This is a genomic window from Salinarimonas sp., assembly GCF_040111675.1.
Taxonomy (GTDB): domain Bacteria; phylum Pseudomonadota; class Alphaproteobacteria; order Rhizobiales; family Beijerinckiaceae; genus Salinarimonas.
The window spans coordinates 4,191,416-4,249,086 of sequence record NZ_CP157794.1 but is presented as its reverse complement, the minus strand read 5'-3'; the positions used below and the strand labels follow the sequence as shown (position 1 = coordinate 4,249,086).

Below are 57,671 nucleotides of genomic sequence, written 5' to 3'. Positions count from 1 at the left end.
GGTGTCGCCGCGCGAGCTTCTGGACTATGCCGGCGCCCGCTACGGCGTACGCCCGCGGATCGACGATCTGGTGGCGATGTTCGGGCTGGAGAAGCTGATCGACCGGCGTGTCGCCGGCTTCTCGGGGGGCGAGATTCGCCGCGTCTCGCTCGCCTTGGCCTTCGTCGGCGCGCCGAAGCTCGTCTTTCTCGACGAGCCGACGACAGGGCTGGACACCGATGCGCAAGAGGCCTTTCGCAGCGTGATGCGGGCTTATGTGAAGGATGGCGGCAGCGTGGTCCTGTGCTCGCACCACTGGGACGAGGTCGAGGCGATCTGCACCTCCATCACGTTGATCGACAAGGGAGAAACCGTCCTCTCGGGCGAGCTGGACGACATCCGCAGGCGGACCTCGGTCAACCATGTCAGCTTCGCCCTGCCCGACGACGTCGCGCCGCCGGACTGGTTGCGGGCCACGCGGCACGGGCGCTTCTGGCGCTGCGACAGCGCGGACAGCGACGCCATCGCGCGGCGGCTGACCGCCGAGGCCGTCCCGTTCGAGGGCCTGACGATCGAGCCCATGAAGCTCAACGACCTCATCGACCGCATCCGCCGGGAGGAGCGCACCGCATGATCTCGCAGTTCTGGGCCGAATGCCTGCTGACCCTGCGCGTGCTCTTCCGCCAGCCCGGCTTCTGGGTCCCGACCATTCTCTTTCCGGCCATGCTCTACACCTTCTTCGGGGCGCAGAGCGGCGGGACGCAATGGGCCGCCAATGCGATGGCGTCCTTCTGCGTCTATGCCGTGGTCGGCGTCGGCTTCTTTCAGTTCGGCGTCAGCATCGCCCAGGACCGCGAGAGCCCGTTCGAAGCCTGGCAACGCAGCCTGCCGCGCAGCCTGACCGCGCAATGGAGCGCGCGGATCGTCGCGGCGGTGATGATCACCGCACTGGCGGTCGCGCTGGTCGTGGCGATGGCGCTGGTGCTGAACGCGATCCGGCTGGATGCGACCGCATGGGCTCGCCTCGCCCTGGTGTGCCTGGTCTCCGTCGTCCCCGCGACGCTGCTGGGCATCGCGCTCGGGACCGTCGCATCCGCGCGGGCGGCGGTGCCGCTGGCCAATCTCGTCTATCTGCCGCTGGCGTATCTCGGGGGGCTCTGGGTCCCGCCGATGGTGATGCCGTCGGCGATCGCGGCGGTGTCGGAATGGACGCCCACTCGCGCGATGGGGGAATTGAGCTGGGCCGCCGTGAGCGGGGACCCCTTCGAGTGGTCGTTCGTCGTCCTGTTGCTGGCATGGACGCTGGCCGCCGTGCTGCTGGCGAGCTTCGTGCAGCTCCGCCGGAGGCTCTGAGACGGCAGGGGCGGTGCGATCACGCGTCCGGCATGGCGCGCCGTCGTCTCGCTGTCCGGCGGGTCCGCGATCTCGTGGGCGGCTGCAGCATCCTCCCGCGCCGCATCCCTCCGCTTCGGGGACGAGGCTGCCTCTCCGAGGCGCGCCATGCCGCCACCGGGCCGCCACCGTGCCGCCGGCGGCGACTGCGAGTTGGCTGGACGTCGGACCGGGCTCCCACGGGACGGCGTCGGGCCGCTCACGTCGATGCGGCGAAGCCCAGGAGCGCGACGCCCGCCAGCGCCAGCGCGGCGTCCACGCCAACGCCGGCCCCCCCTCCGCTCCATCGTCTCGCGGCGACGACGCCGATCAGGACGGATCCGCTCAGCGCGCTGCCGATCCGAACGGGATCGAGCTCCACGCCCAGCGCCGACAGCACGACGACCGCATGACCGCCGAGAAGCGCGAGAGCGACGAGGACGAGGATCGCGGCGTTCGCGGCGGGCGACAGGCCTCGTGACGGCCGTCGCCCGACGATCGCGATCAGGACGACGCCGAGAGGCAGCACCAGCAGGCCGATCGCCGCCGGCGCCCGCCAGGTCGGCTCGCCGTCCAGGCCGAAATGCATGGCGATCGGCGCGCCCGGGCCCAGCCGCACGAGCGCGACCGCCGACATCGCCAGCATGGCCGCGACGATCGCCGCGAGAATGGCTGGCGACCTACGTTCGAGCATGATCCGTTCCCCCTTCCGGCACGCAGCGATCGCGATCGGAGCGTCCGAGAGCGATCGTTCGCGTGAAGACGTCTAGCGTATCGAGCCGATGACCGGCTACGACCAGAATGTCCGCATCGTCGCGGCGGGCGAGCCAGTCGAGCGCGCGCGCCTCCGCGTCGGGCTCGAGGTGGCAGGTCGCCTCGTCCAGGATCGCCACGCGCTTGCCGGACAGCGCGAGCCGCACGAGCGCGACGGCCTGCGCCTCGCCCGCGGAGAGGCATGGGACGGCGGGGTCCAGGGGATCGGCGAGGGCATCCCAGCGGGACGCCAGCACGCTCTCGAGACCCATGGCCGCCGCCGTCGTCCTGACATCGCCCGCGGTCGCCGCGCGGGCGCCGCCGCGCAGGTTGTCGAGCAGCGATGCCGCGAACAGGAAGGGACGGGGCCCGAGATGCACGATGTCGTCGCCGCCGATGCCCGGCCCCAGCGCACGCACGCCGGGCATCGGGCCGGCGCGCCCGGCGAGCACGTGAAGCAGCGAGCTCTTGCCGACGCCCACGGGCCCGGTCACCTTCACGCGGTCGCCCGGGCGCAAATGGGCGAGGACGCGGCCGTCGGGCCGCGTCGCGGCGATCTCCCCCGGGCCGAGCGCGACGAGTGACGGGCCAGGGGCGTCGGGCGTCGGCTCGGCGAGGAGGGCGCCGACTCGGACGAGGACGATCCCGGTCTGCCGCCACGCTTCCGACAGCCCCGCGAGCATGGTCAGCGGATTGCCGATGCGTACGAGGAGGAAGAAGAAGGCGAGCAGCCCGCCCGGCGTCAGCGCCCCGCGGGCCACCTCGAAGGTGCCGACGAGGAGGACGAGGATCTCCGCGCCGCGTTGGACGCCCGTCGTCGCGAGGCGCAGGTCGCCCGAGATGCGGCGTACGCGGGCGCCCGCATCGACGACCGTCCGGAGCCGTTCGATCAGGCCGTCGCGAACGGGCGCGGCGAGCCCCCAGGAGCGCGCGTCGAGACGCGTCTCCAGCCCCGAGATGAGCCCCGTGTTGTAGGTCTCCTGGGCGGCGAGGAGCGCCTCGTTCGGCCGGGTCACGAAGCGGGTGCCGAGACGCGCCACGCCGTAGGCGATCGGAAAGGAGCCGAGCGCGACGAGGGTGAGCGGAACGCTCGTCACGAAGGCGTAGCCGATCGCGAGAAGAAAGAAGAGGAGCTCGGACGACCCGCGCACCGCCACCTCGGTCGCCTGGCTCAGGACGCGCCCGCATTCCTGGAGCCGGGCGACGACCGCCCCCGTCTGAAGGTGGTCGCCGTCGCGAGCCGACCCGCCGAAGAGGATCGAGAGGAGATCGCTGGACGCGACGCCGGTCAGCCGCCTGTCGAGCGCGATCCTCAGGGTCAGCCGCACGCGGGCGAGCGCGAGCCCGGCGAACGCCGCGACGGCGAATCCCCCGAGGTAGGTCATCGCGGCGTCCGTGGCGCCCGAGGCGATGGCGTCGATGAAGCGATGAAGCGCCGCGATGCCGGCGACGCCGGCCATCGCGCCGAGGATCCCGACGGCCACGACGGCGGCGATCCACAGGCTCTGGGCGCGAAGCATCGCGATCAGCCACTTGCGCGCGACGGCGTATCTGGCATCGTCATGCACGGCCTGCCCCCACCTCGAGGAGTGTCGCATGCAGGTGGTCAGCGTGGACGATCTCTCCTTCTCGTTCGGCGGCCCGCAGGGGTCTCCCGTGCTGGACGGTCTTTCGCTGCGGTTGAACGCCGGCGAGACCGTCGCCCTCACGGGCCCGAGCGGGTCGGGCAAGACGACGCTGCTCGCGATCCTGGGGCTGCTCCTGCGCCATGATCGCGGGCGATACACGCTGCAGGGGCGGCCGACCGAATCCTTCTCGCAGCGCGAGATCGACCGCCTTCACGGTGACGTCATCGGCTTCGTCTTCCAGGAGCACCGCCTCGTTCCCTACCTGTCGGCCTGGGAGAACGTCGCGCTTCCGCTGCGGCTGCGCGCAGCGCCGTATCGGCAGCGCCGGGAGGCCGCGGAGCGGCTCCTCGAGACGGTCGGGCTCGGCGATCTCGCGACCCGCGCGCCGGACCAGCTCTCGACCGGGCAGCGTCAGCGCGTGGCGATCGCCCGCGCGCTCGTGTGCGCGCCGCGGCTCGTGCTCGCGGACGAGCCGACGGCGTCCCTGGACAGCGCCGCGAAGGTCTCCTGCATCGCGCTCCTCCGCTGCGCCGCGGATGCGGGCGCGGCGGTGCTCGTCGCGACCCACGATCCCGCCGTGGCGGCGGCCGCCGACCGTCGGATCGCCCTCGAGAGATGAGGCCCGCGGCGCCGTCATCGCAGGTGCGGCGAGAAATCGCTGAGCCACAGGCCCGCCATGCGCCAGGCGCCGTTCTCGCGCTCGAAGGACCACACTTCGATGATGGAGCCGAACGTGTAGCGCGCCTCGAAGCGGACGACGCATGCCGCGCCCTCGGCGCCGCCCTCGATCAGCTCGGATCCGATCAACGTTCGCCGTGTCGCGGTTCCGCCGACGCGGGCTCTGAACGCCCGCATCTGGCGGACCCAGGTGGCGCGTGGCATCGCCTCGCGGAAGCGCGTGCTCCCGGCGCGCTCGTAGAGGCCGGAGCCGTCGCCGTTGTCGAAGGCGGCGAAGACGCCGACCAGCGTCGGCAGGTCCACGCATGTCTCGAACGCGCGCGTCTCCTGGGCGAGGAGCAGCGCGACGACGAGGGAGATCGTGCGAAGGAAGGGGTTTCTCATCGGAGCATTCCCCGTCAGCGTGGGGCGGGGAGACGCAGCTCGTCGCCGGCTGCGAGGTTCTCCGCGCGCACCTGCGCCCGGTCGCCCACGATCCCCACGATCTCCACGGGCTGCGCCACCGTCTCGGCGCCGCGGCGCACGTCCACCACGTGCCGTCCGTCGCCCGTCGTTCTCAAGGCTGCGCTGGGGACCTCGAGCGCGGCGTCGTGCGAGGGCTCGAACTCGACGACGGCGGTCATCCCGGGCAGCAACCGGTGCGCGCCCGCCAGGATCTCGGCCGAGACCTCGTAGACGACGGAGCGCTCGTCCGGTGTCGGATAGGGGCTCGCCGAGAGCCGCCCCAGAGCGATCCGCTCGTCGGGCGCCGCGGCGGTGGTGAAGGTGGCGCGGACTCCCGGCCCGATCCGCGTCACGTCGACCTCGCTCACCTGCGCGACGACGCGCAGGCGCGACGGGTCGGGGGCGAGAACGAAGAGCTCCGGAACGTTCGTCTGGGCGTTGAGGACGAGCCCGGGCTCGATCCGCCGACCGAGAACCACGCCCGAGACCGGAGCCCGGATTCGGGTACGCTCGAGCCCGATCTCGGCGAGCGCGACCTCGACGGCGCGCGCCGCGACGGCCTGCCGGCCCGCCTCGACCGCCGCGGCGGCCGCCTCGACGGCGAGCTCGGCGATCGCCTCGCTCTCGCGCGCCGCGCTCAGTCGCAGGCGTGCCGCTTCCTCCTCCGCGACCGCGATGCGGCTCGTGCGGGCGGCGTCGTCGAGGCGTTCGGAGGGGACGACCGATCGGTCATGCAGCACGCGCAGCCGCGCTCGCGCCACGGCGGCTTCTTCCGCTCTCAGGCTCGCGATCTCCTTCGCCACGACGGCCTGCGCCGTCGCGAGCGCGGCGCGAGCACGCTCGGATGCGAGCCGTCTCCGTTCGACGTCGCGGCGCGCGGCCTCCGCCTGCGCCTCGCGGAGGCCGGCGCGGGCACGATCGAGCAGCGCACGCGCCTCCCGGTCGTCGAGCAGGGCGAGGACGGCGCCGGCCTCGACGACGTCGCCCGGCTCGACGCGGACCTCCGCGACCTTGCCGCTGATCTCGCTGCCGACGACGATCTCCGCGATCGGTGCGATCCGGCCGGTGGCGCGGAACGGCTCGCCCCAGCTGGCGGCGACGAGCGCCGTGCGCGACGTCGCCGCCGCATCGCCGGCGGGGAGCGTCTCGGTCGCCACCCGCGCCGTCGGCGCGGGCGTCGAGCGCGGGACCACGAGGACGAAGGCGAGCACGAGTATCCCGACGCCGGAGAAGACGGCGCCGCGGCTAGGCATACCAGCCTCCGAACGGGGTGCGCCCGAAATCGACGGTGCGGATGCGCCGGCTCGCGGCGCGCTCCCCGCGCGCGACGAAGCTCAGCAGCAGTCGCAGGTCCTGCTGCTCGGCGTGTGCGCCCACGCGCTCGCGCGCCTCGGTGGCGTCGACGCCGCCGTAGCCCGCGATGCTCTCGACCATCATCTCGAAGGCCGGCGCGCCCGGCTTGTAGGCGAAGACGCCGCTGACGGTGACGAGCAGGTCGAGATCGACGGAGGCGAGCCGCCCGAGGGCGCTCGGCAGGCGCTCCCCGTCGATCCAGGGAAACCCGAAGCCGATCAGCTGCAGGCGGCTCTCGGGCGCCATCCAGCGATCCAGCCGCGAGAGGATGACGCGCGTCACGTCCAATCCGTCCGGACCGCCGTCGCCGACGAACGGAAAGGGCGTGCCGGCCGGAACGGGGACGAGCGGCGGATTGGCGACGACGAGATCGAACCGGTCCTCGTCCTCGAAGGAGGCGAGATCGGTACATCGGACGACGATGTCGTCGAGGCCGTTGAGCGCGGCGTTGCAGGACAGCACGGAGGCGGCGACCGGGTTGATCTCCACCGCGACCACGCGGCGCGCCGTCCGTGCGGCGACGAGGCTCTGGAAGCCGGGCCCGGCGCAGAGGTCGAGCACCGCGTCGCCGTGGCGCGGCTCGAGCCGAAGCCCCAGCGCGATCGACTCGTTGCCGAAGTAGACCCGCGTTCTCGGCGAGGGCCGCTCGTGAAACAGCGCGATCCCGAGCGTACGGCTGAGCATCAGCGGCGCGATCGAGAAGCCCGCCTCGTTTCGATCGACCAGGACGCCGGCCGCCGCGAGATCCTGCAGCACCGGGACGAGCGCGCTCGGCAGCCGCTCGGCCGGGACGCGCGCGCCGCCGTGGAAGAGCGCCACCGTCGAGGACAGCATCGGGTCGCTGATGCTCGGCCGCAGCGGTTCGGGGCGGTCGTAGACGGCGACCGGGTAGAGCGACGAGACGACCGCGAAGTAGCCGATCCGCTCCAGCTCGCGTCGCATCCGCCGGAGCACGTCGCCAGGCAGATCGCTCATGAGGGCGTGTCCGCAGTCTCCCGCGCCGACGGGTCGGGCGCGCCCGAGTAGGTGCGAACGCGCCTGTAGAGATATCCGGCGAGCTCCTCCCGATGGGCGTCGAGCACGTCGAGCACCTCCCGACGCGACGTCACGTCGAAGCAGATCTCGCAGATGCCTCCGTAAGCGGGCTTGAAGACGAGCGAGGGATCCTTGGCTTGCGCGAAGCGCATCAGGAAGTAGGGGCCCAGCTCGGCGACAGCGTTGACCAGAAGGTCGTCGTAGGCCCGGCGCAGCAGGTCGACCACGTCCGTTTGCGCGGCGTCGCCGAAATGGAGCGGGCTGTCCGCGGCGACCTCGAAGCCGCAGCAGGCGAGCAGGGACGCATCGGGGCCGATCGCGATCGAGCGGCCCGCGAAGGGGCAGGGTCGGTTGAGCGCGGCCTCGTCGAGCTCGACGTGGACGGCCCCGACGTCGACGTCCTCGCGCAGTCTCTGCAGGCGCGCGTTGGAGACGCCGAAATGGGTCCCGGGCTCGTCCGGCAGCGGTGCGCTCTCGCCGTCGTCGTCGAAGCGCAGCGGCAGCTCCTCGCCGAGGCGCTCCATGATCCAGTCCGGCGTCACCAGGCTGTCGGGCCCGGAGCAGTTGGCGATCACCACCGCCCGGAAGTCGAGCCGCTTGGCGGCCCTCCAGGCGTTCTCGACGCGCTCGAAGGGAACGTCCGGAAGATGGAAGTCGTCCGCGCTGATGTTGAGCTCCGCGAGGCCGGCGGCCCGCAGGCGCGACAGGCGGGCGAAGGCGCGCTCCTCGGTCGTCGCCCAGGACGCGTTGGTCACCACCCGCGTGTTCAGCCCGAGCTCGGCGGCGAAGCGGATCGCCTCCTCGAGCGCGCCCTTCAGCATTGTCGGCTCGCCCCCGGCGAAGATCACCGTCGACAGATCGCCGGCCTCGTGGAGACGCGCGACGACGGAGCGCATGACCTCCGCCGTGAGCGCGCCCCGGCGGTCGGGCGACGATTTCATGCAGCAATGAGCGCAGGCGGCGGTGCACGTGTTGGTCGTCAGCATCGTGACGGCCGTGACGGGCAGGCTGCTCCTCATCTCCGGCCCCGCCGCTTCAGCTGTAGCTCGCGAGCGCCTTGCGAAGGCGCTCCAGCTCGTCCTCGCCGTCCGCGTCCTCGTCCGGGAAGGCGGCGCCGAGCACGACGACGTTGGCGATCGCCGCGGCGTTCACGGCCGCGTTGACGTTCACGCCGACGTTGACGTTCACGGTCGCGTTGACGTTCACCATGGCGACCGCGCCAGCGCCGCCCCCATGGCAGCTCTCGCAGGACGCCAGCAGCGTCTCCAGCTCGCCCGAGCCGGGGGCGTCCATCGCCGACCTCTCCGACCAGTCGCGCAAGGTCGCCAGCAGATGCCGACGCCCGGCCTCGTCGAGCCGTTCGTACGCGCGCGCGGCGATCTCGTCGGTATGGATGACCGCGACGATTTCCTGGTCGGAAAGAGGATCGCGAGCCCGCGCGTCGAGCTGTATCGACGCCTTGACGTGCATCAGGAGATGCATTTCACTGTACGAGGATCGGTCGGCCATGTCCATCGTGCCCCTCTGAGTTGTTAGGAATACAATGCACGAGCTTGGTATGACTTCAAGTTGGAATCTGCGTAGAAGGCAATTTTTGCTCCCGTTTAGAACAAGTCCAATCTGGATCGCCCCGACCCTCGCCGCGCGGGCGCTGGTCCACGCCTGGCCGGGCAGCCTGCTGGTCGCCCTCGCGGTCGCCGCGACGACCTTCGCCGTGGCGCTCGTCCTCACCGTCGGCGTCGGGACCGCGAACCGGATCGACGGGCAGCTGGCGCGCGTCGGGGCCGACATCCTGGTCGTGCGTCAGGCGTCCCTCGAGCCCGGCGCGCCGCCGACGCTGACGGCCGTCGAGGTGGCGGCGCTCGCCACCGATCGCCGCTTCGCCGCCTCCGTCGGCTCCTACCTGCGGATCGCGGCTCACGCGCGAGCCGGCGCACACGGCTGGTTCGGGCCGATCCTGGGGGTCGACGCCGGCTACCTCGCGGTCCAGGACGTGACCGTAGCGAGAGGACGCAGCCTGACGGCGCGGGAGCTGCGCGACGCGGCGCCGGCCGCGCTCCTCGGCGCCGGCGTCGCCGACCGGCTCGGCCTGACCGGAGCGCCGCTTCCCGCGCCGTTCGTGATCGGCGGACGCCCGTTCTCGGTGGTCGGCATCCTCGAGCGGCGCGGCCTCGTCGGCGGGGAGGCGCTCGACGAGGCCATCCTCGTCGGACGAAGCGCTGCGTCGGCGCGGCTCGGGGCTCCACCCGGCGCGCCGCCGGATGCGGTCTCGGCGATCATCGTCCGAGCGCCTGCCGGAGGTCTCCCGGCCACGCGCGCGGCGGTCGAGGCCAAGCTCGCGCCGGACGATCCCAGGCGCCCGCTCGACGTGGCCGACGCGAGCCAGGTCGCCGAGGCCGCGAGCGCCGTGGCGGGTGCGCACGCGACGTTCCACGGCGTGCTCGTGCTCGTGCTGGCGGGGGTCGGAACGGTGGCGTTCGCAGCGGCCGTGGGATCCGCCGCGCTCGCCCGGCGTGGGCAGCTGGCGGTTCTGCGGTATCTCGGGGCGGGGAGCCTGGTCGTCGGCGCCGTGGCGTTCGTCGAGGCTGCGATCCTCTATGTCCTCGGCGCGGCGGTCGGCTGGACCATGGGCCTGATCGCGGCGCCCTCGCTCGCCGCGGCGATGGACCTGCCCGGGACCCTGTCGCTGGAAGCCGTGACGCTCGCCGTCGTCGGTTCCGCTCTTCCATCGCTGCTCGCCGCCGCGGCCGTGGCGCTGTACCTGGTGCGCGAAGGCGCGCGCGGCGCGAGAAGGAGAGCGGCATGAGCGCCGCGCCCCAGGAGGCCCGAGCCGCCTTCGACTTTCTGGTCAAGGGCGAGCGCGCCGGCCGTTCGCTCGCCGCGATCTCGACGCAGGCGTCCGATACCGTGCTGACGTCCTGGCTCGAGCTGTTTGCGAACGCGACGCTCGCGCAACGCGGCTACCGCCGCTGCAGCAGGACCACGCTCGACCCGGACGGGCGGCCCGTCGCCTTCGTCTGCGCCGACAGCCTGGGCAACGCCTTCGCGCTGACGCAGGCGGAGATCGGCGCCGTCGACCTCGTGCTCGAGCCCAACATGGTCGGCGCGCTCGCGCTCTGGGTGGAGCCCCGCCTCGCCCGGGCCGACGAGGGCGTGAGCCTCGACGCCTTCGCGTGCGATCCGGCCGTCACCTTTCCGATTCGCTTCCGGCGCGATGCGCGGGGCTGGTCGTGCTCGACCGGAGACACGCTCCTGTGCGGAGCGCAGGGCCGGATCGAGACGTTGATCACCCGCATCCAGGAGATGCGCTTCGAGCGCGTGCGCTTCGGCCGGCGTCCCGCCTGGGACGTGGAGCGGCTCGGCGCCGCCGAGGTGCGCGGCGAGCCGCAGCGCACGGCGCCGCGCCCCGCCGTCGGAGCCGGCGCCGTCGAGCGCCGCGACGGCGTGCTCGACGCCGGCGGGGAAAAGCGTCTCGACTGCACCCTGGCTCTGCCGCGCGAGCGACCGCCCTTCGCGCGGGCGCTCTTCCTCGGCGGCAGCGGCATGCACGATCGGCACGGCCGCTCGGGAGATCTCCTCATCGGCTACGACGTCCTGCTCGACGGGCTCGCCGCGCATGGTCTCGCAAGCCTGCGTTTCGACCGGTACGGGGGGCTGGAGACGCCGCAGAGCGTCGACGCCCTCGGCTTCGACGCCGTCGTCGCCGACGCCTGCGCGGCGCTCGATGCCCTCCATGGGCAGACGACGCAGGCGCCGACGCTTCTGGTCGGCCACAGCTTCGGCGGGCTCCTCGCGCTGGCCGTCGCCGCACGCCGGGCCGACGTGGATGCGATCGCGCTGATCGCCACGCCCGGACGGCCGGTCTCCGAGGTCGTCAGGCAGCAGCTGGACGGCGTCGCCGGTCACATGGCGCTGTCATCCGTGTCGCGGCGGCGACTGGCGGCGGACCAGGACACGATGCGGCGCATTCTGCTCGGCGAGGACACGACGCCCGAGGAGCGGGAGAGCGCGGCCGGGCTGCTCCTTCGCAAGCGGCGCCTGACGGCCGACATGCTGGCCCTGAATCCGGCCGAGCTCGTGGCCGCATCCGCCCAGCCGCTCCTCCTCGTGCACCCGACGAGCGATTTCCAGGTGTTCGAGGCGGACATCGAGGCGCTGAGGACGACCGCGGCGGCGCGTGGCCGTCCCACGACGCTGCTGCGTCTCGAAGGGCACAATCATCTGCTGCGCCTGGCGGGCGGAGCCGGCTATGGCGAGTTCGCGCGATACTTCGACCGCAGGCGCCGGATCCCGAACCGCACCATCGTGCGGATCGCGCGCGCGCTCCAAGAGCTCGCGTGCCGGTGATGCGTCCCGATCGCGCATGCCGACCGCATGCGAGAGCCGCCCCGGAGCTCCTGGCCTGTCGCCCGATCCCGGCTTCGGAGATCGAGCCGCCGGCGTATGGCGCGCGCCACGACGTCGAGCGCCGGCGGCGTGAGGGAGCCGGCGAAGCGCGTTCGCCCGAAAATTCGGCGATCCCTCTCCCCTGATCAAACGCGAGCCTTGCCCCGACCGGCCCGTCAGTTCCGCCGTCCAGGTCGGGTACGCCGCGAGGAGGGCGTCGAGCGTCTCGCCTCCGGCGGCAGGCGAAACGTCGTCTCGACGGCGGCCTCGACGGCGGCCGGCGTGAATGGGAGCGGGACGACGCCTCCGGCGCCGTAGACGGGTGCGAGATCGTCGTAGCGGCGGTCTCGCGGGTCTCCCGATTGTCCTGGAGCGCCCGGCCAGCCTCGAGATAGGCGGTCTCGTCGCCCGGCGTTCGCTCGCAGACGACGACGTCCTCCTGGTCCGCCGGAAAGATCGTGCCGCCGAAGGCGACGGCGCCGTTGTGCCCGAACGACACGCCGGGCACCGCCGGCTCGCCCGCTCCTACGACGTCGATCCCGGGACCCGTGAGAGGAACGACGAGCCTCAGGGACGGAAGCGAGTGAAGGCGGTGCGGATCGGCCGACGCGCTCCGCCGTGCGGTTCGAGAAGGTCGAGCCGACGAGCATCCCGAGCGACGAGGCCAGGGTCAGCGGTCCGTACAAGGACGGCGCGACGCCGAACTCCCCGATCAGGACCGGAGGGAGCGCGGCGTAGAGAAAGTAGAGTCCCGCGAACAGCACGGCGTTCATCGCGCAGTACGCGAGGAAGAGCGGCAGCGAGAGCAGCGATCCGTAATTGGCGAAGTACACCGACAGCGGGTCCGCCCGGCGCGTCCGCTCGACTCGCACCAGGCTGCGTCTATCGTGTGAATTGCGTATTCCAGATCTTCACAAGCCGTCGGCATGCGGCTGCTGCCGCTGCGCGGACGGAGCGCCGCGAAACGCTTCGGAAGCAGCGCGACAGCAAGAATCTCGCGCGTCGTGAGGACGTGTGGAAGAGCGGCTCCCGTCGTTGCCGTTCCCTTCCACGACCCTCGTCGCGTGCCTGTCGCCCGATCCCGGCTTCAGAGATCGAGCCGCCGGCGTATGGCTCGCGCCACGACGTCGAGCGCCGGCGACGTGAGCATCGTGAAGTGGTCGCACATGACCTCGACCATCTCGACGCGGGCTGCGCACTCGCGCAGAAGCGCGCGATTGCGCTCGCTCCGAGCCGTGCCGCTGGCGGTGAACACGAACGCGTCGGTGTCCAACCGCTCGGGAGACAGCGTCCGCAGGATCTCCAGGTTCGCGGCATAGACCAGGAAATGGCGGTCGAGGGCGTCGCCGAGGACCAGCTCGCCCCCCGAACCGTAGAGGACGGATCTGTGACGCGCGACGACGGTGTCGAAGTCGCGACGCAGCTGCCGGCGGTCGATGGAAATGTCGCCGAGGCTCGGCGGATCGAGCAGGAACAAACCGTCCACGATGCGCCCCGTCGACAGGAGCCGCGCTGCGACCGCATGCGCGACCGCGGCGCCGAACGACCAGCCGATGAGCGTGTACGGTCCGTCCGGCTGCACGGATCGCATGAGGTCCACATAGTCGTCGACGAGATCGTCGACGGAGCCGTGCGGGACGGTGCCCTCGTCGAGCCCGAGAGCCCGGAAGCAATGCAAGGCGGTGTCGGGCCCGAGCTTCTCGGCGAGATGCGCATAGGCGTGAGGCGTGCCGCTCATCGGCGGAAGGCAGAAGACATGCCGTGTCGGCCTCGCCCCGGCATGGCTGACGAGTCGGGCGGATCCCGCCGGTGGCCGGGCCTCCCCGCCGACGAGCGCGGCGAGGGTGGCGATCGTCGGATTCTCGTAGATCGAGCGGATCGTGAGATCGACGCCGAAAGCCTCGCGCACTCGGCGGCTGATCGCGATCAGAATCAGCGAATGTCCGCCGCGGGCGAAGAAGTCGTCGTGGCGTCCGATTCGGTCGGTCTGGAGGATGTCGCGCCAGATGGCGGCGAGGGTGTCCTCGACGGGGCCGAGGGGCGGTTCGAAGGCGGCGGCGCCGTGGGTGGGCTCGTCGTCGGGCTCGGGGAGTGCGTTTCGGTCGAGCTTTCCGTTGGGCGTGAGGGGGAGGGCGTCGACGGGGTGGAGGATCGGGGGGATCATGGCGGGGGGCAGGCGCGTGCGCAGGTGGTCGCGCACGGCGTCGCGGTCGAGGGCGGCCGCTCCGGTCTCCCCGACGAGGTAGCCGACGAGGCGGGTGGCGCCGGCGGGATCGGGGCGGGCGGCGACGGCGGCGGCGCGCACGCCGGGGGCGGCGGCGAGGGCGGCCTCGACCTCGCCGAGCTCGATGCGATGGCCGCGGATCTTCACCTGGTCGTCGTTGCGCCCGAGATAGTCGAGGGCGCCGTCGCGGCGCCAGCGCGCCAGGTCGCCGGTGCGGTAGAGGCGGCCGCCGGGGGGCCCGAACGGGTCCGGCAGGAAGCGCTCGGCGGTCTGTCCGGGACGGCCGAGATAGCCCTGGGCCAGGCCCACGCCGGCGATGTGGAGCTCGCCCACGACCCCGACCGGGCACGGCTCCCCGCCCGCGTCGAGCACGTAGAGGCGCATGTTGGCGATCGGCCGCCCGATCGGGACGGGGTCCTCGGCGTCGGCCCGCGCCTCGAAGACCGCGCAGCCGACGACGGTCTCGGTCGGGCCGTACTCGTTGACGAGGCGTGCGCGCGGGAAACGCGCCAGCGCCTGGCGCACGGTGGCGGCGGGGAGCGCCTCGCCGCCGACGACGAGGATCTCGGGTCCCGTGCCGTCGGACGCCGCGGGATGGGCGGCCAGCGCCGCGAGATGGGAGGGGGTCAGCTTGAGGAGGGCCGGCCAGCCCTGCGGCCCCGCGGCGTCCTCCAGGCGGGCGAGCGCCGCTCCGGCCGGCAGGATCGACAGGGTCCGCCCGGCGAGCAGCGGCAGGAACAGGCTCGTGACCGCCATGTCGAAGGCGAAGGCGCCGTGGAGGAGCGCGCCCTCCGCCCGGTGCGGCGCGCCCTCGAGATAGCTCCGGCAGGCCCATGCGAGGTAGTTCGCCAGGCCGGCATGGGGGACGACGACGCCCTTGGGGCGTCCGGTGGAGCCCGACGTGTAGATCACGTAGGCGGGATCGAGCGGCCCGCCGCCCGCGTCCGCGGGGCGGGGCGCGCGGGGATCGCTCTCCGGCTCGTCGAGGAGCAGGCGGGCGGCCTCTTCGGGGGCGGTCCCGGAGAGGGCGCGCGTGGTCACCACGGCCGCGCAGCCGGCGTCCCGCGCCATGAAGCGCAGCCGCTCGGGCGGCAGCTCCGGGTCGAGGGGCAGGTAGGCGGCGCCCGCGCGCAGGATGCCGAGCAGCGCCGCTGGCAGCTCCAGGCAGCGCTCCAGGCACACGCCCACCACCGCCCCGCGGCCGACCCCCGCCCGGGAGAGGCGCACCGCCAGGGCCTGCGCGGCCTCTTCCAGCTCGGCATAGGCGAGGCTGCGCGTCCCGCAGCGCACCGCCGTCGCCGCCGGGCTGCGCCGCGCCTGCGCCAGCACGAGATCGTCCACCCGCACCGCCGTCTCGATCGTCTCGTCGCGCGTGGCGTTGAACGTCGCCACCACGCGCCGACGCTCCCGCTCCGGCATCACCGCCAGCGAGCCCACCGGCGCCTCCGGCCGCGCCGCCGCCTCCCCGAGCAGCGCCGTCAGCCCCTCCGACAGGCGCTCCACCGTCTCACGGTCGAACAGGGCCGTGGCGTATTCCAGCCGCCCCGTCAGCTGCGTCCCGGCGTCGGTCACGAACAGGGTGAGGTCGAACTTGGTGGTGATCCTCGGCTGCGCCAGGAACCGGCTGCGCAGGCCCGGCAGCGCCTGCGTCTCGCTCGGCTGCTCCAGCGAGAGCATCGCCTGGAAAACGGGATGGCGATCGGTTCGGCGCTCGGGCGCCAGCGCCTCGACCAGCTGCTCGAAGGGGAGGTCCATGTTGGCGTAGGCGTCGAGGGTCTCGCGGCGGACCCGACGCAGCAGGTCGCGGAAGCTCGTGCGGCCGCTGAAGCGGGTGCGCAGGGCCAGGGTGTTGAGGAGCGGCCCGATCAGGCCGGCCGTCTCCGGCCGGCTGCGATTGGCCACCGGGCTGCCGATCACCACGTCCTCCTGGCCGGCATGGCGCCCGAGCAGCACCGAGAGCCCGCTCAGCAGCGCCATGAAGAGGGTGGCGCCCTCCTCGTGCGCCAGCCGCTTCAGCGCGCGCGTCGCGGGCTCGGGCAGGGTGAAGGCCAGCCGCGCACCGGTCGGGTCGAACCGTGGCGGGTGGGGCCTGTCCGTAGGCAGGGTGAGGCCGGGGGCGTTCTGGAGCCGCTGTGTCCACCATGCGAGCTGGCGCTGGAGCGTCGGGCCGTCGAGCCGTTCGCGCTGCCAGAGCGCGTAGTCGGCGTACTGGATCGGCAGGGCGGGCAGCGTGGCCGGCTCGCCGCGCGCCAGGGCCGTGTAGATCGCGCCGAACTCGCGGACCAGGACGTTCAGCGACCAGGCGTCCGATGCGACGTGATGGAGGGTGACGAGCAGGACGTGGTCCTGCTCGTCGAGGCGCAGCAGCGCCGCGCGCGCCGGCAGGCCGGCGGTGAGGTCGAAGGGTGTCTCGGCTTCCCGGCGCATGGCGTCGATGCGCGCGCGCTCCCGCGCGGGCTCGTCCAGGCTGCGCAGGTCATGCTCGACGAGGGGGATGGCGGCCTGCGGGTCGACGATCTGAACGGGCCGCCCCCCACCCTCGCGATAGCGCGTGCGCAGGATCTCGTGGCGTTGCGCCAACGCGGTCATGGCGCCGCGCAGGGCCGCGCGGTCGAGCGCGCCCTCCAGGCGCAGCGCGAGGGGAACGTTGTAGGCGCCGCCCGCTCCCGACAGCTGCTCGAGGAACCAGAGCCGCTCCTGGGCGAAGGACAGCGGCGCCGGGTCGCGGCTCGGCCGGGGCAGGATCGGCGCGAGCCGCTCCGCGCCGCGCGCCGCGGCCACCCGCTCGGCGAGGCCCGCGAGCGTCGGAGCCTCGAACAGGGCGGCCAGGGGGAGATCCGCGTCCAGGACGCGCGTGATCGCCGCCGCGAGCCTCATCGCCAGGAGCGAATGTCCGCCGCGGGCGAAGAAGTCGTCGTGGCGTCCGATTCGGTCGGTCTGGAGGATGTCGCGCCAGATGGCGGCGAGGGTGTCCTCGACGGGGCCGAGGGGCGGCTCGCAGGCGGCGGCGCCGTGGGTGGGCTCGTCGTCGGGCTCGGGGAGTGCGTTTCGGTCGAGCTTTCCGTTGGGCGTGAGGGGGAGGGCGTCGACGGGGTGGAGGATCGGGGGGATCATGGCGGGGGGCAGGCGCGTGCGCAGGTGGTCGCGCACGGCGTCGCGGTCGAGGGCGGCCGCTCCGGTCTCCCCGACGAGGTAGCCGACGAGGCGGGTGGCGCCGGCGGGATCGGGGCGGGCGGCGACGGCGGCGGCGCGCACGCCGGGGGCGGCGGCGAGGGCGGCCTCGACCTCGCCGAGCTCGATGCGATGGCCGCGGATCTTCACCTGGTCGTCGTTGCGCCCGAGATAGTCGAGGGCGCCGTCGCGGCGCCAGCGCGCCAGGTCGCCGGTGCGGTAGAGGCGGCCGCCGGGGGGCCCGAACGGGTCCGGCAGGAAGCGCTCGGCGGTCTGTCCGGGACGGCCGAGATAGCCCTGGGCCAGGCCCACGCCGGCGATGTGGAGCTCGCCCACGACCCCGACCGGGCACGGCTCCCCGCCCGCGTCGAGCACGTAGAGGCGCATGTTGGCGATCGGCCGCCCGATCGGGACGGGGTCCGTCGCAGCCGGGTCGCACGCCCACCAGCTCACCTCGATCGAGGCCTCCGTCGGGCCGTAGAGGTTGTGCACGGCCGCGTTCGGGAAGCAGCGCGCGGCGGCGGCGGGCTGGTCGGCGCCGAGCGCCTCGCCCGAGGCGACGACCAGGCGCACGCCGTCGCGGGCCGGCGCCGTGGCCGCGTACTGGCGCAGCATCGAGGGCACGAAATGCAGGACGGTGACGCCGGAGCGCGCGATCTCCTCGGCGAGGTAGCCCGGGTCGCGATGCCCGCCCGGGCGCGCCATCACCAGCTCGGCGCCGGCGATCAGCGGGGCGAAGAGCTCCCATACCGAGACGTCGAAGCCGAGGGGCGTCTTCTGCAGGACGCGGTCGTGGGGACCGAGGCCGTACTGGCGCTGCATCCAGACGAGGCGGTTGACGACGCCGGCATGAGGGACGACGACGCCCTTGGGGCGTCCGGTGGAGCCCGACGTGTAGATCACGTAGGCGGGATCGAGCGGCCCGCCGCCCGCGTCCGCGGGGCGGGGCGCGCGGGGATCGCTCTCCGGCTCGTCGAGGAGCAGGCGGGCGCCCTCTTCCGGGGCGGTCCCGGAGAGGGCGCGCGTGGTCACCACGGCCGCGCAGCCGGCGTCCCGCGCCATGAAGCGCAGCCGCTCGGGCGGCAGCTCCGGGTCGAGGGGCAGGTAGGCGGCGCCCGCGCGCAGGATGCCGAGCAGCGCCGCTGGCAGCTCCAGGCAGCGCTCCAGGCACACGCCCACCACCGCCCCGCGGCCGACCCCCGCCCGGGAGAGGCGCACCGCCAGGGCCTGCGCGGCCTCTTCCAGCTCGGCATAGGCGAGGCTGCGCGTCCCGCAGCGCACCGCCGTCGCCGCCGGGCTGCGCCGCGCCTGCGCCAGCACGAGATCGTCCACCCGCACCGCCGTCTCGATCGTCTCGTCGCGCGTGGCGTTGAACGTCGCCACCACGCGCCGACGCTCCTGCTCCGGCATCACCGCCAGCGAGCCCACCGGCGCCTCCGGCCGCGCCGCCGCCTCCCCGAGCAGCGCCGTCAGCCCCTCCGACAGGCGCTCCACCGTCTCACGGTCGAACAGGGCCGTGGCGTATTCCAGCCGCCCCGTCAGCTGCGTCCCGGCGTCGGTCACGAACAGGGTGAGGTCGAACTTGGTGGTGATCCTCGGCTGCGCCAGGAACCGGCTGCGCAGGCCCGGCAGCGCCTGCGTCTCGCTCGGCTGCTCCAGCGAGAGCATCGCCTGGAAAACGGGATGGCGATCGGTTCGGCGCTCGGGCGCCAGCGCCTCGACCAGCTGCTCGAAGGGGAGGTCCATGTTGGCGTAGGCGTCGAGGGTCTCGCGGCGGACCCGACGCAGCAGGTCGCGGAAGCTCGTGCGGCCGCTGAAGCGGGTGCGCAGGGCCAGGGTGTTGAGGAGCGGCCCGATCAGGCCGGCCGTCTCCGGCCGGCTGCGATTGGCCACCGGGCTGCCGATCACCACGTCCTCCTGGCCGGCATGGCGCCCGAGCAGCACCGAGAGCCCGCTCAGCAGCGCCATGAAGAGGGTGGCGCCCTCCTCGTGCGCCAGCCGCTTCAGCGCGCGCGTCGCGGGCTCGGGCAGGGTGAAGGCCAGCCGCGCACCGGTCGGGTCGAACCGTGGCGGGTGGGGCCTGTCCGTAGGCAGGGTGAGGCCGGGGGCGTTCTGGAGCCGCTGTGTCCACCATGCGAGCTGGCGCTGGAGCGTCGGGCCGTCGAGCCGTTCGCGCTGCCAGAGCGCGTAGTCGGCGTACTGGATCGGCAGGGCGGGCAGCGTGGCCGGCTCGCCGCGCGCCAGGGCCGTGTAGATCGCGCCGAACTCGCGGACCAGGACGTTCAGCGACCAGGCGTCCGATGCGACGTGATGGAGGGTGACGAGCAGGACGTGGTCCTGCTCGTCGAGGCGCAGCAGCGCCGCGCGCGCCGGCAGGCCGGCGGTGAGGTCGAAGGGTGTCTCGGCTTCCCGGCGCATGGCGTCGATGCGCGCGCGCTCCCGCGCGGGCTCGTCCAGGCTGCGCAGGTCATGCTCGACGAGGGGGATGGCGGCCTGCGGGTCGACGATCTGAACGGGCCGCCCCCCACCCTCGCGATAGCGCGTGCGCAGGATCTCGTGGCGTTGCGCCAACGCGGTCATGGCGCCGCGCAGGGCCGCGCGGTCGAGCGCGCCCTCCAGGCGCAGCGCGAGGGGAACGTTGTAGGCGCCGCCCGCTCCCGACAGCTGCTCGAGGAACCAGAGCCGCTCCTGGGCGAAGGACAGCGGCGCCGGGTCGCGGCTCGGCCGGGGCAGGATCGGCGCGAGCCGCTCCGCGCCGCGCGCCGCGGCCACCCGCTCGGCGAGGTCTGCGAGCGTCGGAGCCTCGAACAGGGCGGCCAGGGGGAGATCCGCGTCCAGGACGCGCGTGATCGCCGCCGCGAGCCTCATCGCCAGGAGCGAATGTCCGCCGCGGGCGAAGAAGTCGTCGTGGCGTCCGATTCGGTCGGTCTGGAGGATGTCGCGCCAGATGGCGGCGAGGGTGTCCTCGACGGGGCCGAGGGGCGGCTCGAAGGCGGCGGCGCCGTGGGTGGGCTCGTCGTCGGGCTCGGGGAGGGCGTTTCGGTCGAGCTTTCCGTTGGGCGTGAGGGGGAGGGCGTCGACGGGGTGGAGGATCGGGGGGATCATGGCGGGGGGCAGGCGCGTGCGCAGGTGGTCGCGCACGGCGTCGCGGTCGAGGGCGGCCGCTCCGGTCTCCCCGACGAGGTAGCCGACGAGGCGGGTGGCGCCGGCGGGATCGGGGCGGGCGGCGACGGCGGCGGCGCGCACGCCGGGGGCGGCGGCGAGGGCGGCCTCGACCTCGCCGAGCTCGATGCGATGGCCGCGGATCTTCACCTGGTCGTCGTTGCGCCCGAGATAGTCGAGGGCGCCGTCGCGGCGCCAGCGCGCCAGGTCGCCGGTGCGGTAGAGGCGGCCGCCGGGGGGCCCGAACGGGTCCGGCAGGAAGCGCTCGGCGGTCTGTCCGGGACGGCCGAGATAGCCCTGGGCCAGGCCCACGCCGGCGATGTGGAGCTCGCCCACGACCCCGACCGGGCACGGCTCCCCGCCCGCGTCGAGCACGTAGAGGCGCATGTTGGCGATCGGCCGCCCGATCGGGACGGGGTCCTCGGCGTCGGCCCGCGCCTCGAAGACCGCGCAGCCGACGACGGTCTCGGTCGGGCCGTACTCGTTGACGAGGCGTGCGCGCGGGAAGCGCGCCAGCGCCTGGCGCACCGTGGCGGCGGGGAGCGCCTCGCCGCCGACGACGAGGATCTCGGGTCCCGTGCCGTCGGACGCCTCGGGATGGGCGGCCAGCGCCGCGAGATGGGAGGGGGTCAGCTTGAGGAGGGCCGGCCAGCCCTGCGGCCCCGCGGCGTCCTCCAGGCGGGCGAGCGCCGCTCCGGCCGGCAGGATCGACAGGGTCCGCCCGGCGAGGAGCGGCAGGAACAGGCTCGTGACCGCCATGTCGAAGGCGAAGGCGCCGTGGAGGAGCGCGCCCTCCGCCCGGTGCGGCGCGCCCTCGAGATAGCTCCGGCAGGCCCATGCGAGGTAGTTCGCCAGGCCGGCATGGGGGACGACGACGCCCTTGGGGCGTCCGGTGGAGCCCGACGTGTAGATCACGTAGGCGGGATCGAGCGGCCCGCCGCCCGCGTCCGCGGGGCGGGGCGCGCGGGGATCGCTCTCCGGCTCGTCGAGGAGCAGGCGGGCGGCCTCTTCGGGGGCGGTCCCGGAGAGGGCGCGCGTGGTCACCACGGCCGCGCAGCCGGCGTCCCGCGCCATGAAGCGCAGCCGCTCGGGCGGCAGCTCCGGGTCGAGGGGCAGGTAGGCGGCGCCCGCGCGCAGGATGCCGAGCAGCGCCGCTGGCAGCTCCAGGCAGCGCTCCAGGCACACGCCCACCACCGCCCCGCGGCCGACCCCCGCCCGGGAGAGGCGCACCGCCAGGGCCTGCGCGGCCTCTTCCAGCTCGGCATAGGCGAGGCTGCGCGTCCCGCAGCGCACCGCCGTCGCCGCCGGGCTGCGCCGCGCCTGCGCCAGCACGAGATCGTCCACCCGCACCGCCGTCTCGATCGTCTCGTCGCGCGTGGCGTTGAACGCCTCCACCACGCGCCGACGCTCCCGCTCCGGCATCACCGCCAGCGAGCCCACCGGCGCCTCCGGCCGCGCCGCCGCCTCCCCGAGCAGCGCCGTGAACGCGGCCAGAAGATCGTCCACATCCGGCTCAGCGAGGCGCTGCGCATCGTACACGAGCCGCAACGACAAGACCTCGCCCGGCGTGACCGTCAGGACGAGCGGATAATGGGTGTCCTCCGAGTCGAAGCCGTCTCGCAGCCAGTCCGCTCCCTCTCCGCCACGCTCGCTTCGCCGCTGATTCTGCACGACGACGATGGTCTGGAAGAGCTCTCCCCTGGCGTGGCCGCCGATAGCTCGGCGGATATCCGCCAATCCGACGCCGTCCCACTCGCGCATGCGAGCGAATGTGCGCTGGAGCTGGCGAAGCCAGTCGGCGACGCCGCGGTTCTGCTCCACGTCGATCCGGAGCGGCAAGGACGAGACGTACATGCCGACCAGCCGGTCGGCTTCGGCGCCGGGCTGCCGACCGGCGGTCACGACCCCGTGAACGCTGGACGACGTGAAGCCGAACCGCGCGAGCGTCAGGCCCCAGACGCCGTTCACGAGCGTTGCCAAGGTGACGCCTCGAGCGCGGCAGAACGCGCGTAGCGTCTCGAGAGCCGGCCCCTGCAGGCGTCGACGCACATGCCGCTTCTCGCCCGGCTCGGCGTGAGCGCGCATCGGCAACGGAAACGGCGTGGGCAGATCCAGACCTTCGAGATGCCGGGCGAGGTTCCGCGCGGCTTCGGTCGGGGGAGGACGCAGAGGCAGGGTCGCTCGCAGCAGCGGCGGCGGCGCTGCGGAGAAGCGGATCGGACGTCCTTCCGAAAGGCAGCGGAAGGCTTCGGCTGCTTCGGCCGTGAGGACGTCGGTCGACCAGCCGTCCACCGCGAGATGATGGCTCATCAGCCCGAGCAGCAGGCGTCCCGGCTGGACCCGCACTGCCCGAAGCTTGACGAGAGGCGGCTCGGTCAGGTCGAAGCCCTCCTGGAGATGCTCGCGGAACGCCGCTCGCGCCGCACGCTCGGCCTCCGGAGGCGGGAGGTCGGAGAGATCGCGGAACGAGAATGGCACACGGGCGTCCGAGAGGATCGTCTGGACGGGGCGCGAGACCCGCCGCCAGTGGAAGGCGCTGCGGAGGGCCTCGTGGCGTGCGACGAGCGCATCGAAGACATCCCGCCAGATCTCGGGTCGGCCGTCGTCCGGGACCGGTGTGACGATCTGGCTGCAATAGGTCTCCTTCCTGCTCGTCAAATTGCATTGAAGCAGGATGCCCTCCTGCAGCGCGGTGAGCGGGAGTACGTCGACGACGCGGGGCTTCTGCGGCATTGGATCAGCCTCGCTCTATGGTGTCGATGAGATCTCGAAGCCCGGCGATCTCGTGCGGCAGCCCGCCGCGGGTGGGCGCGCGCAGCAATGCGTCGAGCGCGCTCTGCATGCTCGAGCCGACGCGTTCGATGGTCGACGGCAGGTGAAGGTTCCGGCAGTAGCCGAGCACGACGGTGAGTCGTCGGTGGCGGACGTAGGTGGTCACATCCAGCACGAACGGGCGCAGGTCGTCCCGGTGGCGCGTAGGGCTGGGATCGGCGAGCGCGTCCAGCAGGCCTTGCCCCGACCCGGAGCCGTCCAGCACGCCGAGATAGTTGAAGCTGACGTCTGAGGAGAACGCGATCGTCTCGCCGTCCGGCCGGAGCCAACGAGCGGGTGCGTAGCCGGCTCCTTGCGCCGGAAGCTCCTGCAGACGCTCGAGCACGCGATCCAGGAGATCGCCGCCGCCGGTAACATCGACGACGAGCGGGTAGATGGAGGTGAACCAGCCGACGGTCCGGCTGAGGTCGAGGTCGGCGAACGGGCCGAGCCGACCGTGACTTTCCATCGAGATGACGAGCTCGTCTCTTCCGAGCCATCCCCCGAGCGCGCGTGAGAGTGCGGCGACCTGAACGGCTTGCGCGTGCTGCCCGCCCAAATTGCGAAGCGCAGTCGTTTGATGCTCGTTCAGCGAGAAGCGGACGACGGCCACGTCGCGGTTGAGGTTGTCGGATCCCACGAGATCGCGAGGCAGGCGGGTGGCGACGTTCGGCAGGCGCGCGCGCCAGTACGCGATTTCGCGGTCGCCCGCATCGCTCGCGGCCCAGCGGACGAGCCGCCGCCGGGATTCCGCGAACGAAACCCGTTCCGAAGGCTGCGGTCGCTCCTGATCGCCGAGCGTGGCTTCCAGCTCGTCCCTGAGAATGGCGAGGCTCACGACGTCGCAGGCGAGATGATGGACGACCAATGCGATCCGCTGCGTGCCGTCCGCGAGGTCGAAGAGGCAGGCGGAGAGATTGCGGCCCGCCCGCGGAGCGAGATCCGCATGCATATCGGCCAGCGCACGGTGGAGCGCAGCCTCGTCCGTCACCCGTCGCAGCTCGATCCGCCGCCCCTGACACGGAGTGTTCGTCGCACCTCCCAGCGCGTAGCGCTCCGTCAGCGCCGGATGACGCGCGAGCAATCCCTCCACGGCGTCGGTGAACGCGTCGGGCGAGACAGGCCGCCGCGGCGAGAGGAGAAGCGAGAGGTTCCAGTGGTCCGGATGGCGCAGGTCGAGCGCGCCGAACCAGCGCTGAACAGGCGCGAGCGGCACGTTCTCGTCCGCCTCGCCGATCGCCGCGTCACTCACCGTCTCGTGGTCTCCGGCCGCCTGCGCCAACGCGGCGATCGTCGGGTTCTCGAAGACCATATGTGGCGCGAGGGCGATGCCGGCCGCATGCGCGCGGGAGACGATCATCAGGGCGAGGATGGAATCGCCGCCGCGGGCGAAGAAGTCGTCGTGGCGTCCGATTCGGTCGGTCTGGAGGATGTCGCGCCAGATGGCGGCGAGGGTGTCCTCGACGGGGCCGAGGGGCGGTTCGAAGGCGGCGGCGCCGTGGGTGGGCTCGTCGTCGGGCTCGGGGAGTGCGTTTCGGTCGAGCTTTCCGTTGGGCGTGAGGGGGAGGGCGTCGACGGGGTGGAGGATCGGGGGGATCATGGCGGGGGGCAGGCGCGTGCGCAGGTGGTCGCGCACGGCGTCGCGGTCGAGGGCGGCCGCTCCGGTCTCCCCGACGAGGTAGCCGACGAGGCGGGTGGCGCCGGCGGGATCGGGGCGGGCGGCGACGGCGGCGGCGCGCACGCCGGGGGCGGCGGCGAGGGCGGCCTCGACCTCGCCGAGCTCGATGCGATGGCCGCGGATCTTCACCTGGTCGTCGTTGCGCCCGAGATAGTCGAGGGCGCCGTCGCGGCGCCAGCGCGCCAGGTCGCCGGTGCGGTAGAGGCGGCCGCCGGGGGGCCCGAACGGGTCCGGCAGGAAGCGCTCGGCGGTCTGTCCGGGACGGCCGAGATAGCCCTGGGCCAGGCCCACGCCGGCGATGTGGAGCTCGCCCACGACCCCGACCGGGCACGGCTCCCCGCCCGCGTCGAGCACGTAGAGGCGCATGTTGGCGATCGGCCGCCCGATCGGGACGGGGTCCTCGGCGTCGGCCCGCGCCTCGAAGACCGCGCAGCCGACGACGGTCTCGGTCGGGCCGTACTCGTTGACGAGGCGTGCGCGCGGGAAACGCGCCAGCGCCTGGCGCACGGTGGCGGCGGGGAGCGCCTCGCCGCCGACGACGAGGATCTCGGGTCCCGTGCCGTCGGACGCCGCGGGATGGGCGGCCAGCGCCGCGAGATGGGAGGGGGTCAGCTTGAGGAGGGCCGGCCAGCCCTGCGGCCCCGCGGCGTCCTCCAGGCGGGCGAGCGCCGCTCCGGCCGGCAGGATCGACAGGGTCCGCCCGGCGAGCAGCGGCAGGAACAGGCTCGTGACCGCCATGTCGAAGGCGAAGGCGCCGTGGAGGAGCGCGCCCTCCGCCCGGTGCGGCGCGCCCTCGAGATAGCTCCGGCAGGCCCATGCGAGGTAGTTCGCCAGGCCGGCATGGGGGACGACGACGCCCTTGGGGCGTCCGGTGGAGCCCGACGTGTAGATCACGTAGGCGGGATCGAGCGGCCCGCCGCCCGCGTCCGCGGGGCGGGGCGCGCGGGGATCGCTCTCCGGCTCGTCGAGGAGCAGGCGGGCGGCCTCTTCGGGGGCGGTCCCGGAGAGGGCGCGCGTGGTCACCACGGCCGCGCAGCCGGCGTCCCGCGCCATGAAGCGCAGCCGCTCGGGCGGCAGCTCCGGGTCGAGGGGCAGGTAGGCGGCGCCCGCGCGCAGGATGCCGAGCAGCGCCGCTGGCAGCTCCAGGCAGCGCTCCAGGCACACGCCCACCACCGCCCCGCGGCCGACCCCCGCCCGGGAGAGGCGCACCGCCAGGGCCTGCGCGGCCTCTTCCAGCTCGGCATAGGCGAGGCTGCGCGTCCCGCAGCGCACCGCCGTCGCCGCCGGGCTGCGCCGCGCCTGCGCCAGCACGAGATCGTCCACCCGCACCGCCGTCTCGATCGTCTCGTCGCGCGTGGCGTTGAACGTCGCCACCACGCGCCGACGCTCCCGCTCCGGCATCACCGCCAGCGAGCCCACCGGCGCCTCCGGCCGCGCCGCCGCCTCCCCGAGCAGCGCCGTCAGCCCCTCCGACAGGCGCTCCACCGTCTCACGGTCGAACAGGGCCGTGGCGTATTCCAGCCGCCCCGTCAGCTGCGTCCCGGCGTCGGTCACGAACAGGGTGAGGTCGAACTTGGTGGTCGTCGCCTCGGGCGGCCTCGGAGTGATGCGCACGCCCTCGATGGCGGGCGATCGGGCCGCGATCACGTCCCTTTGCGCCAGCATGACCTGGAAGAGCGGATGGCGGGCCGGGTCGCGTTCCGGGCGGATGTCCTCCACGAGGCGCTCGAAGGGGAGATCCTGATGCGTGAAGGCTTCGAGGACGCGCTCTCGGGTCTCGCGCAGATGGTCGACGAAGCGCATGCCGGGTGCGAGACGGCCGCGCAGCGCGACGGTGTTGGAGAAGAACCCGATCAGGCCTTCGAGGCGCGCGTCGCGGCGGTTGGCCACGGGCGTCCCGACGCACAGGTCCCACTGGCCGCTCCAGCGCGCCAGGAGCGCCTGCAAGCCGGCCAGCAGCACCATGAAGACGGTCGCGTTCTCCCGCAGCGCGAGGGCCCGCACCGCGGCCGAAAGCTCCGGCCCGAGCGCCAGCGGAACGCTCGCTCCCGAATAGTCCTGCACGGCCGGGCGCGGCCGATCCGTCGGCAGCGCCAGGGTCCCCGGCGCGCCCGCCAGACGGGTGCGCCAATAGGCGAGCTGCTCCTCGAGAACCGGACCCGACAGCCAGCCGCGCTGCCAAGCCGCGAAGTCCCGGTACGACACCGGCAGCGGCGAAAGAGCGGCTTCCCGGCCGCTCGCCCGCGCGGCGTAGAACGCGCCAAGCTCGCGGAGAAGAATGTCGAGCGACCAACCGTCGATCGCGATGTGATGGACGACGAGCTCGAGCAGCCAGCCGTCGTCGCAGGGCGTGAGCGTCACCCGGAAAGGCGGCTCGCGGTCGAGCTGGAAGACGTGTGATCCGCTCTCGTCCTCACCCGGCCCGCCGGTCTCGCGGACCGTCACGCGAACGGAGTCGATCGGAAGCGTCTCCTGCCACCGCTCGCCGCGGTCGACGATGATGCTCGCCAGAACCGGATGACGGCGGACGAGGTCGTGCACCGCATCTGTGAGGACCCGAATGTCGATCGGACCCGCCCAATGCAGGCGGACGACGACGACGTAGGCCTCGTTCGCCGCCCCCAGGCGCTGGAGGGTCCACAATCGGTCTTGGCCGAACGAGAGAGGCGCCCGCGTGGATGCCCATTCGGGCCGTGAGTGCAGCGGGGGGAGCGATTCGGACCCGGCGCGGGCCTTCAGCGCACGCAGCCGATCGCAGTACGGCGCGAGCCGTCGCGCCTCGAAGATCAGCCGAACGGGCACCTCGCATCCGAGTCGCGCACGAACCTGCGTGGCCAGGCGCATCGCCAGAAGCGAATGCCCGCCGAGATCGAAGAAGTCCGCATCGTCGCCGACGCTCGCGACCCCGAGCAGATCCGTCCAGATCTCCGCGAGGGCGCGTCGAAGCGGATCGTCTCCGTCCCGCTCTCCGCTCGCGGGCCCTCTGGAGCGCTCGAGCAGCGCGCGCCGATCGATCTTTCCATTCGGATCGAGCGGAAAAGCGGGGACCGCCTCGACGACGTCCGGCATCATGAAGGCGGGGAGACGCGCGCGCAGGGCCTCGCGGACCGCAAAAACCGCCCCGCTCGCGTCGCGCGCCTCCACGAACAGGGCGAGCGACGCTTCGCCGGCCGAGGAGCGCCGGACCGCGAGCGCGCAGCGATCGCCCCATCCAGCGTCGGCGAGAGCCGCCTCGATCTCCCCCGGCTCGACCCGGTAGCCCCGGATCTTGACCTGATCGTCCATCCGCCCGACGAACTCGAGAACGCCGTCCTCGCGTCGGCGTGCGAGGTCGCCCGTGCGATAGACGCGCGCCCCAGGCGGGCCCGAGGGGTCCGGCACGAAGCGGGAGGCCGTCATCCCCGGCTGCGACGCATAGCCGTGCGCGAGGCCCGCGCCGCCGATGCAGACTTCGCCGATCTCGCCGAGCGGCGTCGGCCGCATCGCCTCGTCGAGGAGCTGCACGGTGCGTCCGCCGACGGCGCGACCGATGGGGATCGCCCCGTCGGGAGCCGCGTCGAAGGCGTGCATCGATGCGAACGTCGTGCATTCCGTAGGGCCGTAGCCGTTGGCGAAGGTCACGCCGGGGAGGGCGGCCATGAAAGCGGCGAGGCCGGACGTCGGAAAGACGTCGCCGCCCGATATCAGGAGGCGAAGGCCCTCGAAGCCCGCGGCGCCGTCGCGCAGGAACTCCCGCAGCAAGCCCGCCGTCAGCCACAGTACGGTGACCTTCGCATCGGCGAGGAACTTCCGCAGAGCGTCGGGATCGAACGGGCCGGGGGGCAGGAGCGCGAGACGCCCGCCGTTCAGCAACCCGCCCCAGATCTCGATCGTCGAGGCGTCGAAACCGAGCGGGGCCGCCACGGCGACGGTGTCGCTGCTCCCGAGGCGCAGCACCTCGGCGTCCGCGGCGAGCGACGTGACGGCCCGGTGGGGCACGAGGACCGCCTTCGGGCGCCCCGTCGAGCCGGAGGTGAACATGACGTAGGCCGTGGCCTCGGCCCCGCCTTTCGGGCCCGCATCGGGCAGCGGACCGACCACGGCGTCGGCGAGACCCGGGAAGAGCAGCGTCCGCCCCTCGATGTCGAGATCCGACGCGTCCTCGTCCGCGACGACGAGCTTCGCGCGCGCGTCCTCCAGCATCAGGCGAAGCCGTTCGCGGGGATAGTCCGGATCGAGCGGGAGGTAGCTCGCGCCGGCCTCCAGCGTCGCCAGCATCGCGACGACGACATCGGCGGAGCGGCGCATGGCGAGGCCGACCACGTCGCCCGGCTCGACGCCCGCCGCGATCAGCGCCCCCGCCACCGCGCGGGCGCGCGTCGTCAGCTCGCGGAAGCTCGTCTCACCCGCATCGGACACGATGGCCACGGCGTCCGGCGTCGCCTCCGCAACGGCCCGCACCCTCTCCTCGATCCTGGGCTCGGCGGCCTGCGCGCCGCGATCGGCGCGCGGCGCCTGCGGAGCCGGGAGGCGCGCATCGAGGACGCGGGCGTCCGGATCGAGATCGTCCAGAAGCCGACGAAGCTCGTCGGCCACGCGCGCCACCGTGGATTCGGCGTAGATGTCGGTCGCGTACTCGACGACGCCGACGATGGCGTCGTCGTGCTCGCCGAGCAGGAAGGCCATGTCGAACTTGCTCGTGGCGGTCCAGAGCGGCAGGCGTCGGGCCACGATCCCCGGGAGTGACAGCTCCGTGAGGCGCGGCGTGTCGAGCGTGAAAGCCACCTGGAACAGCGGATGCCGGCTCGGGTCGCCGTAGCCGCCCACGGCGTCGACAATCCGCTCGAACGGCACGTCTTGGTTGTCCAGGGCGTCGACCGAGGCGGCGCGCGCCGCGTCGATCACCTCGGCGAACGTGGCGGTCTCGGACAGCCGTGCGCGCAGCGGGAGCGTGTTGGCGAAGTATCCGACGAGCTTCTCGGAGCCGGCCCGATGCCGCCCCGCGACCGGGGTGCCGATGCAGAAGTCGCGCAGCCCGCTCCAGCGCGCCAGCACGACCTGGAGGGCGGCGAGCACGACGGCGAACGTGGTCGAGCCCGTCTGCGCCGCGAGCGCGCGCACCCGCGCGGTGGTTCTCTTCGGAAGGCGAAGGGAGTAGTGCGCGCCGTTCCCGCTGGCCGCGGGCGGGCGAGGACGATCGAGGGGGAACTCCGGCGCGAAGTCCGCGCCGGCGAGGCTCCGCGACCAGTAGCCCAGTTGCGCCTGCGCGCGCTCCGAGTCGAGGAACGCGCGCTCCGCCACGGCGAAGTCCGCGCATTGCAGGGGCAGCGTCGGAAGTGTCGCCGGCTCTCCGAGAGCCCTGGCGTAGAGCCGTGGCAGCTCCTCCGCCATGATCGCTGTCGACCATGCGTCGGAGACGATGTGGTGCATGACGACCAGGAGATAGGCGCAGCCGTCGGCGGCCTGCATGAGGACCACCCTGAGCGGCGGCTCTCGCTCGAAATCGAAGCGCCGAGCGATCACGAGAGCGGCGAGCCCGCGGGCGTCCGTCTCGTCGGCGACGCCGACGCGCACGAGGGGAACGTCGGGCTCGGGCGTGAAGACCTGCCGGGGGAAGTCCTCGCCCTCCAGGGTGACGAGCCGCTGGCGCAGGATCTCGTGCCTCTGCGCGAGGCCGTGGAAGGCCGCCTCCAGGGCGTCCGCGTCGAGGGCCCCCTCCAGGCGCAGGAACAGCGCCACGTGGTAAACAGCCGGGGTTTCCCCGAGCGTGTCCAGCAGCCAGAGCCGCTCCTGGCCGAACGACAGAGGCAGAGGCTGCCCGCGCGGCGCGGGCTCGACCTCGTCGCGCGCGGCGACCGGTGCTGCCGCACGCAACCAGTTCGCGAGAGCTCTGGGCGAGGGACGTTCGAAGACCGTCCGGAGCGAGATCTCGTGGCCGAGCTCGTCGCGCAGCGATCGGACGAGGCGCATGGCGAGGAGCGAGTGACCGCCGAGGGAGAAGAAGCTGTCCTCCACGCCGACGGCGTCCCGACCGAGGACCCGGCTGAACACGGCGACCAGTCGCTCCTCGATCGCGTCGGCGGGGGCCGCTCGCGAGACCGGCCCCGGGTCGGGCTCCGGCAGCGCTCGCTCGTCGATCTTCCCGTTCGCGTTGGTGGGAAGGGCGCCGAGGACGACGATGTCCGCCGGCACCATCGCCGCGGGCAGCGTCTCGCGCAGCCGCGCGGCGAGCGCGAGCGGCGTCGAACCGGCGCGACAGGCATCGGCGAGAACGCCCAGCTCCGACAGGCTGGAGAGAAGCGTCTCGTCGTCGATGCCGAAGTCGATCAGGCCCGCGATCTCGTCGACGCCCATCTCGAACAGCTCGGTGGCGCGCGTCGTCAGGGTGGCGGGCGAGCCGATGAAGGCCAGCTCGCCCACGTAGCGGTCGACGCTGAGGTCGATCAGGCGATCGAGATCGTCGTCCCCGTCGACCTCCAGGGTCATGCCCAGCGTCTCCACGACCTGGCGCCGGAGCGCCGTGTGGGCGCCGATGTATCGGCGCAGGGCGGGACGCGCGGTGGCGCGCGCGTGCGCGTCCGAGGGCGCGACGAAGCAGTGCATCATCAGCGTGATGATCCCCGCATCGGGGTCGTGCCCCGCCTCGGCGCGGGCCGTGCGGTAGGCCGCGATGTTCTCCGAGAGCTGGCGATAGGTTTGATTCTGGACGGAGGTCAGCACATTCGCGCCGGCGCGCCCCGCTTCCGCGAACATGGCCGGATTACGGCTCACGGTCAGCCAGACGGGCAGATCCGGCTGCACGGGGCGTGGGCTCGTCCGGTAGTCGCGCTCGGCCCCGGTTCCTGACCGGTAGCGGACGGCCTCGCCGCGCCAGAGCCTGCGGACCTCGTCGGCGAGACGAAGCATCGTCTCGTGGCGCCGACCGTAATCGTCCGGCGCGAAGACGAAATCGTCGGGCACCCATCCCGGTGCGAACGACACGCCGACCCGCCCGGACGAAAGATTGTCGACGACGGCCCATTCTTCGGCGACGCGCAGCGGATGATGGAGCGGCAGCACCACGCTGCCTGCCCGAAGGCCGATCCGTTCCGTGACCGTGGCGAGGGCCGCGTTCAGCACGGACGGATTGGGGAACGCGTCGGCCACCTCGGTAAAGTGACGTTCCGGCGTCCAGACGGCGTGCAGCCCCAGCGCATCGGCGCGCCGCGCGGCCTCCAGGTAGAGGCCGTAGCGCGCGTCGCCGTCGCCGGAGCGGCCGTCGGCGAAGAACAGGATGCTCAGCGCCGGAGCCCCGGCGCCTCGGCCGATCGGCCGCGAGGCGGACCGCCGGCGTTCGGGCGCGACGTAGGCCGTCAGTGCGGAGCGGCCCGCCCGCTGCACGACCCGGGCCTGCCCTACGCCGGGACACGCGACGAGCGCGCGCTCGACCTCCGCGAGCTCGACCCGTACGCCGTTCACCTTGGCCTGGCGGTCTCTGCGGCCGAGGAACTCGTACGCCCCATCGGGCAGGCGGCGCGCCAGATCTCCGGTGCGGTAGGTTCGTCGGCCGTCCGCGCGCACGCCGAAGCCGCGCGCCGTTCCTTCCGGGTCGCCCCAGTATCCGAGCGCCACATGAGGGCTGCAGATTTCGATCTCTCCGACGAACGCGTTCTCCGCCCCGGCCTCGTCGAGGAGCCGTATCTCCGTACCCGGCACCGGAAAGCCGACCGGAATTCGCGCCGCAGCCACCGCCGATCGCGCGTCGAGATGCATCTGCAGAGCCAGCGTCGACTCCGTCGGCCCGAGCCCGTTGACGAGGCGGCAGTCCGGACGGAAGTGCCGCCTCAGGCGCTCGATATCGTCCGACCTCGCTTCCTCGCCTCCCAGAACGACGACGCGCACCGACTCGATCGGTTCGCCGTCGAGCGTCTCGGCGATCGCGCGAAAGACCGTTGGCGTGACGTGCAGCACGGAGACGCGATCGCGTGCGAGCCAGTCGCCGATCGGGGCGAGCCCGTCGCGCCGCAGATCGTAGAGGCTCAGCTCGGCGCCGGTGAGCAGGGCGCCGAACAGATCCATCACCGCTGCGTCGAACGCGTAGCTCGCGAGCAGGGAGACGCTGTCCTCCTCTCCGAGGCCGATCGATGCGGCGTAGCCGATCGCGTGATGCAGGACGTTGCGGTCGTTCTGGAAGACGCCTTTCGGCGAGCCCGTGGTTCCGGACGTATAGAGAATGTACGTGACGCTGTCCGGCCGCCGCGGATCGACGCGAACGGACGACGCCTCGCACGCGAGCGCCGTCTCGAGGGACACGACGGGAGCCGTGAGCCCGGCGATCGCCGTCGCGCGCGCGGCGAGGCTCCCGCTCGCCAGAACGAGCGCGGCGCCGGCATGCCGAGCGACGGCCGCGAGACGCGCGTCGGGATGGGCCGGATCGAGAGGCACGTAAACCGCCCCCGCCCAAAGCGCGCCCAGGATCGCCGCCGGAAGCGCGCGGTCGTGCTCGAGCAGCAAGGCGACGCGATCCCCGGGGCCGAGGCCCTGTTCGATCAGCGCCGTGCGAATCCGGTCTGCGGCGTCGCGCAGCTCTCCGTAGGTCCACGCGTCGCCGTCCGGTCCCACGACGGCCCTGCGCGACGCCCGTCGGGCCGCGACGTCGAGAAAGCGCGACACGACGGTCTGCGTCCCCGTGACCTGCAGCGACGTCGATATGCGCGTCCCGTGCGCGGGAAATCCGAGATCGGGCCGCAGCTCGGAGAGCCGGGCCTCGGGCCTCGTGACGGCGGCCTCGAGCGTCGAGACGAACAGGCGGCTCAGCCAGGCGGCCGTCTCGGGGAGGAAGAGGTCGGCCGCGTACTCGACGAGGCCGATCAGCCCTTCCGAGGTTTCGGTGAGGTTCAGCGTGAGGTCGAACTTCGATCCCGTGCGCGGCTCCTCGCGATAGTGCAGGCGCGCGTCTCCGAGGCGGAGTTCTTCCAGCCCGACGTTGTTGAGCAGCAGCATGACCTGGAAGACGGGGTGTCGTGAGAGGTCCGGTACGAGCCCGAGCTCCCGCACGACGTGATGGAACGGCGTGCGGCGATGCGCGAAGGCGTCCAGCGCCGCGCCGCGCACGAGGGCGAGGAGGTCCGAAAAGCGCGGGTCCCCCTCCCAGCGCGAGCGGATCGCCACGGTATCAAGAAAGTAGCCGACCACGCCCTCGAGGTCCGGATGGTCGCGCCCGGCGACAGGTGTCCCCAGGCAGACGTCCCGGCTGCCTGTGAGCTTCGACAGCGTCAGGACGAGAGCGCTCGCGAGAACGGTGAAGGTCGACGCTCCTTGGGAGGCGGCGAGCGTGCGGACGCGCTGGAGCAGATCGGCGGAGATCGACAGGGGGACGCTGCCCCCGCGAAAGGTCGCGACCGCGGGACGGGGGAAGTCGGTGGGCAGGTCGAGACCATCGGAGAGCCCGTCGAGAGTGGCCTTCCAGAAGGCGAGATCGCCCGTGCGTGTGTCCGCGTCGCCACCGTCGAGCCAAAGCGCCGCATCCGGATAGCCGATCGCCGGAGGCGGCGGCTCGTCGCGGCTCGCGCCGCGCTCGAGGTCGTAGAAGGCGGAGAGGTCGCGGGCGATGATGCCGAGCGACCAGGCGTCCAGCACGACGTGGTGGAAGCTCACGACGAGCGTCGACCGCCCGTCCTCGCCCTCGAACCAGTCACCTCTGAAGAGGCCGCCGGCGAACACGTCCAGCGTCGGCGCGCGCCCGCGCCCGTCGGGCTCGCCGCGGCGATGCGCGACGAAGGGGGCCTCGGGGCGGTCGCAGAGCTCCTGATGAAAGGAGTCCCCCGAGGCGACGAACCGTGTTCTCAGGGCCTGGTGACGTCGCACCAGCCGGTCCCAGGCGCGAGCGAGCGCGTCCGCGTCGATCGCGCCCTCGATCTCGAGCGCGATCCGGCCGTGATACGCCCTGTCGGCCTCGCCGAGGCGGGCCAGGAACAGAAGGCTCTCCTGCGCGGGCAGGATCGGGAACGGCTCGCCGGGCGAATGGCGGCGTGCGACCGGGCCCGCGCTCCCGAACGCCGCCTCGACCGCGCGTGCGCACGCGCCGAGCGTTCTGCCGTCGAAGAGAGCCTTCAGGTCGAGACGGGCGTCGAGGCTCGCGCGAATGCGCGCGCCGATCCGTGCGGCGAGCAACGAGTTGCCGCCCAACGCGAAGAAGTCCGCGTCCGCACGATGGACGGCGACGCCGAGCACCTCCTCCCAGATCCGCGCGACCTCGGTCTCGACGCGCGTCAGCGTGGCGGGACGCTCCGCTGCACCCGCGCGGGCTTCTACGCCCTCGGGATCGGCGTCCGTCGCGGCCAGGGACGCGAGCGCCTTGCGATCGATCTTGCCGCTCGGGGTGACGGGCATCGTCGCGAGCTTCCTGACGAGGTCGGGGACAGCCTGCGAGGGGAGCCGCTCGCGAAGCGCGGCGCGCACGTCGGCCGCGTTCGCCACCCCCGTGTAGAAGCCCGCCAGCCGCAGCCCGCCCGCCCCGTCGGGCCAGGTCGCGGCCGCTCCGGCGCTTACGCCGGGACACGACGCGATCGCCGCATCGACCTCGCCGAGCTCGAGACGGTGGCCGCGGACCTTGACCTGATCGTCCCGCCGGCCGAGGCACTCGACGAGCCCCTCCCGCGTGATCCGCGCCAGATCGCCGCTTCGGTAGAGCCGAGCGCCGGGCATGGTTCCGAACGGATCGGGGACGAAGCGCTCGGCCGTGAGGGCCGGCCGGTCGCGATATCCGCGGGCGACGCCGCGTCCTCCGATGAAGAGCTCGCCGACGGCTCCCACCGGCAGCCGCTCCATGGCCGCGCTCAGGACGTAGAGACGCGTGTTCGCGATGGGGCGGCCGATCGGCTGGTTGGCCGCCGCGCGCTCGACGGGGTACGCCGCGGACCAGACGGTCGTCTCGGTGGGGCCGTAGAGATTCCAGACCCGATTGCCCGGGCCCAGCAGCGTGTCCGCGATCTCGGCAGGGAAGGCTTCCCCGCCGACGAGCATCGTCAGGGGCGGATCGGGTCGCCAGCCGCGCTCGACGAGCATCCTCCACGTCGTCGGGGTGGCCTGCACGACATCGATCTCTCGCGACCCGATGGTCTCGGCGAGGCGAGCCGGATCACGCGCCACCTCCCGGTCCGCGATCACGACCGTGCCGCCGAGCACGAGCGGCACGAACAGCTCCAGCACGGAGATGTCGAACGAGATCGGCGTGAGCGCGAGAAGGCGCAGGCCCCTCTCGAGCGCCAGGCCGTGACGCATGGCGAGGACGAAGTTGCTCAGCTGCGCGTGCTCGACCATGACCCCCTTGGGAACGCCCGTCGTGCCGGAGGTATAGATCAGGTACGCCAGGTCGGCGGGAGCGCGCGCCGTGACCTCGTCGGTTCCCGGCGCCGTCGCGATCGCGTCCGCGATGCGCAGCTCCGTCCTGCTCGGCAGGCGCAGCGTCGCCCCGGCGCCGTCGACCAGGACGACGGCGGCGCCGGCGTCCTCCACGATCGTCCGGAGCCGAGACGCAGGGTAGCCGGGGTCGAGCGGGACGTAGGCCGCGCCCGCCCGCAGCACGCCCAGGAGTGCGCAGACGAGGTCGACGCCGCGCTCCATGCAGACGCCGACGACGTCGCCGCGCCCGACGCCCGCCGAGCGCAGGGCCGCGCTCACGCGCGCCGCTCGCGCGACGAGGCCGCTATAGTCGAGGCTCACGTCGCCGTGCTCGACGGCGATCGCCTCCGGCGTGGCCCGAGCCTGCTCCAGGACGAGATGATCGATCGTTTTCATGGCGCTGCCTGGAAGTCGTCGAATCCGAGATCGGTGTCGTTCAGCTCGCGCAGGACGTCGTCGTCCCCGCCGTCGATTCCGGCGAGATCCGGCTTGGCGGCGTCGACGTCGGCGCGGAGGTGGTCCAGGCTGGCGACGAGCATTCGCTCGAGACGCTCCGCGAGGTCGTCGTCGATCAATCCTCGATCGTAATTCAGCTTGAGGACCAGCCGTCGACCGTCGGGATCTCGGGAGAACTGCACCTCGAGGGCGTAGTTCGTCTCCTCGACGAGGCCGTCGACACGGCTGTCCAGATCCTCGAAGGGCAGGTCGCGATAGGCCCGGAACTCGACGAAGTTGAAGAAGACGTCGAAGAGCTGCTGGCGCCCCGCCGCTTCCTGGATGCGCGCGAGGGAGAGCCTGCGGTGCCGAAGCATCGCGATCTCCGCCGCGAACGTCGCCTCGATCGCCTCACGCCAGGAGGCGGACCGGGTTTCGACCACGAGCGGGACGGTGTTGAGGAACAGGCCGACCATGCGCGCGCCGACCTCCGTCTCCGGTCGGATCGACGTGACGAGGCCCGTTGCGACGCGGCTGCGGCCGTACAGATGAGACATCGCGTGGAGGTGTGCCGCGAGCAGGAGCGTCTTGAGGGACATTCCCAGGTCGCGGGCCACCTCGGCGAGGCCGCGATGCAGGGCGTCGTCGACGACGCGCACGCGGCTTCGCGCCGTGGGGGCGGCCGAGCGCGTCAGCGGCAGGTCCGGCGGCGGCGCCTCGGCGAGCTGGTCTCGCCAGAACCGGCGCGTGGCGTCCCGGGCGATCGCGCGGCGCTCGAGCGCGATCTGGATCGCGTATCCCGGCGCCGCTTCGGGCAGGGGCGGCGTGGTCCCGCTCAGCGTCGCGACGTAAACCCGGGCCAGTTCCGTGAGCAGGACGGCCGCACTCCAACCGTCCGCGATCGCATGATGGAAGGAGAGCGAGAAGACGAACGTCTCGTCGCCGAGGCGATGGACGGCGACGCGCCACAGCCCCGGCTTCGTCAGCTCGAACGTCGCGAGGCGCTCCGCGTCGCGCCAGCGTCGGACGGCGTCCTCCTGCCGCGCGGGCGGCAGCTCTCGCAGGTCGGCGCAGGCCAGCTCCGGCTCGATGCGCGGCGCCACCAGCTGCAGCGGCTCGGAGAAGCCGGCGAGGTGGAACGACGTCCTCAGGAGGGAATGACGCGCCGCGATGCGCTCGAGAGAGGCGCGCAGCGCGGCCTCGTCGTACCGGAGGCGGAGCCGATAGGAAAAGACGTCGTGATACACCCCGCTGCCGCGCTGGTATTCCGTGTGGTAGATCATCCCGAGCTGCAGATCCGAAAGCGGATAGGCGTCCTCGACGCCGCCGGGCAGCGCAGCGCGATCGGTGGCGGACACCAGCGCGAACGGGGCCGGCGGCTCGATGCTCTGGTCGCGCAGCTCCGTGTAGCTCCGGGCCAGCGTCTCCGGGGTCTGGTGCTGGAACAGCTCCTCCAGGGTGAAATGCCAGCCGCGCTGCGCCAGCTGCGCGAGAACCTGGAGGCTCCTCAGCGAATCGCCGCCCAGGGCGAAGAAGTTGTCGCGTGCGCCGACGCGCAAGACGCCGAGAACCTCTCCCCAGACCTCGACGATGTCCTGCTCCAGCCGCGTCGAGGCGGGCACGTATCCCGATCGTTCCTCCGCCGGTGCGTCGAGACGCGCCAACGCCGCCCGATCGATCTTGCCGTTGCTGGTCGTCGGCAGGTCCGGCAGCACCACGAGCCGTGACGGGATCAGATAGGAGGGGCAGGTGCCGGCGAGATGCTGCCGCACGCGCGTCGGAAGGGCCTGCGCCGCGACGATCTCCAGAGGGTGCGTGACGCCCAGCGACGGGGCGGGCTCCGCGGACGGTGGGCAATCGTCGACGAGAGCGGCGCCGGCCGTGACGTCGAAGCAGCCCGGCCGGCTCTGCGACGGCGAGAGCCGCGCCGGCAGTCCCAGCGCGGCCATCGCTGCGCGGACGTCCTCGGGATGGATGCCGTACGGCGCCCGGGCGCTCGGATCGTGAAGGGTTCGCAGGTATGCGAGGTCGTCCGCGATCCTGAGGTCGGGGACACCCTGGATCCGGACGGGGCCCGCGCCGCGCGCCGCGCGCACGTGGGCCACGATCGCCTCGACGTCGTCGTCGCCCGCGGGAATCGATCGCGGCTCTGCGACCGCGCCCGGCATTCCCGATGCGCCCTCGCCGACATGAAGCACGGCGTCGTAGCGGAACTTGACGAGCTCGTTGGCCTCGCGGCCCGGCTTGAGCCGAAGCTCGACGGCGCACACGCGGGGCCAGGCCCGTCGCAGATGCCCGAAGACCGAAGGCGCGAGCATCAGCTCCAGGTGCTCCCGACGGCGACGGGCGACGCGGGCCTCGATCGTCTCGGGGGATTCCTCGCCCTCGAGGCGGCTGCGCACGACCGAGGCGTGGAGCGCATCGGCCAGATCGAAGTTGACGAGATCGGCGACCACGATCCGACCGCCGTCCGCCACCTTCTCGGCGAGCCCGGCGATGATGTCGGAGAAGTAGTCGACATCCGGGAAGTACTGGACGACGGAGTTCAGGATCGCGACGTCGAGGCTGCGATCGTCGATCCGGGACAGGTCGTGCGCCGGCCGGGCCAGGAGCCGCACCTTCTCGTCGAGGCCTCGCTCCTCCAGCGCCGTTCGCAGTCCGCGGAGCGCGACCGTCGAGATGTCGCTGCCGACGTAGGACGCGCAGAGCGGGGCGGCACGAAGCAGGACGAGGCCGTTCCCGCAGCCGACCTCGAGGACGTGCTCGTGCGACCCCAGGTCGAGGAGGTCGAGGAGGCCGTCGAGCCAGGCGCGCATCTCGTCGGGCGGGATGGGCTCGCCGCTGGCGCTGCTCGTCCAGCCGGCGAAATCGTTCAGCGGATCGTCGGCGGACCGGCCGTAGGTTTGATCGTAGATGGCCTTCCAGCGGTCGACGAGCAGCCTTCGGGTCTCGCCGACGTCGCGCGCTCCGGTCTCCCCGACGAGGTAGCCGACGAGGCGGGTGGCGCCGGCGGGATCGGGGCGGGCGGCGACGGCGGCGGCGCGCACGCCGGGGGCGGCGGCGAGGGCGGCCTCGACCTCGCCGAGCTCGATGCGATGGCCGCGGATCTTCACCTGGTCGTCGTTGCGCCCGAGATAGTCGAGGGCGCCGTCGCGGCGCCAGCGCGCCAGGTCGCCGGTGCGGTAGAGGCGGCCGCCGGGGGGCCCGAACGGGTCCGGCAGGAAGCGCTCGGCGGTCTGTCCGGGACGGCCGAGATAGCCCTGGGCCAGGCCCACGCCGGCGATGTGGAGCTCGCCCACGACCCCGACCGGGCACGGCTCCCCGCCCGCGTCGAGCACGTAGAGGCGCATGTTGGCGATCGGCCGCCCGATCGGGACGGGGTCCGTCGCAGCCGGGTCGCACGCCCACCAGCTCACGTCCACCGAGGCTTCCGTCGGGCCGTAGAGGTTGTGCACGGCCGCGTTCGGGAAGCAGCGCGCGGCGGCGGCGGGCTGGTCGGCGCCGAGCGCCTCGCCCGAGGCGACGACCAGGCGCACGCCGTCGCGGGCCGGCGCCGTGGCCGCGTACTGGCGCAGCATCGAGGGCACGAAATGCAGGACGGTGACGCCGGAGCGCGCGATCTCCTCGGCGAGGTAGCCCGGGTCGCGATGCCCGCCCGGGCGCGCCATCACCAGCTCGGCGCCGGCGATCAGCGGGGCGAAGAGCTCCCATACCGAGACGTCGAAGCCGAGGGGCGTCTTCTGCAGGACGCGGTCGTGGGGACCGAGGCCGTACTGGCGCTGCATCCAGACGAGGCGGTTGACCGCGCCGGCATGGGGGACGACGACGCCCTTGGGGCGTCCGGTGGAGCCCGACGTGTAGATCACGTAGGCGGGATCGAGCGGCCCGCCGCCCGCGTCCGCGGGGCGGGGCGCGCGGGGATCGCTCTCCGGCTCGTCGAGGAGCAGGCGGGCGCCCTCTTCCGGGGCGGTCCCGGAGAGGGCGCGCGTGGTCACCACGGCCGCACAGCCGGCGTCCCGCGCCATGAAGCGCAGCCGCTCGGGCGGCAGCTCCGGGTCGAGGGGCAGGTAGGCGGCGCCCGCGCGCAGGATGCCGAGCAGCGCCGCCGGCAGCTCCAGGCAGCGCTCCAGGCACACGCCCACCACCGCCCCGCGGCCGACCCCCGCCCGGGAGAGACGCACCGCCAGGGCCCGCGCGGCCTCTTCCAGCTCGGCATAGGCGAGGCTGCGCGTCCCGCAGCGCACCGCCGTCGCCGCCGGGCTGCGCCGCGCCTGCGCCAGCACGAGATCGTCCACCCGCACCGCCGTCTCGATCGTCTCGTCGCGCGTGGCGTTGAACGTCGCCACCACGCGCCGACGCTCCCGCTCCGGCATCACCGCCAGCGAGCCCACCGGCGCCTCCGGCCGCGCCGCCGCCTCCCCGAGCAGCGCCGTCAGCCCCTCCGACAGGCGCTCCACCGTCTCACGGTCGAACAGGGCCGTGGCGTATTCGACGAAACCCACGACATCGTCGCCCGCTTCACGCAGATCGATCCGGATGTCGAAGCGTGCGTAGTCGAAGGGGGCGGGACGATTCCTGATGACGAGACCTGCCACGCTCTCGCCGTCGAAGGGGACGTTCTGGAGGGCCAGCATGACCTGGAAGAGCGGATGGCGGGCGAGGTCGCGTTCCGGGCGGATGTCCTCCACGAGGCGCTCGAAGGGGAGATCCTGATGCGTGAAGGCTTCGAGGACGCGCTCTCGGGTCTCGCGCAGATGATCGACGAAGCGCATGCCGGGTGCGAGACGGCCGCGCAGCGCGACGGTGTTGGAGAAGAACCCGATCAGGCCTTCGAGGCGCGCGTCGCGGCGGTTGGCCACGGGCGTCCCGACGCACAGGTCCCACTGGCCGCTCCAGCGCGCCAGGAGCGCCTGCAAGCCGGCCAGCAGCACCATGAAGACGGTCGCGTTCTCCCGCAGCGCGAGGGCCCGCACCGCGGCCGAAAGCTCCGGCCCGAGCGCCAGCGGAACGCTCGCTCCCGAATAGTCCTGCACGGCCGGGCGCGGCCGATCCGTCGGCAGCGCCAGGGTCCCCGGCGCGCCCGCCAGACGGGTGCGCCAATAGGCGAGCTGCTCCTCGAGAACCGGACCCGACAGCCAGCCGCGCTGCCAAGCCGCGAAGTCCCGGTACGACACCGGCAACGGCGAAAGAGCGGCTTCCCGGCCGCTCGCCCGTGCGGCGTAGAACGCGCCCAGCTCGCGATAGAACACGCCGACCGACCAGGCATCCGCGGCGATATGGTGCAAGGTGGTGACCAGGACGTGCCGATCCGGACGAAGCCGAACGACGACGAACTCGCAGACATGGCCGTTCTCGACGTCCAGCCGGGCGTCTCCGGCCTGCCTCACGATCCGGTCGACCTCCTCCTCGGCCGCGGCGTCGTCGAGATCTGTGAGATCGACACGCCGGGCCGCGACCGGCCCGGGCGGCGCGACGGTCTGGACCGGCGTACCGGCCACGGCGATGATGCAGGTTCGCAGCGTCTCCTGCCGAACGACGATGTCCCCGAGCGCGGCATCGAGGGCGTCGAGATCGAGAGCGCCGTCCATCTCGACGGCGCTGAGCACGTTGTACGCCGCGCCGACGCTCTCCAGCTGGCCGAGGAACCAGAGCCGCGCCTGGGCCTGGGACAATGGAGAGGCGGCGTCGCGCGGCTCCGGAAGGGGGCGTAGCGCCAGCGCCGTTCGGGATGCGTCGGGCAGACCGCCGATGCGCGCGGCGAGATCGGCGAGAGTGCGCGCCTCGAAGATCGACTGGAGCGGCACCTCGACGCCGATGCGATCCCGTATGCGAGCGACGACGCGGGTCCCTTGCAGAGAATGGCCGCCGAGCGCGAAGAAGTCGTCCTCGCGGGACACGTCCTCGACGCCGAGAACCTCCCGCCAGATCTCGGCGACGGCGTGCTCGAGCCTCGTTCCCGGCGGCGTGCGCTCCGCCGGTTCGCTCCGCTCCGGAGTGGGCAGGGCGTCGATCTGGACCTTTCCGGAGGGAGTCAGAGGGAACCGGGCGACGACCGTCACGCTCGGCCGGATGGCCGGCGGCAAGCGCCGCGCGAGCAGCCGAGCGAGATCGTCCCGATCCGGCGCCGCACCCGGCCGCGGCGTGACGTACGCCGCGAGAAGGCGGCGCCGGGCGCCGTCCTCTCGCACCACGGCGACCGCGCGAGAGACGCCGGGCGCGTCCGAGAGCAGGCTCTCCACCTCTCCCAGCTCGAGGCGATGGCCCGCGATCTTCACCTGCCGGTCGGCCCGCCCGACGAACACGAGCGCGCCGTCCGCCCGCATGCGGGCGATGTCGCCGGTTCGGTAGAGCCTCGCGCCGGGCGCCTTGCCGCTCGGGTCGGGGACGAACCGGCTCGCCGTGAGCTTGGGCGAGCGGACGTATCCGCGGGCCAGTCCCCAGCCGCCCACATAGACCTCCGCGGGAACGCCGACGGGTACGGGCCGCATGTCCGCGTCGAGCAGCTGGATGCCGACGCCCCGGAGCGGGACGCCGATGCAATCCGCGTCCGACCCGTCGGCTTCGACGATGTCGGCCCAGGTCGCGTCCCAGAATTCCGAGGTGCCGTAGACGTTCAGAAGCCGGACCTCGGGAAGGACGCTTCTGAAGCGCTTCGCCAATCCCGACGGAAGCGGCTCTCCGCTGGAGACGACGTACTCGAGCCGACGCAGGACCGAGAGCTCGGGCTCCGGCAATTCCAGAAGCATCTCGAGGAAGGAGGGAACGAGGACGATCCGGGTCACGCCGTGCCTGGCGACGAGGCGTGCGAACGCGACCACGTCGCGCTGCGCGGCGCGGTCGACGAGCACCGTCCGATCGCCTCTGACCAGAGGCGCGAAGATCTCCCACAGACAATCGATGAAGTTCATCGTCGTCTTCACGGCGTAGACGGCGCCGATGCTCGCGCTGCCCGGAACGTCCCAGCACAGGCGCGTTCCGACGGCGCGGTGAGTTCCGGCCACCCCCTTGGGCGCCCCGGTCGACCCGGACGTGAAGATGACGTAGGCCGTATCGTCCGGGTGAAGGGCGATGCCCGGATCGTCGTCGGGCGCCGTCCGCAAGCCCGGATCGCTCGTCTCCACGACGTGGGCGACGTTCAGCACGCAGGGGCCGGTCTCGTCCCGGATGACGAAGCGAACGTCCGTGTCCGCGATCATCTGGACCAGTCGTTCTTCGGGGTAGGCGGGGTCCAACGGGAGAAAGGCCGCTCCCGCCTTGAACACGCCCAGCAACGCGACGACCATGTCGTCGCTCGGTGCGAGATGCAGGCCCACGAGGTCGCCGCGCTCGCAGCCCAGCGCCCTCAGGTGGTTCGCGAGCCGATTGGCCCGCCGCTCGAGATCGCCGTAGGTCGTCTCGACGTCGTCGTGCACCAAGGCCACGCGCGTCGGGTGCGCGCGCGCCACCGTCGAGACGGCCTCCGCGACGAGCGGGACGTCGACGAGCTCGGTGGCGGCGCGTTCCTCGACGAGGATCTTGTCCTCGCGCGCGATCGTCTCGAGGCGCGATACCGGCCGCTCGGGATCCGCCAGCAGATCCTCGACCATGACCTGGAAGCTCCGCCACAGGGCCCTGATCGCCGAGCGGTCGAAGAGATCGCAGCGATACTCGACGATCCCGGCGATCCTCGGTTCCGTAGCGCCGATTTCCAGGGTGATCGCGTGCTTGGCGCCGGCGCCGCGGGAGGGGAGCGGTTCGCAGCGGATTTCCGGGAGCGACAGCATGCTCACCGGCGCGTTCTGGACGACGAGCATGACACGGAAGAGATCCTCGCCGGCTCCCGCCCGCTCGGTCGCGAGCCGCTCCACGACCTGATCGTAGGGGACGTCCTGATGGGCGAGCGCCTCGAGGCACTGCTCGCGCACGTCGTGAAGAAGATCGAGGAACGCCGGATCCCGCGCGATCTCCACGCGGGCGGTCAGCGTATTCAGGAAAAGGCCGACACAGCTCTCGAGCTCGCGTCGCGTACGGCCGGCCACGGGGTATCCGATCGCGACCTCGGGCTGGCCCGACATGCGGGCGAGGAAGGCGCCGAATGCCGCGAGCAGGGCCATGTGCACCGTGACGCCCTCGCGGCGGCAGAGCTTCGCGAGCGCTGCGCTGATCCACGAGGGCAGCTCGACCGGCTCGCGAGCGCCGGCGTAGGATCGCTCGGACGAAGCCGGTGACTTGGCCATCGGCAGGGCGATGTCGCGCTCCAGACCGGCGAGCCGCCGCTCCCAGAAGGCGAGCTGGGCTTCGCGCTGCGCTCGCACCTCCGGGCGGGCCTCCCATATGGCGTAGTCGCCATAGTCGATCTCGGCGCGACGCGGCGGAAGCGAGGCTGCGCTCGCAGCCGCGGCGAGGTGCTCGCCGAGCTCGCCTGCCAGCACCGAGAGCGACCATCCGTCGGCGACGATATGGTGCATGCAGATCGCCAGCAGGTGCTCCTCGTCGCCCACGCGCACGAGACAGGCGCGGTGGAGCGGCCCCGCGCTCAGATCGAAGCGCTGCTCGAAGAAGGCCCGGATCCGGGCATCGACCGCCTCCGGGGCATCCGTCCGCGCATCGACGATCTCCAGGGGCCAGGACGCCCGGCCGTGCAAGTGGACCACCAGATCGCCGTCCTCCTCCACGTATCGCGTCCGGAAGGCTTGATGGCGGCGGGCGAGGCCGTCGAAGGCCGCAGCGAGCGCGGAGACGTCGAGGACGCCATGCAGGCGATGCAGGACGGGCACGTGAAAAGCGCTGCCGGGATCGTCCAGCTGATGCAGGAACCAGAGCCGCCGCTCGGCGTGGCTGGGCGGCCGTCGCGCGAGGTCGGCGACCGGCTCGATCGGCGGCAGGCGAGCGCCGTGCCGCGCGGCGAGCAGCTCCTCGACATGACGCGCGAAATCCCTGAGCCGGGGATACGCGAAGACGCTGCGGAGCGGGACCTCGATCTTGAAGCCGAAGCGCACTGCGGCGATCACGCGGGTCGCGCTGAGGGAATGCCCTCCCAGCGCGAAGAAGTCGTCCGACGAAGAGACGGGGCCGCGATCCAGCACTTCCGACCAGACGGCCGCTACGTAGGCCTCGACGCCTACATGAGGTGTGCCCTCGGCCGTTGCGGCGGCGCCGTGGGTGGGCTTGTCGTCGGGCTCGGGGAGGGCGTTTCGGTCGAGCTTTCCGTTGGGCGTGAGGGGGAGGGCGTCGACGGGGTGGAGGATCGGGGGGATCATGGCGGGGGGCAGGCGCGTGCGCAGGTGGTCGCGCACGGCGTCGCGGTCGAGGGCGGCCGCTCCGGTCTCCCCGACGAGGTAGCCGACGAGGCGGGTGGCGCCGGCGGGATCGGGGCGGGCGGCGACGGCGGCGGCGCGCACGCCGGGGGCGGCGGCGAGGGCGGCCTCGACCTCGCCGAGCTCGATGCGATGGCCGCGGATCTTCACCTGGTCGTCGTTGCGCCCGAGATAGTCGAGGGCGCCGTCGCGGCGCCAGCGCGCCAGGTCGCCGGTGCGGTAGAGGCGGCCGCCGGGGGGGCCGAACGGGTCCGGCAGGAAGCGCTCGGCGGTCTGCCCGGGACGGCCGAGATAGCCCTGGGCCAGGCCCACGCCGGCGATGTGGAGCTCGCCCACGACCCCGACCGGGCACGGCTCCCCGCCCGCGTCGAGCACGTAGAGGCGCATGTTGGCGATCGGCCGCCCGATCGGGACGGGATCCGTCGCAGCCGGGTCGCACGCCCACCAGCTCACCTCGATCGAGGCCTCCGTCGGGCCGTAGAGGTTGTGCACGGCCGCGTTCGGGAAGCAGCGCGCGGCGGCGGCGGGCTGGTCGGCGCCGAGCGCCTCGCCCGAGGCGACGACCAGGCGCACGCCGTCGCGGGCCGGCGCCGTGGCCGCGTACTGGCGCAGCATCGAGGGCACGAAATGCAGGACGGTGACGCCGGAGCGCGCGATCTCCTCGGCGAGGTAGCCCGGGTCGCGATGCCCGCCCGGGCGCGCCATCACCAGCTCGGCGCCGGCGATCAGCGGGGCGAAGAGCTCCCATACCGAGACGTCGAAGCCGAGGGGCGTCTTCTGCAGGACGCGGTCGTGGGGACCGAGGCCGTACTGGCGCTGCATCCAGACGAGGCGGTTGACCGCGCCGGCATGGGGGACGACGACGCCCTTGGGGCGTCCGGTGGAGCCCGACGTGTAGATCACGTAGGCGGGATCGAGCGGCCCGCCGCCCGCGTCCGCGGGGCGGGGCGCGCGGGGATCGCTCTCCGGCTGGTCGAGGAGCAGGCGGGCGCCCTCTTCCGGGGCGGTCCCGGAGAGGGCGCGCGTGGTCACCACGGCCGCACAGCCGGCGTCCCGCGCCATGAAGCGCAGCCGCTCGGGCGGCAGCTCCGGGTCGAGGGGCAGGTAGGCGGCGCCCGCGCGCAGGATGCCGAGCAGCGCCGCCGGCAGCTCCAGGCAGCGCTCCAGGCACACGCCCACCACCGCCCCGCGGCCGACCCCCGCCCGGGAGAGACGCACCGCCAGGGCCTGCGCGGCCTCTTCCAGCTCGGCATAGGCGAGGCTGCGCGTCCCGCAGCGCACCGCTGTCGCCGCCGGGCTGCGCCGCGCCTGCGCCAGCACGAGATCGTCCACCCGCACCGCCGTCTCGATCGTCTCGTCGCGCGTGGCGTTGAACGTCGCCACCACGCGCCGACGCTCCGCCTCCGGGAGCAGCACATGCTCCAACGGGCCTTCCATCGCGTCGCTCAGCATCTCGATCGTCGCGAGCAACCGCGACAGCAGATCTCGTGCGGCGTCGTCGTCGAGGATGCGACGATCGTGGACGATGCCGGCCTTGAGCCCCGATCGCATCGAGACGAGCACCGTCGCGGGATAATGCGTGCGCTCCGAGATCCGCAGATCCCGCGCCTGAAGGGCGTCGTCTCGCTCCGTCGTCGGAACGGGATAGTTCTCGAACACCAGTATCGAGTCGAACAGGGCGCTTCCGGGCGCGATTCCCAGATCGCGCTGCAGGCTCGGCAGCGACACCCACTCGTGCTCCCGATGGCGTGCGAGCTCGACCTGGAGCTCGAGCAGCCATTCGGCGGTCTTGCGGTTTCTCTGCGGTGTGATCCGAACGGGTATCGTCTTGATGAAGAGGCCGACCATGTCCTCGACGCCGGGGAGCGCGGGGGGGCGGCCGGAGATGGTCGCTCCATAGATCGAGCCCGCCGCAGGGTCGCCCAGCGCCAGCACGAGCCCCCAAGCCGCGCTGACGACGGTACTCGTCGTCAGGCCATGGGCGGCGCAGGCGCGCGAGAGACGGTCGAAGGCCGCCGGCGAGAGCACGCTTTCAACGCGACCGTAAATCGTGCCCTCATGCTCCACCGCGCCCCGGGCGGAAGGCGGCAGCCGGCGCGCGTGCTCGTGCCCTGCCAAGTATCGCATCCAGAAGCCGCGCGCTGCGGTCGTGTCGCGCTCCGCCTCGGCGCGAACGAAGGCTTCGTATCCGCCATCCTCCGCGACCTCGGCCGCCGAGCCGCGTTCGAGGCGCCGGTAGAGCTCCATCACGTCGCGCATGACGATGGCCAAGGACCAGCCGTCCACGACGAGATGGTGGAAGCTCGCGACCATGCGGCTCAGGTCGTTCGCGAAGCGCACGAGACGCACCTTCACGAGAGGTCCCGACTCGAGATCGAACGCCTCGGCCTCGGCGCGTTCGAGCGCGGTGCGCCACGCGTCTTCGGCCGTCTTGCGGTCGCGCGCGGACACGTCCTCGATCACGATCTCCGGGGTCTTGGACGCATCGATGACCTGAACCGGTTGCGGGAGACCCTCCCACATGAAGCGCGCCCGCAGCGCCGGGTGCCTGCGGAGCACGGCGCCCCAGGCCGCGACGAAGGCGTCGGTATCGAGCGATCCCTCGAGCTCCACGGACAGCGCGACGACATAGGCGCCGCTCTCGCCGGCGAGGCTCTGGTAGAGGATACCGAGCTGCGTCTCCGAGAGGGGGAGAACACGCGGAGGCGCGGCGTCGGCGTCCTGGTTCGCGGCGGCGCTCGCCGGGCTCGATGCGTTCGTCATGTCATCCCTCGCTTCTGAGACGGCGAGACAGGCGGCGGTCGGACAGATGCGGCGGCAGCGGCCCGGCGCTCGGTCCCGGTGGTCGCGCCGGAAGCTCGCCGACGCTGTCGGCGAAGCGGGCGAGGCCGTTCAAGACCGCTGTCGCGAGGTCCGCCATCGATCGCCGCTCGTGTATCGCGGCCGAGTAGACCAAGGCGACGTGGAGACCCTCCTCGTCCAGGTGGGTGACCACCTCGAGCAGGAACGCCCGTCGATTGACGCAGGAGCGCGTTCTCAGGTCGGGCTGCGTGCTCAGGTCGAAGACGCGTCCCGCATCGACTGCAGCCGCCCTCCGTCCGAGATAGTTGAAGCCGACCTCCGGCTCGACGGCGAAGCGGGCGCAGTCTGCATCGAGGTAGCGAAGGGCGCCGTAGCCGGCGGCTCCGCCGGGCGCCTCCTCGAGCTGGAGTAGCATCGCCTGCGCGGCGGGCACGGCGTCCGCGAGCGCGAGCGGCGTGAGCCGGACGGGGAGGAAGCTCGTGAACCAGCCGACGGTCGCCGAGAGATCGACGTCGATGAGGTCGTCCGTCCGACCCTGGCCCTCGCGCATGACGACGATTGCCGGCGCAGCGGCCCAACGCGTCAGCGCCTCGGCGAGGCTCGCGAGCTGGAGGGCCTCGAAACGTCGCGCACCCAGAGCGGCGAGGCGGGCGGCCTGCGCGGACGGCAGGACGAGACGTATCGATGCCGCGTCCCCCTCGCAATTGCGTCCGTTCTCGTGATCGCGCGGCAGTGCGGGGCATCCCTGCGCCGCGAACGCCGACCAGTAGCGCCGCGCCGCCTCGGACCCGCCGCCGGCGACCCAGTCCTCCAGGCGCCTCAGGTAGGCTGCCGTCGCGTCGGCGGCGCTCGGGGCGGCGCTCCCGCCTCCGAGAAGGGCGTCCAGCTCTCCCACGAGAACGTTCCAGGACACCACGTCGACCGCGAAGTGGTGCGCAACCAGGGAGACGCGCTGTCCCGCGCCGCCGAGATCGATCAGCGTCGCCCGGAAGACGAGGCCGGCGCCGAGATCGAGCTCTCGGTTCACCGCGTCGATGAAGCCTTGCAGCTGGTCTTCTCCGTCCAGGAAGGCGACGGCGGCGAGTGCGGGAATGCGATCCTCGGAAAGCGCCACCGGCGTCCCGCCGTCCAGGCAACCGGTTCGCAGGGCCTCGTGCCGTCCAACGAGGACGGTGACGGCCCGTCGGAACGCGTCGGCGTCGAGCGGCGACCGCGGCGCGAGCAGGACGGAGTGATTCCAATGGTCGCGTTCGGCGAGCGGCAGCGAGAGGAACCAGCGCTGGGCGGGGAGCCATCGGGACGTCGCCTGCTCGGAGCCGGGTGCGGTCGCCGGTGTTTCTGCCGCGGCCGCCTGCGCCAATGCGGCGATCGTCGGGTTCTCGAAGACCATGCGTGGCGCGAGGGCGATGCCGGCCGCATGCGCGCGGGAGACGATCATCAGGGCGAGGATGGAATCGCCGCCGCGGGCGAAGAAGTCGTCGTGGCGTCCGATTCGGTCGGTCTGGAGGATGTCGCGCCAGATGGCGGCGAGGGTGTCCTCGACGGGGCCGAGGGGCGGCTCGCAGGCGGCGGCGCCGTGGGTGGGCTCGTCGTCGGGCTCGGGGAGTGCGTTTCGGTCGAGCTTTCCGTTGGGCGTGAGGGGGAGGGCGTCGACGGGGTGGAGGATCGGGGGGATCATGGCGGGGGGCAGGCGCGTGCGCAGGTGGTCGCGCACGGCGTCGCGGTCGAGGGCGGCCGCTCCGGTCTCCCCGACGAGGTAGCCGACGAGGCGGGTGGCGCCGGCGGGATCGGGGCGGGCGGCGACGGCGGCGGCGCGCACGCCGGGGGCGGCGGCGAGGGCGGCCTCGACCTCGCCGAGCTCGATGCGATGGCCGCGGATCTTCACCTGGTCGTCGTTGCGCCCGAGATAGTCGAGGGCGCCGTCGCGGCGCCAGCGCGCCAGGTCGCCGGTGCGGTAGAGGCGGCCGCCGGGGGGCCCGAACGGGTCCGGCAGGAAGCGCTCGGCGGTCTGTCCGGGACGGCCGAGATAGCCCTGGGCCAGGCCCACGCCGGCGATGTGGAGCTCGCCCACGACCCCGACCGGGCACGGCTCCCCGCCCGCGTCGAGCACGTAGAGGCGCATGTTGGCGATCGGCCGCCCGATCGGGACGGGGTCCGTCGCAGCCGGGTCGCACGCCCACCAGCTCACGTCCACCGAGGCCTCCGTCGGGCCGTAGAGGTTGTGCACGGCCGCGTTCGGGAAGCAGCGCGCGGCGGCGGCGGGCTGGTCGGCGCCGAGCGCCTCGCCCGAGGCGACGACCAGGCGCACGCCGTCGCGGGCCGGCGCCGTGGCCGCGTACTGGCGCAGCATCGAGGGCACGAAATGCAGGACGGTGACGCCGGAGCGCGCGATCTCCTCGGCGAGGTAGCCCGGGTCGCGATGCCCGCCCGGGCGCGCCATCACCAGCTCGGCGCCGGCGATCAGCGGGGCGAAGAGCTCCCATACCGAGACGTCGAAGCCGAGGGGCGTCTTCTGCAGGACGCGGTCGTGGGGACCGAGGCCGTACTGGCGCTGCATCCAGACGAGGCGGTTGACGACGCCGGCATGGGGGACGACGACGCCCTTGGGGCGTCCGGTGGAGCCCGACGTGTAGATCACGTAGGCGGGATCGAGCGGCCCGCCGCCCGCGTCCGCGGGGCGGGGCGCGCGGGGATCGCTCTCCGGCTCGTCGAGGAGCAGGCGGGCGCCCTCTTCCGGGGCGGTCCCGGAGAGGGCGCGCGTGGTCACCACGGCCGCACAGCCGGCGTCCCGCGCCATGAAGCGCAGCCGCTCGGGCGGCAGCTCCGGGTCGAGGGGCAGGTAGGCGGCGCCCGCGCGCAGGATGCCGAGCAGCGCCGCCGGCAGCTCCAGGCAGCGCTCCAGGCACACGCCCACCACCGCCCCGCGGCCGACCCCCGCCCGGGAGAGGCGCACCGCCAGGGCCTGCGCGGCCTCTTCCAGCTCGGCATAGGCGAGGCTGCGCGTCCCGCAGCGCACCGCCGTCGCCGCCGGGCTGCGCCGCGCCTGCGCCAGCACGAGATCGTCCACCCGCACCGCCGTCTCGATCGTCTCGTCGCGCGTGGCGTTGAACGCCTCCACCACGCGCCGACGCTCCCGCTCCGGCATCACCGCCAGCGAGCCCACCGGCGCCTCCGGCCGCGCCGCCGCCTCCCCGAGCAGCGCCGTCAGCCCCTCCGACAGGCGCTCCACCGTCTCACGGTCGAACAGGGCCGTGGCGTATTCCCACGAGAGATGAAAGCGGCCGTCCTCTTCGCGCGTGGTGAGATGAAGGTCGCACTGGGCGAAACGCGCGGGCCAGCGCAGGAGGCGAGCGCCCGCACACCGCAGGGCACGGGCGTCCTCTCGCGCGGCGTGATGCACGAACATCACCTGGAACAGGGGGTGTCGGTCCAGGCTCCTCGGGCGACGGAGATTTCGTGCGAGCAGCTCCAGCGGCATCGTACGGTGGTCGAAGGACGCCGCCTGATCGGTCTGGACGCGGCGTACGAACGTGGCGAAGGACTCGCGAGCCGATGGGCGACCGCAGGAGACGACGGTGTTGACCAGATATCCGACGGCGTCGGCGAGCTCGGTTTCGTCCCGCAGCCCCACGGGTATGCCGACGCAGACCGAAGGCTGCGACGACCAGCGCGCCAGCAGGATCTGGAACGCGGCCAGGAACACCGTGTAGGGCGTCGCTCCCACGGTGCGGCAGAGTGCGCGGAATCCGTCCGAGAGCTCCTGGTCGAGCGCGATGCCGAGGCTCGCGCCCTCGAAGGACTGGACCGCGGGGCGCGGGCGATCCCAGGGAAGGATGCAGTCCGGCGTCGCGTCACGCAGATGGTTCGTCCAGAATTCGGACATTCGCTGCAGTCGATCGCCGGTCTCGACCGCCCGTTCGCGCACCGCGAACCGCCAGAACTGCGCCGGCTCCGCCGCATCGTCGAGGGTGCCGTCGTAGAAGCCGAGCAAGTCGCGCCACACGACCCTCAGGGAGGGCGCGTCCGAGACGATGTGATGCATCGCGATCGCCACGACGCAGCCCGGGCCGTCGATACGGTGCAGCGTCGCGCGCGCCAGGGGGGCGTCGAAGGTGAACGGGCGCGTGACGTCGTCTTCGGCCGCCCGGATGGCGGCAACGAGATCGGCGTGCCGCGCGTGCGCCATCGCCTCGCCGTGCTGCAGGACGATCTGCCGAACGGCTCCGTCCAGCTCCGCGACGGCCGTGCGCAGCGCGCCGTGCCGCTTCGTGACGCGGCTCCAGGCTTCGGCGAGACGCGCGCCGTCCAGGCCGCTCTCGAACCGGGCGGCGCCGCCGATCACGAACGCGCCCCCGAGATCCGCCGTCCGCTCCATGGCCCAGAGGCGCTCTTGCGCGAAGGCCGCCGGCTCGACGCGCTCGACGTGCTCCAGGATGGGCAGGATCTCGTCCCTTCGGCTCGCGATCTCGCGCCGCGTCGCCTCGTCGAGGGCGCCCTCGGGATAGCGTAGGCGCAGCCTGCCGCCGACATTCGCGATGCCGATCTCGCGCCGATCCAACTCGGCGACGAGCCGGCCGAAATCGAGCAGGCTCGCATGCGGAAGGCTCCGCCAGCCGGACGTGGTCATATCTCCTCCTCCGTCCACGCGCGTGCGCCTCGGTTCGTCGCGGCGGCGTCGCGGAACGCGGCGGCGCCGACGAGCGTGTGCATGAGCATGTGCCGATCCGTGAGCGCGAACGCGTCGCGATGCTCGTCCAGCGCGAGGGTCCCGATGTGGCACAGGCCGAGCTCGAGCCGCGCCGCCTGCATCTCCAGGACCTGCGTCATCGCACCGGTCTCGATCAGCGCGAACCGGAACGAATCGCGGCCGTAGGTCGGAGCGATCGCGTCGAGGTCGGCGACGAGGAGGATCGTGAAGGCCGCCGCGGCCGCCACGGTTCGGTTCAGGTCGCCGTAGCTCTCGACGGGAAGCGCGAAGCCCTCGGTCAGCAGGGAAAGCCGTGTCGTGCCCGGGTCGAAGCGGTACGTGCCCGGCCGCAGGTCCGGCACGCGGCTGCGCTCCCCGTCGCCGTGGACCGTGAGGAGGACGCCGACCGGATAGAGCCCTCCGGCGGAGGCGTATGCGAGCTTCGGCCGGCCCGCGGCGGGAACGGACCGGACGGCCGAGAGCAGGCCGGCCAGGTGCGCGACGGGGACGTCGTCGGGCGCGAAGACCCGGTGATTGCGACGCCCGAGGATCGCTGCCGCCTCGAAGGCGAGCCTCGCTTCCGCCACGCCGATGTCGATCTCGGGGCGCCCCGTGCCGGGCGTGACGGTCGCGCCGGCCGCGTCGCCCGCGCGCGCGCGCTGTGGCCGGGCCAGCTCGGAGACGATGGCGTCCCAGTCGCCCGCCCTGGCGGCGGGTTTCGTCTTGGTCTCGGGTTCGTGCTCGAGGGTGCGAGCGAGTGCCGCGGGTGTCGGGTTCTCGAAGAGGGTTCGGATGGAGATCGCGAGGCCGTGGTCCTCGCGCAGGCGCACGACGATGCGCGCGGCCAGGACGGAATCGCCGCCCAGCCGGAAGAAGTCGTCGTCTCGTCCGATCTCGGGCAGGCCGAGCACCTCGGCCCAGGCGGCGGCGATGCGCGCGGCCGCCGGGGACGGGCGCGCGCCCTCGGCGCCGCCGCTTCGCGCCGGCGCCGGCTCGGAGAGGTCCGGGAGGGCGTTGCGGTCGACCTTTCCGTTGGCGGTCAGCGGCAGGCGATCGAGGACGGCGATCCGGGCGGGGATCATGTGGGCGGGCAGGGTCTCGGCCAGATGCCGGCGCAGCTCGGCCTCGTCCGGGGGGGCGTTCGATCCGTCGGGGGTGACCCATGCGGCGAGCCGGCGCTGCCCGCGCGGCCCCGGCGCGGCGGCGACGGACCGGCCGACCCGGGGATGGCGGGCCAGGGCCGCCTCGATCTCGGCCAGCTCGATGCGATGCCCCTGGATCTTGACCTGGGTGTCGCGGCGCCCGAGGAACTCGATCTCGCCGTCGGGCAGGTAGCGCCCCATGTCGCCGGTGCGATAGAGCCGCTCGCCGGTGCGCGGATGCGGCACGAAGCGCTCCGCCGTGCGCGCCGGGTCGCGCCAATAGCCCCGGGCGAGGCCCGCCCCGCCGATGTGCAGCTCGCCCGGCACCCAGTCCGGCCGCGGGCGCCCGTGCGGATCGAGCACGTGGAAGGCCTGGTTGGCCAGGGGGCGGCCGTAGGGCACGCTGCGCTCGTCGCCGCGCAGGGCGCCCATGTCCTTGTAGTTCGACCAGATGGCGGCCTCGGTCGCCCCGCCCAGCGCGACCATGCGCACGTCGGGCGCGTGGCGCCGCAGCCGCTGCGCCAGGTCCACCGCGACCCAGTCCCCGCTCACCAGGGCCAGGCGCAGGCCCGCGAGGCCCGGCGCGTGGGCGCCGGCCTCGGCGAGGGTGATCTCGAGCAGCGCCGGCGCGCTGTTCCAGACGCTGACGCCGTGGGCCTGCATCCGTGCCAGCCAGTCGGCCGGGTCCGGCCGCTCGGAGGGGGCGGGCAGTACCACCGCGCCGCCGCAGGACAAGAGGCCGAAGACGTCCCAGACCGACAGGTCGAAGCTCAGGGCGGAGACCGACAGGACCCGATCCCGCTGCGTGACGCCGAAGCGGGCGTTCACGTCGGCGATGGTGTTCCAGGCGGCGGCGTGCGAGACGGCCACGCCCTTGGGGCGTCCGGTCGAGCCCGACGTGTAGATCACGTAGGCCAGCGCCTCGGCTCCGGCGCGCGCCTCCCCGGCGGCGAGAAGGCCGGGCGGATCGCCGTCCACGGGCGCGAGACGATCCACCGCGACGACCCGCACGCCCTCCGGCCAGCTCATCGCCTCCGCCAGCCAGGACTGCGTCAGCACCGTGCGCACGCCGCCGTCCGCGATCAGGCTCCCGAGCCGCGCCGTCGGCAGGTCGGGCGTGGCCGGAAGATAGGCGCGCCCCGCCCACAGCGCGCCCAGCAGGGCCGCCGGCTGCTCGCGACCGCGGTCCATGACCACGCCCACCACCTCGCCCGGCTCCCCGGCCAGAGCCGCCGCGACCGCCGCCGCCTGCGCCCGCAACGCGCCGTAGCTCACGCCGCCGCGAGGGTCCACCACCGCCAGGCGTTCCGGATCGCGCGCGCTCCACGCCAGGAACCCCGCCTCCAGCCGCCGGCTCTCCCGCGCCACCACCGTCGCGTTCGCCGCCGACCGCCGCTCCGCCTGCCCGGACGCAAGCCCCTCCACGAGCGCGACATCCCAGTCCGCGAGATCCGCCAGAGCCTCGAGACGAGACCGGAAAAGCTCCTGCATCCCAGCGATCAGGCCACACGGAAACAGGTCCGCGACCGTGTTCCAGACCGAGAGGAGGGCGCCGTCCTCCTCCACGACCATGTGGTCGATCCACGCTTGCGGCGTCTGCCCCTCGCGCTTCACCAGCGTGATCGGAAGCGAGGCCGGCGACAGGTCCCTGGCGAGGGTCTCGGAGCCGAACATGCTGGTGAAGACCAGCGGCGCCGCGTATCGTGCACCGCCCCGGCGCGCCGTCATCATCCGCATGACCTCGACGCCGCTGCACTGGCGGTTGTCGAGATCCCGCCACAACCGCTCCTGCACCGATCTGACCAGCGCGCCGAAGGTCCGCGTCGGCGCCGCATCGACCTCCACGAGAACGACGGAGGTGAAATCGCCCACCACACGATTGATGTCGGGATGCACCGGCACACGATTGAACAGTGTCAGGTTCAGCACGAAGCGCCCGGATTCCGCGTAGGATGCGAGCACTTCCGCATAGACGGCGAGCACCAGCGCCGACGGGGTGACCCGTTCCCGTGCCGCTCTCGCCTTCAGGCGGCTCCAAGTCGGAGCCTCCAGGCGCAGCCGGGTGCGCTCGAACCGCGGTTTCGTGATGGAGGCCGGGTCGCGCAGCATGGGCAGGAGCGCGGGACCCGGCAGGCTGTCTAGCCGTTCGCGCCAATAGTCACGCGCCCGCGCGGCGTCGAGACCGTCCTTCGCACGCTCCATGGCGAGGACGTAGTCGCGGAAGGTGAGAGGCAGCGGGCTCGCCTCTCGGTCCGGGTCCGCGTAGAAATCGGCCAGCTCGCGCGAGAGCACGATGAAGCTCCACGCGTCGCCGATGATGATATCGACGCTGAAGTGCAGCCGAACGCGGCCGCCGTCGAGGAGGACGGCCCGCACGTCGAAGAGCGGCCAGCGCGACAGGTCGAAGACTTCGCTCTCGAGCGACGCGCGCACGCCGTCGATGACGGCTTCGGCCTCCTCCGGCGCCGTGCCGCGGGCGTCGACGACGCCGATCTCGAAGGGCGGCGGCGCCTCGAGAACGCGCAGCTCTCCGCTCGGCAGGACGATTGCGCGGAGCATGTCGTGGCGCTCGATCACGCGCCTGAGCGCGCGCTCGAGCCGGGCGAGGTCGAGCTGCGTCGCGTCGTATTCCCAGTAGGCGTGTGCGGAGGTGTTCCCGAGCTCGAACTCACCCGTGCGTCCGATCCAGTACGCCTGCTGGATCTCGGTCAGGGGGAACGGCTCGAAGCGCCCCTCGGGATCCGGGTCGACGCGTTCGGCCCGCGCCGATGCGACGCCCTCGATCCTCGCCTCGGCGACGAGGCGGGCCAAACCCTCGACGCTCGGATTGCCGAAGAAGTCGGACATGCGGACAGCCACGCCCGTGCTGCGGCGCACGGCCGCGAGCAGCTGCATCGCCGACAAGGAGTGGCCGCCGAGCCGGAAGAAGTCGTCGTCGCGTCCCGGAACGGTGCCGAGCGCTTCCTCGAACAGGGCGGCGAGGAGGCGCTCCGTCTCGGTGCGTGGGCCGCGGTCCGCCGGACGATCGGCGGATGCCGGCGGCGGCAGCCGCAGCCGATCCACCTTGCCGTTGGGAAGGAGCGGGAGCGCGTCGAGGCTCACCAGGGCGCTGGGCACCATATAGCTCGGCAGCTGGTCCCGCAGGGCGGCGAGCGAGCCGGATTCCTCGTAGCCCTCGCCGTCGGGGACGACATAGGCGACGAAGAGCTCCTGCCCGCCGGATCGGAACAGGCGGGTGGTCGCCTGCCCGATGCCGGCGAGGCGACGCAGGCGCG

At 72.9% G+C, this 57,671-nt stretch carries 17 protein-coding genes and 1 pseudogene (2 of these 18 running past the window's edge); 5 read left to right on the top strand and 13 right to left on the bottom strand.

From position 1 onward, the window contains the following. Positions 1–613 carry the 3' portion of an ABC transporter ATP-binding protein gene (locus ABL310_RS19635; protein ID WP_349368686.1) on the top strand. The gene continues 281 nt to the left of window position 1, outside the view, so the window shows 613 of its 894 coding nt (coding positions 282–894); the start codon falls outside the window, past its left edge; its stop codon occupies positions 611–613. Further along, positions 610–1,332, top strand: coding sequence for an ABC transporter permease (locus ABL310_RS19630; protein ID WP_349368685.1), 723 nt, complete (start codon positions 610–612; stop codon positions 1,330–1,332). The genes ABL310_RS19635 and ABL310_RS19630 overlap by 4 nt, the downstream gene beginning before the upstream one ends. 238 nt (positions 1,333–1,570) lie before the next feature. Here the strand turns inward: ABL310_RS19630 and ABL310_RS19625 are convergent, their stop codons facing one another. Next, positions 1,571–2,044, bottom strand: coding sequence for a hypothetical protein (locus ABL310_RS19625; RefSeq protein WP_349368684.1), 474 nt, complete (start codon positions 2,042–2,044; stop codon positions 1,571–1,573). Beyond that, positions 2,031–3,671 (bottom strand): ATP-binding cassette domain-containing protein, encoded by a 1,641-nt coding sequence (locus tag ABL310_RS19620; protein ID WP_349368683.1) that lies wholly within the window; start codon positions 3,669–3,671, stop codon positions 2,031–2,033. The genes ABL310_RS19625 and ABL310_RS19620 overlap by 14 nt, the downstream gene beginning before the upstream one ends. A 28-nt stretch (positions 3,672–3,699) precedes the next feature. Here ABL310_RS19620 and ABL310_RS19615 point away from each other — a divergent pair, with 28 nt between their 5' ends. After that, the gene (locus ABL310_RS19615) at positions 3,700–4,350 is read left to right on the top strand and encodes an ABC transporter ATP-binding protein (protein ID WP_349368682.1); all 651 of its coding nucleotides are present in this window, start codon (positions 3,700–3,702) and stop codon (positions 4,348–4,350) included. A gap of 14 nt (positions 4,351–4,364) precedes the next feature. On the opposite strand, the gene ABL310_RS19610 is transcribed toward ABL310_RS19615, so the two are convergent. From ABL310_RS19610 to ABL310_RS19590, 5 genes are read right to left on the bottom strand one after another with little or no spacing between them, the layout of a single operon-like run. Continuing rightward, positions 4,365–4,793: a DUF4019 domain-containing protein gene (locus ABL310_RS19610; protein WP_349368681.1), complete on the bottom strand. Its 429-nt coding sequence runs from the start codon at positions 4,791–4,793 to the stop codon at positions 4,365–4,367. A 14-nt stretch (positions 4,794–4,807) separates the two neighbouring features. Continuing rightward, positions 4,808–6,106, bottom strand: a complete 1,299-nt coding sequence (locus ABL310_RS19605) for an HlyD family efflux transporter periplasmic adaptor subunit (protein WP_349368680.1) — start codon at positions 6,104–6,106, stop codon at positions 4,808–4,810. Next, positions 6,099–7,181, bottom strand: coding sequence for a class I SAM-dependent methyltransferase (locus tag ABL310_RS19600; RefSeq protein ID WP_349368679.1), 1,083 nt, complete (start codon positions 7,179–7,181; stop codon positions 6,099–6,101). The genes ABL310_RS19605 and ABL310_RS19600 overlap by 8 nt, the downstream gene beginning before the upstream one ends. Further along, entirely contained in the window at positions 7,178–8,260 is a 1,083-nt protein-coding gene (locus tag ABL310_RS19595) for a radical SAM protein (RefSeq protein WP_349368678.1), read from the bottom strand. Before ABL310_RS19595 ends, ABL310_RS19600 begins: the two co-directional genes overlap by 4 nt. 16 nt (positions 8,261–8,276) lie before the next feature. Beyond that, on the bottom strand, positions 8,277–8,750 hold the full coding sequence (locus ABL310_RS19590; RefSeq protein ID WP_349368677.1) for a hypothetical protein: 474 nt from the start codon (positions 8,748–8,750) through the stop codon (positions 8,277–8,279). Between the two features lie 85 nt (positions 8,751–8,835). Here ABL310_RS19590 and ABL310_RS19585 point away from each other — a divergent pair, with 85 nt between their 5' ends. Together ABL310_RS19585 and ABL310_RS19580 are read left to right on the top strand one after the other, a co-directional pair. After that, positions 8,836–10,047 (top strand): ABC transporter permease, encoded by a 1,212-nt coding sequence (locus tag ABL310_RS19585; RefSeq protein WP_349368676.1) that lies wholly within the window; start codon positions 8,836–8,838, stop codon positions 10,045–10,047. After that, positions 10,044–11,588, top strand: a complete 1,545-nt coding sequence (locus ABL310_RS19580; RefSeq protein ID WP_349368675.1) for an alpha/beta fold hydrolase — start codon at positions 10,044–10,046, stop codon at positions 11,586–11,588. Before ABL310_RS19585 ends, ABL310_RS19580 begins: the two co-directional genes overlap by 4 nt. A 215-nt stretch (positions 11,589–11,803) precedes the next feature. On the opposite strand, the pseudogene ABL310_RS24920 reads toward ABL310_RS19580, so the two are convergent. From ABL310_RS24920 to ABL310_RS19550, 6 genes and pseudogenes are all read right to left on the bottom strand, one after another. Then, positions 11,804–12,085 (bottom strand): annotated as a pseudogene (locus ABL310_RS24920) (penicillin acylase family protein); the annotation flags it as partial. 629 nt (positions 12,086–12,714) lie between these two features. Beyond that, positions 12,715–22,917: an amino acid adenylation domain-containing protein gene (locus ABL310_RS19570; RefSeq protein ID WP_349368674.1), complete on the bottom strand. Its 10,203-nt coding sequence runs from the start codon at positions 22,915–22,917 to the stop codon at positions 12,715–12,717. Positions 22,918–22,921: 4 nt separating this feature from the next. After that, the gene (locus tag ABL310_RS19565; protein WP_349368673.1) at positions 22,922–36,430 is read right to left on the bottom strand and encodes an amino acid adenylation domain-containing protein; all 13,509 of its coding nucleotides are present in this window, start codon (positions 36,428–36,430) and stop codon (positions 22,922–22,924) included. Next, a complete protein-coding gene (locus ABL310_RS19560) occupies positions 36,427–48,528 on the bottom strand; it encodes an amino acid adenylation domain-containing protein (protein ID WP_349368672.1) in 12,102 nt (4,033 codons plus the stop codon). The genes ABL310_RS19565 and ABL310_RS19560 overlap by 4 nt, the downstream gene beginning before the upstream one ends. Position 48,529: 1 nt before the next feature. Continuing rightward, positions 48,530–53,194, bottom strand: coding sequence for an amino acid adenylation domain-containing protein (locus ABL310_RS19555; protein ID WP_349368671.1), 4,665 nt, complete (start codon positions 53,192–53,194; stop codon positions 48,530–48,532). Next, positions 53,191–57,671, bottom strand: the end of a protein-coding gene (locus ABL310_RS19550) for an amino acid adenylation domain-containing protein (RefSeq protein WP_349368670.1). Its footprint extends 12,178 nt past the window's final position; 4,481 of the gene's 16,659 nt are visible here — the last part of the coding sequence; the start codon falls outside the window, past its right edge; it ends in the stop codon at positions 53,191–53,193. Before ABL310_RS19550 ends, ABL310_RS19555 begins: the two co-directional genes overlap by 4 nt.

Coding starts and splice junctions, on each gene's coding strand:
- ABL310_RS19630 (WP_349368685.1), top strand. CDS start 610: ATGATCTCGCAGTTCTGGGCCGAATGCCTGCTGACCCTGCGCGTGCTC.
- ABL310_RS19625 (WP_349368684.1), bottom strand. CDS start 2,044: ATGCTCGAACGTAGGTCGCCAGCCATTCTCGCGGCGATCGTCGCGGCC.
- ABL310_RS19615 (WP_349368682.1), top strand. CDS start 3,700: ATGCAGGTGGTCAGCGTGGACGATCTCTCCTTCTCGTTCGGCGGCCCG.
- ABL310_RS19610 (WP_349368681.1), bottom strand. CDS start 4,793: ATGAGAAACCCCTTCCTTCGCACGATCTCCCTCGTCGTCGCGCTGCTC.
- ABL310_RS19605 (WP_349368680.1), bottom strand. CDS start 6,106: ATGCCTAGCCGCGGCGCCGTCTTCTCCGGCGTCGGGATACTCGTGCTC.
- ABL310_RS19600 (WP_349368679.1), bottom strand. CDS start 7,181: ATGAGCGATCTGCCTGGCGACGTGCTCCGGCGGATGCGACGCGAGCTG.
- ABL310_RS19595 (WP_349368678.1), bottom strand. CDS start 8,260: ATGAGGAGCAGCCTGCCCGTCACGGCCGTCACGATGCTGACGACCAAC.
- ABL310_RS19590 (WP_349368677.1), bottom strand. CDS start 8,750: ATGGCCGACCGATCCTCGTACAGTGAAATGCATCTCCTGATGCACGTC.
- ABL310_RS19580 (WP_349368675.1), top strand. CDS start 10,044: ATGAGCGCCGCGCCCCAGGAGGCCCGAGCCGCCTTCGACTTTCTGGTC.
- ABL310_RS19570 (WP_349368674.1), bottom strand. CDS start 22,917: ATGCCGCAGAAGCCCCGCGTCGTCGACGTACTCCCGCTCACCGCGCTG.
- ABL310_RS19565 (WP_349368673.1), bottom strand. CDS start 36,430: ATGAAAACGATCGATCATCTCGTCCTGGAGCAGGCTCGGGCCACGCCG.
- ABL310_RS19560 (WP_349368672.1), bottom strand. CDS start 48,528: ATGACGAACGCATCGAGCCCGGCGAGCGCCGCCGCGAACCAGGACGCC.
- ABL310_RS19555 (WP_349368671.1), bottom strand. CDS start 53,194: ATGACCACGTCCGGCTGGCGGAGCCTTCCGCATGCGAGCCTGCTCGAT.